This window comes from Gluconobacter thailandicus F149-1 = NBRC 100600 (assembly GCF_000964465.1).
Classification (GTDB): Bacteria; Pseudomonadota; Alphaproteobacteria; order Acetobacterales; family Acetobacteraceae; genus Gluconobacter; species Gluconobacter thailandicus.
Window position 1 is genome coordinate 57672 of record NZ_BANH01000017.1, and the last position, 56483, is coordinate 114154.

57 protein-coding genes and 2 tRNA genes (1 of these 59 only partly in view) are annotated in these 56483 nt (G+C 55.3%); 32 read left to right on the forward strand and 27 right to left on the reverse strand.

From position 1 onward, the window contains the following. From B7444_RS05570 to hemE, 4 genes are all read right to left on the reverse strand, one after another. Positions 1-716, reverse strand: partial view of a glycosyltransferase family 2 protein gene (locus tag B7444_RS05570; RefSeq protein ID WP_007282931.1) — the 5' portion only. It extends 805 nt beyond the left edge of the window; only the first 716 of its 1521 coding nucleotides appear in the window; it begins with the start codon at positions 714-716; the stop codon falls past the left edge of the window. A gap of 155 nt (positions 717-871) precedes the next feature. Then, entirely contained in the window at positions 872-1318 is a 447-nt protein-coding gene (gene hemJ, locus B7444_RS05575) for a protoporphyrinogen oxidase HemJ (RefSeq protein WP_007282932.1), read from the reverse strand. Further along, positions 1315-2019 (reverse strand): HAD family hydrolase, encoded by a 705-nt coding sequence (locus B7444_RS05580; RefSeq protein ID WP_007282933.1) that lies wholly within the window; start codon positions 2017-2019, stop codon positions 1315-1317. The genes hemJ and B7444_RS05580 overlap by 4 nt, the downstream gene beginning before the upstream one ends. Then, on the reverse strand, positions 2016-3065 hold the full coding sequence (hemE, locus tag B7444_RS05585) for a uroporphyrinogen decarboxylase (protein WP_035729512.1): 1050 nt from the start codon (positions 3063-3065) through the stop codon (positions 2016-2018). The genes B7444_RS05580 and hemE overlap by 4 nt, the downstream gene beginning before the upstream one ends. 354 nt (positions 3066-3419) lie before the next feature. Between hemE and B7444_RS05590 the strand changes: the two genes are divergently transcribed. The 5 genes from B7444_RS05590 (at position 3420) to B7444_RS16745 (ending at position 5973) form a co-directional block, all read left to right on the forward strand. After that, positions 3420-4031 (forward strand): Maf family protein, encoded by a 612-nt coding sequence (locus B7444_RS05590; protein ID WP_035729515.1) that lies wholly within the window; start codon positions 3420-3422, stop codon positions 4029-4031. Positions 4032-4120: 89 nt separating this feature from the next. Next, positions 4121-4196: transfer RNA gene (locus B7444_RS05595), tRNA-Ala, on the forward strand. A gap of 275 nt (positions 4197-4471) precedes the next feature. Next, on the forward strand, positions 4472-4780 hold the full coding sequence (locus B7444_RS05600) for an RNA polymerase sigma factor (protein WP_081603772.1): 309 nt from the start codon (positions 4472-4474) through the stop codon (positions 4778-4780). A 25-nt stretch (positions 4781-4805) separates the two neighbouring features. After that, positions 4806-5525, forward strand: a complete 720-nt coding sequence (locus B7444_RS05605; protein WP_231502844.1) for a TonB-dependent receptor domain-containing protein — start codon at positions 4806-4808, stop codon at positions 5523-5525. Beyond that, positions 5464-5973 carry a metallophosphoesterase family protein gene (locus tag B7444_RS16745; RefSeq protein WP_222593016.1) on the forward strand — a complete coding sequence of 170 codons (510 nt, stop codon included), beginning with the start codon at positions 5464-5466 and terminating at the stop codon, positions 5971-5973. The genes B7444_RS05605 and B7444_RS16745 overlap by 62 nt, the downstream gene beginning before the upstream one ends. A gap of 48 nt (positions 5974-6021) precedes the next feature. Here B7444_RS16745 and B7444_RS05610 read toward each other — a convergent pair whose 3' ends face one another. Continuing rightward, on the reverse strand, positions 6022-6507 hold the full coding sequence (locus tag B7444_RS05610; protein ID WP_007282939.1) for a YbaK/EbsC family protein: 486 nt from the start codon (positions 6505-6507) through the stop codon (positions 6022-6024). An 89-nt stretch (positions 6508-6596) separates the two neighbouring features. On the opposite strand from B7444_RS05610, the gene B7444_RS05615 reads away from it, so the two are divergent. From B7444_RS05615 to B7444_RS05630, 4 genes are read left to right on the forward strand one after another with little or no spacing between them, the layout of a single operon-like run. After that, positions 6597-7022 carry a lytic transglycosylase domain-containing protein gene (locus B7444_RS05615; RefSeq protein WP_007282940.1) on the forward strand — a complete coding sequence of 142 codons (426 nt, stop codon included), beginning with the start codon at positions 6597-6599 and terminating at the stop codon, positions 7020-7022. A 57-nt stretch (positions 7023-7079) separates the two neighbouring features. Continuing rightward, positions 7080-7934, forward strand: coding sequence for a metal ABC transporter solute-binding protein, Zn/Mn family (locus tag B7444_RS05620; RefSeq protein WP_007282941.1), 855 nt, complete (start codon positions 7080-7082; stop codon positions 7932-7934). Then, complete coding sequence (locus B7444_RS05625) at positions 7918-8577, forward strand: metal ABC transporter ATP-binding protein (protein WP_007282942.1); 660 nt, start codon at positions 7918-7920, stop codon at positions 8575-8577. Before B7444_RS05620 ends, B7444_RS05625 begins: the two co-directional genes overlap by 17 nt. After that, a complete protein-coding gene (locus B7444_RS05630; protein ID WP_007282943.1) occupies positions 8570-9364 on the forward strand; it encodes a metal ABC transporter permease in 795 nt (264 codons plus the stop codon). Before B7444_RS05625 ends, B7444_RS05630 begins: the two co-directional genes overlap by 8 nt. Here the strand turns inward: B7444_RS05630 and B7444_RS17345 are convergent. Continuing rightward, entirely contained in the window at positions 9361-9495 is a 135-nt protein-coding gene (locus B7444_RS17345) for a hypothetical protein (protein WP_007282944.1), read from the reverse strand. The genes B7444_RS05630 and B7444_RS17345 overlap by 4 nt on opposite strands. Before the next feature lie 133 nt (positions 9496-9628). On the opposite strand from B7444_RS17345, the gene B7444_RS05640 reads away from it, so the two are divergent. Beyond that, on the forward strand, positions 9629-11116 hold the full coding sequence (locus B7444_RS05640) for a sugar porter family MFS transporter (RefSeq protein ID WP_035729519.1): 1488 nt from the start codon (positions 9629-9631) through the stop codon (positions 11114-11116). Between the two features lie 32 nt (positions 11117-11148). Beyond that, the gene (locus B7444_RS05645; protein ID WP_007282947.1) at positions 11149-11589 is read left to right on the forward strand and encodes an HIT family protein; all 441 of its coding nucleotides are present in this window, start codon (positions 11149-11151) and stop codon (positions 11587-11589) included. On the opposite strand, the gene B7444_RS05650 is transcribed toward B7444_RS05645, so the two are convergent. The 5 genes from B7444_RS05650 to rfbB all read right to left on the reverse strand — a co-directional run bounded on the left by B7444_RS05650 (position 11586) and on the right by rfbB (position 16165). After that, positions 11586-12587, reverse strand: a complete 1002-nt coding sequence (locus B7444_RS05650) for a glycosyltransferase (RefSeq protein ID WP_007282948.1) — start codon at positions 12585-12587, stop codon at positions 11586-11588. The two genes, B7444_RS05645 and B7444_RS05650, sit on opposite strands and share 4 nt — an antisense overlap. Positions 12588-12658: 71 nt before the next feature. Further along, on the reverse strand, positions 12659-13549 hold the full coding sequence (gene rfbD, locus B7444_RS05655) for a dTDP-4-dehydrorhamnose reductase (protein WP_035729521.1): 891 nt from the start codon (positions 13547-13549) through the stop codon (positions 12659-12661). An 8-nt stretch (positions 13550-13557) separates the two neighbouring features. Beyond that, positions 13558-14121 carry a dTDP-4-dehydrorhamnose 3,5-epimerase gene (gene rfbC, locus B7444_RS05660; RefSeq protein ID WP_007282950.1) on the reverse strand — a complete coding sequence of 188 codons (564 nt, stop codon included), beginning with the start codon at positions 14119-14121 and terminating at the stop codon, positions 13558-13560. Between the two features lie 95 nt (positions 14122-14216). Continuing rightward, positions 14217-15089, reverse strand: coding sequence for a glucose-1-phosphate thymidylyltransferase RfbA (gene rfbA, locus B7444_RS05665; protein ID WP_029495871.1), 873 nt, complete (start codon positions 15087-15089; stop codon positions 14217-14219). Positions 15090-15109: 20 nt separating this feature from the next. Continuing rightward, positions 15110-16165: a dTDP-glucose 4,6-dehydratase gene (gene rfbB / locus B7444_RS05670; RefSeq protein WP_035729524.1), complete on the reverse strand. Its 1056-nt coding sequence runs from the start codon at positions 16163-16165 to the stop codon at positions 15110-15112. Between the two features lie 191 nt (positions 16166-16356). Here rfbB and B7444_RS05675 point away from each other — a divergent pair, with 191 nt between their 5' ends. The 5 genes from B7444_RS05675 (at position 16357) to B7444_RS05695 (ending at position 22220) form a co-directional block, all read left to right on the forward strand. Then, positions 16357-18405: a hypothetical protein gene (locus B7444_RS05675; protein WP_035729527.1), complete on the forward strand. Its 2049-nt coding sequence runs from the start codon at positions 16357-16359 to the stop codon at positions 18403-18405. Further along, the gene (locus B7444_RS05680) at positions 18402-19091 is read left to right on the forward strand and encodes a histidine phosphatase family protein (RefSeq protein WP_007282955.1); all 690 of its coding nucleotides are present in this window, start codon (positions 18402-18404) and stop codon (positions 19089-19091) included. The genes B7444_RS05675 and B7444_RS05680 overlap by 4 nt, the downstream gene beginning before the upstream one ends. A gap of 575 nt (positions 19092-19666) precedes the next feature. Further along, positions 19667-20983, forward strand: coding sequence for a tyrosine-type recombinase/integrase (locus B7444_RS05685; protein ID WP_007282956.1), 1317 nt, complete (start codon positions 19667-19669; stop codon positions 20981-20983). 137 nt (positions 20984-21120) lie between these two features. Beyond that, positions 21121-21804, forward strand: coding sequence for a MerR family transcriptional regulator (locus B7444_RS05690; RefSeq protein ID WP_007282957.1), 684 nt, complete (start codon positions 21121-21123; stop codon positions 21802-21804). Then, positions 21801-22220 carry a PIN-like domain-containing protein gene (locus B7444_RS05695; protein WP_035729529.1) on the forward strand — a complete coding sequence of 140 codons (420 nt, stop codon included), beginning with the start codon at positions 21801-21803 and terminating at the stop codon, positions 22218-22220. The genes B7444_RS05690 and B7444_RS05695 overlap by 4 nt, the downstream gene beginning before the upstream one ends. A gap of 734 nt (positions 22221-22954) precedes the next feature. Here the strand turns inward: B7444_RS05695 and dinD are convergent. Further along, positions 22955-24196, reverse strand: coding sequence for a DNA damage-inducible protein D (gene dinD / locus B7444_RS05700; protein WP_007282959.1), 1242 nt, complete (start codon positions 24194-24196; stop codon positions 22955-22957). A 178-nt stretch (positions 24197-24374) separates the two neighbouring features. After that, the gene (locus B7444_RS05705; protein ID WP_035729532.1) at positions 24375-24587 is read right to left on the reverse strand and encodes a helix-turn-helix domain-containing protein; all 213 of its coding nucleotides are present in this window, start codon (positions 24585-24587) and stop codon (positions 24375-24377) included. 157 nt (positions 24588-24744) lie between these two features. On the opposite strand from B7444_RS05705, the gene B7444_RS05710 reads away from it, so the two are divergent. The 11 genes from B7444_RS05710 to B7444_RS05760 all read left to right on the forward strand — a co-directional run bounded on the left by B7444_RS05710 (position 24745) and on the right by B7444_RS05760 (position 33248). After that, a complete protein-coding gene (locus B7444_RS05710) occupies positions 24745-24972 on the forward strand; it encodes a hypothetical protein (RefSeq protein WP_007282961.1) in 228 nt (75 codons plus the stop codon). After that, positions 24969-25385, forward strand: coding sequence for a hypothetical protein (locus B7444_RS05715; protein WP_007282962.1), 417 nt, complete (start codon positions 24969-24971; stop codon positions 25383-25385). Before B7444_RS05710 ends, B7444_RS05715 begins: the two co-directional genes overlap by 4 nt. After that, complete coding sequence (locus tag B7444_RS05720; RefSeq protein WP_007282963.1) at positions 25385-26236, forward strand: hypothetical protein; 852 nt, start codon at positions 25385-25387, stop codon at positions 26234-26236. Before B7444_RS05715 ends, B7444_RS05720 begins: the two co-directional genes overlap by 1 nt. Next, positions 26233-27285, forward strand: coding sequence for a hypothetical protein (locus tag B7444_RS17115; RefSeq protein ID WP_007282964.1), 1053 nt, complete (start codon positions 26233-26235; stop codon positions 27283-27285). The genes B7444_RS05720 and B7444_RS17115 overlap by 4 nt, the downstream gene beginning before the upstream one ends. 150 nt (positions 27286-27435) lie before the next feature. Beyond that, the gene (locus B7444_RS05730; RefSeq protein WP_007282966.1) at positions 27436-27717 is read left to right on the forward strand and encodes a helix-turn-helix transcriptional regulator; all 282 of its coding nucleotides are present in this window, start codon (positions 27436-27438) and stop codon (positions 27715-27717) included. Further along, positions 27711-28277: a hypothetical protein gene (locus B7444_RS05735; protein ID WP_007282967.1), complete on the forward strand. Its 567-nt coding sequence runs from the start codon at positions 27711-27713 to the stop codon at positions 28275-28277. The genes B7444_RS05730 and B7444_RS05735 overlap by 7 nt, the downstream gene beginning before the upstream one ends. Then, complete coding sequence (locus B7444_RS05740) at positions 28274-29038, forward strand: phage antirepressor (protein WP_007282968.1); 765 nt, start codon at positions 28274-28276, stop codon at positions 29036-29038. Before B7444_RS05735 ends, B7444_RS05740 begins: the two co-directional genes overlap by 4 nt. Next, positions 29035-29580 carry a hypothetical protein gene (locus tag B7444_RS05745; RefSeq protein ID WP_035729536.1) on the forward strand — a complete coding sequence of 182 codons (546 nt, stop codon included), beginning with the start codon at positions 29035-29037 and terminating at the stop codon, positions 29578-29580. The genes B7444_RS05740 and B7444_RS05745 overlap by 4 nt, the downstream gene beginning before the upstream one ends. Continuing rightward, positions 29577-30650, forward strand: a complete 1074-nt coding sequence (locus B7444_RS05750; RefSeq protein ID WP_186810572.1) for a DUF7146 domain-containing protein — start codon at positions 29577-29579, stop codon at positions 30648-30650. Before B7444_RS05745 ends, B7444_RS05750 begins: the two co-directional genes overlap by 4 nt. Then, positions 30601-32514, forward strand: a complete 1914-nt coding sequence (locus B7444_RS05755) for a DUF927 domain-containing protein (RefSeq protein ID WP_007282971.1) — start codon at positions 30601-30603, stop codon at positions 32512-32514. The genes B7444_RS05750 and B7444_RS05755 overlap by 50 nt, the downstream gene beginning before the upstream one ends. A gap of 185 nt (positions 32515-32699) precedes the next feature. Then, positions 32700-33248: a recombinase family protein gene (locus tag B7444_RS05760; RefSeq protein ID WP_007282972.1), complete on the forward strand. Its 549-nt coding sequence runs from the start codon at positions 32700-32702 to the stop codon at positions 33246-33248. Positions 33249-33923: 675 nt separating this feature from the next. Here B7444_RS05760 and B7444_RS05770 read toward each other — a convergent pair. The 8 genes from B7444_RS05770 to B7444_RS05805 all read right to left on the reverse strand — a co-directional run bounded on the left by B7444_RS05770 (position 33924) and on the right by B7444_RS05805 (position 43367). Beyond that, positions 33924-33999 (reverse strand) — tRNA-Lys (locus tag B7444_RS05770). Positions 34000-34107: 108 nt separating this feature from the next. Then, positions 34108-34986, reverse strand: coding sequence for a ParB/RepB/Spo0J family partition protein (locus B7444_RS05775; RefSeq protein ID WP_007282973.1), 879 nt, complete (start codon positions 34984-34986; stop codon positions 34108-34110). A 6-nt stretch (positions 34987-34992) separates the two neighbouring features. After that, complete coding sequence (locus B7444_RS05780) at positions 34993-35793, reverse strand: ParA family protein (RefSeq protein WP_007282974.1); 801 nt, start codon at positions 35791-35793, stop codon at positions 34993-34995. Beyond that, complete coding sequence (gene rsmG, locus B7444_RS05785) at positions 35783-36364, reverse strand: 16S rRNA (guanine(527)-N(7))-methyltransferase RsmG (RefSeq protein WP_007282975.1); 582 nt, start codon at positions 36362-36364, stop codon at positions 35783-35785. The genes B7444_RS05780 and rsmG overlap by 11 nt, the downstream gene beginning before the upstream one ends. Further along, positions 36361-38217 (reverse strand): tRNA uridine-5-carboxymethylaminomethyl(34) synthesis enzyme MnmG, encoded by a 1857-nt coding sequence (mnmG, locus tag B7444_RS05790; RefSeq protein WP_007282976.1) that lies wholly within the window; start codon positions 38215-38217, stop codon positions 36361-36363. Before mnmG ends, rsmG begins: the two co-directional genes overlap by 4 nt. Positions 38218-38220: 3 nt before the next feature. After that, a complete protein-coding gene (gene mnmE, locus B7444_RS05795; protein WP_016738471.1) occupies positions 38221-39516 on the reverse strand; it encodes a tRNA uridine-5-carboxymethylaminomethyl(34) synthesis GTPase MnmE in 1296 nt (431 codons plus the stop codon). Between the two features lie 115 nt (positions 39517-39631). Beyond that, the gene (locus B7444_RS05800) at positions 39632-41068 is read right to left on the reverse strand and encodes a cytochrome c (RefSeq protein WP_016738470.1); all 1437 of its coding nucleotides are present in this window, start codon (positions 41066-41068) and stop codon (positions 39632-39634) included. 34 nt (positions 41069-41102) lie between these two features. Further along, entirely contained in the window at positions 41103-43367 is a 2265-nt protein-coding gene (locus B7444_RS05805; RefSeq protein ID WP_016738469.1) for a PQQ-dependent dehydrogenase, methanol/ethanol family, read from the reverse strand. Positions 43368-43792: 425 nt separating this feature from the next. On the opposite strand from B7444_RS05805, the gene B7444_RS05810 reads away from it, so the two are divergent. Then, a complete protein-coding gene (locus B7444_RS05810) occupies positions 43793-44278 on the forward strand; it encodes a methylated-DNA--[protein]-cysteine S-methyltransferase (RefSeq protein WP_035729544.1) in 486 nt (161 codons plus the stop codon). A 59-nt stretch (positions 44279-44337) separates the two neighbouring features. On the opposite strand, the gene rho is transcribed toward B7444_RS05810, so the two are convergent. From rho to B7444_RS05825, 3 genes are all read right to left on the reverse strand, one after another. Continuing rightward, positions 44338-45639 carry a transcription termination factor Rho gene (gene rho, locus B7444_RS05815; RefSeq protein WP_007282982.1) on the reverse strand — a complete coding sequence of 434 codons (1302 nt, stop codon included), beginning with the start codon at positions 45637-45639 and terminating at the stop codon, positions 44338-44340. A gap of 250 nt (positions 45640-45889) precedes the next feature. Further along, positions 45890-47419, reverse strand: a complete 1530-nt coding sequence (locus tag B7444_RS05820; protein ID WP_007282983.1) for a GMC family oxidoreductase — start codon at positions 47417-47419, stop codon at positions 45890-45892. Between the two features lie 14 nt (positions 47420-47433). Next, positions 47434-48063, reverse strand: a complete 630-nt coding sequence (locus B7444_RS05825; RefSeq protein ID WP_231502834.1) for a gluconate 2-dehydrogenase subunit 3 family protein — start codon at positions 48061-48063, stop codon at positions 47434-47436. 173 nt (positions 48064-48236) lie between these two features. Here B7444_RS05825 and sucB point away from each other — a divergent pair, with 173 nt between their 5' ends. From sucB to B7444_RS05845, 4 genes are all read left to right on the forward strand, one after another. Then, positions 48237-49334 (forward strand): dihydrolipoyllysine-residue succinyltransferase, encoded by a 1098-nt coding sequence (gene sucB, locus B7444_RS05830; protein ID WP_007282985.1) that lies wholly within the window; start codon positions 48237-48239, stop codon positions 49332-49334. A 110-nt stretch (positions 49335-49444) separates the two neighbouring features. Beyond that, a complete protein-coding gene (locus B7444_RS05835) occupies positions 49445-50443 on the forward strand; it encodes a L,D-transpeptidase (protein WP_007282986.1) in 999 nt (332 codons plus the stop codon). Between the two features lie 147 nt (positions 50444-50590). Then, a complete protein-coding gene (locus tag B7444_RS05840; protein WP_007282987.1) occupies positions 50591-52837 on the forward strand; it encodes a TonB-dependent receptor in 2247 nt (748 codons plus the stop codon). Next, positions 52834-54015 carry a histidine phosphatase family protein gene (locus tag B7444_RS05845; RefSeq protein WP_007282988.1) on the forward strand — a complete coding sequence of 394 codons (1182 nt, stop codon included), beginning with the start codon at positions 52834-52836 and terminating at the stop codon, positions 54013-54015. The genes B7444_RS05840 and B7444_RS05845 overlap by 4 nt, the downstream gene beginning before the upstream one ends. Before the next feature lie 83 nt (positions 54016-54098). On the opposite strand, the gene B7444_RS05850 is transcribed toward B7444_RS05845, so the two are convergent. The 3 genes from B7444_RS05850 to B7444_RS05860 form a co-directional block, all read right to left on the reverse strand. Next, a complete protein-coding gene (locus B7444_RS05850; protein ID WP_007282989.1) occupies positions 54099-54488 on the reverse strand; it encodes a DUF3597 domain-containing protein in 390 nt (129 codons plus the stop codon). Between the two features lie 71 nt (positions 54489-54559). Further along, a complete protein-coding gene (ahcY, locus tag B7444_RS05855) occupies positions 54560-55855 on the reverse strand; it encodes an adenosylhomocysteinase (protein ID WP_007282990.1) in 1296 nt (431 codons plus the stop codon). 90 nt (positions 55856-55945) lie between these two features. Continuing rightward, positions 55946-56299: a hypothetical protein gene (locus B7444_RS05860; protein WP_007282991.1), complete on the reverse strand. Its 354-nt coding sequence runs from the start codon at positions 56297-56299 to the stop codon at positions 55946-55948. Positions 56300-56483 lie beyond the last annotated feature (184 nt).

Sequence of the window (56483 nt, forward strand, 5' to 3'; positions counted from 1 at the left end):
GCTGAGTCACTAAGATCAGCATTCAGACGTCTTTTGATCCTCTGAATGTAATGTTCCATGCTTCGACAGATATAATGCATGACAAATGCATCATTCCAGTCAATTTCCTGATTTGCATCTTGCCCATTGACCGGCCGTCCATCAGGCCGGACATAACGGTCTACCGGGATATCATACCAATGAGGATTGTGATATGTGCTTCCCATCTTTTCTGGACGCACGAAGCTTTTGATCAGACGGTTATCACCCAGATCAGGCGTTGAATGCTGTGTAAACGCTTCAACTGTCGTTATTTTGGGACGAACGACCCGTCCAGAACTTCCGTAGATACGCCATGACAAGGCGACGGCATCAGCATCTTGGAACTTCGAGAAAAATTCCGGAAGGTTGTCCTGATGCTTCAGATAGACATATTCATCACCATCCAGAAAACCAATCCAGTCATAATGCCCCTTTGCCATCTCGGCAGCAGCCATGAAGCTGTTTCGTTGCCTCAGGTAGAAGTCAGGCTCAGCTAAGGGATCTGTCCGCATGGCTCTGATATCGCAGACAGCCGCAGCAGACTGGATAATTTCCCATGTCCCATCTGAGGAATGATCATCAAAAATGAAAAAGGTTTTGACACCAAGTGCTCTATGCCAGGCAATCCATCCAGCAATGTCAGAAAACTCATTTTTCACAAAGAGCGCTATTGCTACGGTTGGAAAAGCCGTCATTTGCCTAGATCCACTTCAAAAGGTCCAACACAGTAAGTTAGCTTATGCTAACACCTAAAAGAGAAAAACCATATCGCTTAGCCCAAATTAATCAAATTCAAGCAATATGAAAATAAAATTATAATATTGAATAACAAACTTTTATATTAATCAAATTAAGGCCTCACGACAATCATAACGACAATGATTACCATAAGAACGGTTGGGATTTCATTAGCTACCCTATAGTATTTTTCAGAATGTATATTTTTATCATCGAAAAATAAGCGCCTCCATTTACTGCAGGCACCATGAAATCCCATCAAACCCAATACACAGATCAGTTTTGTCCACCACCAGCCACTATTCCAGTCCACCAGACCAGGAACCGACGCCATCATGCCTCCGGCGAGTACCGTAACAATCATGGCCGGCGTCATGATCTGACGAAGAAGTTTCCGCTCCATGATCTTGAAGCGTTCACTTTCGGCAGTACCTGGAATTGTTTGGGTATGATAAACATAGAGCCGGGGCAAATAGAATGTCCCCGCCATCCATGCTGTGAACGCCATAATATGCAGGGAGAGAAACCAGCTCAAATGGGTAGCAACAAAATCCATCATGCCTGCTTCTGTCTCTCTAGCGTATTACGAAGCAACGGTACCAGCTGAGACAGGTGGTTGATTCGCACAAACCCTGGAACAGGCCAGAATGAAGGATTGGGCAGGCCATCCGCACGAAGTAACACACAGCTCATTCCCGCTCGGCGAGCAGCCTCGGCGCCGGTATCACTGTCCTCAATAACAACACAGTTTTCTGGCAGAACTCCCTCTGCCTTTGCTGCGTACAGATAAACTTCCGGAGAAGGCTTTGGCTCATTCATATCATTTGCTGAATGAACCCGGTCTTCCGGGAAAAAATGCGTCATTCCAGTCCGTTCAAACTTGGCATCCATCTCGGTGACAGATGAGTTTGAACCAACACGAAACGGCACTCCCAAATCCCGTATTCCATGCATCATTTCAGACGCACCCTCTACAGGTTCTGCCGTTTTTTGCATGAGTCGTACGAGATTATCCCGCATTTTGAGTGCCGTATTTTCTGGAAGTGAACGACCAAGTTCATGCTCCAGTTCTTCAACCACCTGTGGCAATGCCTTGCCAGAAAAACGGTCGTGGGCAGCTTCGTCAGAAATATTCAGCCCCAGAGAACGAGCAAACTCTGCTGTTGCCTGGCAGGAGGCATGCTCGCTGTCTACGAGCACCCCATCACAGTCAAAAATGACCAGTTTCAGCCGGCCCTTTGGATCGAGAGCAGTTGTCATACGGCCCTCACTGCCTCAACGAGAGCCCCAACATTTTCGGGTGGCGTATGTTGCATGACTCCATGCCCCAGATTGAAAACATGGGGCCGCCCTTTCAGGGCATCTCGAATGGCCTGTGCTTCGCGTACCATAGTTTCCCCACCAGAAAATAGCACCATGGGATCCAGATTCCCCTGAAGCGTCACATCCGGTACCAGTACCCCGATTTGGGCTGGATCAGCCACCGTATCCAGGGCCAGGGTATTCACGCCCGTTTTCTCTGCATACTCGCGTACCATGACCCCTCCGAGGCGAGGGAAGCCGATAATCGGCGTCCCAGGATGCTTCTCCTGGATATGACGCACGATCTGTCGGGTTGGTTCGATAACGTAGCACCTGAATGCTGAGGGAGGCAGAATTCCAGCCCAGGAATCGAACAGCATCACAGCTTCTGCGCCTGCTTCGATCTGACCGCAGAGCATCTCTGCTGTACTGGTTGTGAGGGTATCAATCAGTTTGTCGAAAAGAGCTGGCTCGGTCTGCATCATTCGCCGGGTGGCTGCAAAATCACGGGATCCGCCTCCCTCGACCATGTAGCACGACACAGTGAACGGACTTCCGGCAAACCCCAGCAAAGTCGTGACGTCAGGAAGGGATTTACTCAGACGGGACAACGTTTCGCGGACCGGTGCCGTTGCTTCCAGTAAGCGTCTCGGGTCCAGCTTTTCCAGATCAGATGCAGATCGGATTGCGCCAAGAACTGGCCCTCGACCATCAATGAATTCAAGTGACTGGCCCATCGCCCACGGGAGAATCAGAATGTCCGAGAACAGGATTGCTCCATCCATTCCGTATCGACGGATGGGCTGAAGCGTCAGTTCTTCGGCCATGTCCGGTGTCATGCAGCGGGTCAGAAAGTCAGCTTTGTCTCGCATGGCACGAAACTCAGGAAGATATCGACCAGCCTGTCGCATGAGCCAGACTGGCGGCGGCCAGACAGCTTCACCCTTGAGCGCTCTGAGAAGCGGTTTGGAGGATGGGGAGAGGGGTGCGTTTTCCGAATTCATGCCGCTCACTAACCATGAAAGAAAAAAGAAAGAAATCCTGGAGGATAGGATGATCCCTGTGGAAACTGGGGTACCCGGCTTTCTAAAAATGTACCCCGTCTTACTCACAGTGTGTACAACTCCGAAAACCGCAGCAGTGCAAGGGGCTCAGGATTCTATCCCGTTTTACTCACAGACCCCCTGTGTACAACCCCCAGTTTTGGGAGGTGTACCCAACAATCCACGGTACTCGGTACCTCATTCGGGGACTCCGAGTACTGTCCCCATGTACCCCAGTACTGACACAATCTTTTCACCGGGTCATACGCAGTACTCGCACAGACACGTGCCGTCGATAGTTTGGAGTCGCATCTCATGACCACACTGAGTACTTCATTGATTCTCGCGAGCGGATCTTTAGCCCGGCGAGTACTTCTTGAGGAAAGCGGTCTGACGATCCAGCTGCGCCCTGTTGATGTGGATGAGGAAAGCCTGAGGCGTGCCTGTGAAGCAGCAGGCAAGTCGTTGGGTGAGACGGCGATGGCTCTGGCAGAAGCCAAAGCCGTGAAGTCTGCGGAAAGGGGAGAGGAAACAGATCTGATCATCGCTGCAGATCAGATACTGGATCTGGAGGGGGAGGCCTTTGCGAAGCCAAAGACTCTGGAAGAGGCCCGAAATCATCTCAGAACGCTGAGAGGCCGGACGCACCGCCTGCAGACGGCTGTGGTGCTTTATCGTGGAAGGCGCAAGATCTGGAGCAATCTGGCTGTCCCGGAACTGACCATGCGAGTGTTTTCGGATATGTTTCTGGAGGCCTATCTCGAGCGCGAAGGAAAGACGCTTCTTGGCTGTGTCGGGGCTTACCGGCTGGAAGGGCCTGGAGTTCAGCTGTTTTCGAGCATTTGCGGAGACCATGACGCTGTTCTCGGGTTGCAACGCCTTCCTCTCCTGGAGGCCTTGAGAGCACAGAATGCACTTCTGACTTAAAAATTGCTTTTTTGGCTTGTCAGCAGAAAAACATCCTTATATACCGCCCACATCCGGCTTCGCCCCAACGAGGCCGCAGATGAAACAGTGGGGCCATAGCTCAGTTGGGAGAGCGCTTGAATGGCATTCAAGAGGTCGTCGGTTCGATCCCGATTGGCTCCACCAGTTTCCCTCAGAATTCCGTAAAAATCTGATAGCCCGTTTTTGATTACGAACAGTCATTTTGCTGTTGCGTTGAGAACAAGATCTGGCCTCCGTCAAACTGTTGGCAGCATTTGCTCACAGGGCGAGCTGTGAAGGTTTTAAGAAACAGAACGAATTCCGTTCAAAAATGCACTCTGTTGCATTAGCAGGCAGGCTGTTGCTCCACAAACGGAAGAGATACCTGTGTTTTCCATATTCAGGGACTGCTCCTTCGATTTTTCTCTTCGTGAAACACAATGACCGAATGGGTCAAATCCCAGTCATGCTGGTCGCTCCTTTCAATAAGGATTCAGCGACGGACAGGGCGCAGGGATTCGGAGGATTTGCTTCAGTCTGCATTTCTCAAGCTGCTGGAGCTCAAACCGTCCAATATCCGGAATGTGGAGGCCTATCTTGTCAGAACGGCTCAGAATACGGCCTATGATACAGGCCGCCGAGAGCGGAATGGCCCGCTGTCTTTCATTGAAGACGAGGATATAAAAGAATTTCCCTGTAGCGACAGCGCAAAGCTCCAATCCGATCAATGCCTCAATTTTAGCGTCTAACGGGTTTCTTCCGCAGGTTGGTTTTCTGTATCGTTTCAACAAGCATCATGACGTTTTCGCTGATTTTTCGAGGAATATGTCGGCCTTTACGGCATCTGCTTCAACCGGTCCGTTTTCGACAACGCAGGCAGGCTTTGCCTATATTCATAACAAGCTGAAACCGGAAACAACCAATACCGAAGAGATTGGCTATCGGTTTCATAATGATAGCGTACAGGCTTCTCTGACGGGGTATTACGTTGATTTTGAAAACAGGCTTCTTGCGTCATCCCTGAGTTCGGTAATTGTTGGAAATCAGAACGTTCTGGAAAATGTCGGAAGTGTAACGTCTCGTGGTGTCGAAGCTGCAGCGACCTGGCGCTTTTTCCGGAACTGGTCTCTTTACGGTGCGTGGTCCTATAACGATGCGCATTACAACGATAATATCGACAATTCAGAGGGATCCATTTTGCACATTTCCGGAAAACAGGTTGTCGCGGCACTGCGTAATATCGGAAATTTCAAACTGGCTTATGATGACGGGACGATCTGGGGCCAGTTTGGTGGTCAGTATATGAGCCGCCGTTTTTACACTGACCTGAATGACTCTCCGCTTCCGGGACGTGTTCTGTTCAATCAGTCCGCTGGAGATCGCTTTCATCGCCCGGGGGGTTCTCAAAGGACTGGAAGCTCAGGTCAACGTCGTGAACCTGTTCGACAAGGGATATATTTCAAGCATCGGAACCACTGGTTTCGAGAACAGTGACCCGAGTGGAACCTATCAAACCCTCCAGACGGGTGCGCCGCGCCAGGTCAACTGGCTGAAGTCTTATCTTCAGACGGTTCCGGCCGGAGCTCCCATCATTATCTCCACGCATATTCCCATGGTGACAGCGTTTTATACCTACGCTGATGAAAGCCCGTCACTTTTCAAACATCAGGCTCTGAGCACTGTTAATACGCGCGAAATTCTGGCTCTGCTGACAGGGCATAATGTAATTGCCGTTTTCCAGGGCCACACTCATGTTCTTGAGCAGGTTGAACATAACGGTATTCAGTTCATTACAGGTGGCGCTGTCAGCGGAAACTGGTGGCATGGATTACATCTCGGCACGCCAGAGGGCTACATGATCGTCCATGTAGAAAATAATACCGTTCGGACTGAATACAAAACCTACGGGTTTCACACAGTCAGTCCGGAAAATACCTACTGAGACACATGCGAGTTTGGACAGACCTTCAACAAGGTCTGTCCAGAATTATCAGTCTAATGGCCGTACCAGATCAGCGACCATGCCATTTGTGGCCAGCAAAGCATCCTGGGGGGCAAGCTCAAGAAGCAGCCCTCGGTCTCCACCATTAATGACAACCGGTGGTCCATCCATGCCGCTTTGCTCAAATGCCGTTGGCACCGTGCTGCGCTGACCGAACGGGCTGACCCCGCCGATTTTGTAACCTGTCCTCTGTTCTGCATCTGGACGAGACAGCATCTTGGCTTTTCGTCCCCCGAAAGCTGCTGCCACCCGTACAAAGTCCAGTTCCCGGTCTGCAGGGAGGACAACGCAGGCAGGGCGTCCGTCTATCTGCACCATCAGGGTTTTCAGAACATGATCGGGGGCGAGCCCCAGAGCGGCGGCTGCGGCAACGCCGAGTTTTCCGGCTGACGGATCGTACTCGTACATGCGACGTTGGTAGGAGATCCCCAGAGCATCCAGTGTCAGTGTTGCCGAAGTGTCCTGTTCACTCATTCCAGAAGGTCTCATTCTTTGACATCTCCCTTCAGGATGGCACCTCGGATGAGGGGATGCTAGGGTCATGGCTCCTGCAAGAGAGAGAAATGGATTTCATGGCTGCTGCTTTTCTGGCCTGCATGCTGGCATCCGCCATGCATTATCGCCTTCCACCCCGTGTCCTGCCGGCTATTCAGCGGGTTGAAGGGGGCGTGATGGGAAAGGTCAGCCAGAATACGGATGGATCTGTTGATATTGGTCTCATGCAGATCAATTCGCGATGGATCATGCCGATTGCATCCATGACCCATCAGACACCGGCCCAGGTTGCGACCAGACTTGCGCTGGAACCCTGCTTTAACGTGGCCGCCGCCGCCATGATCCTGCGTACGGCGCTCGATAACGAGCATGGTAATCTGCTGCGTGCAATCGGGGATTACCATTCCCGAACGCTTCCTCTGAACATGGCTTATCAGCGCAAGGTTATCGCGGCAGCCACCGAACTTTACATCCGACAACCTTCCCGAGGATAGCCAGAAGGAAGATGTTATCTTATAACGTCCATCCTTCTTACGCCGCCGGGGAAACTCATGCATCGTTTCCGAACCCTGTGTCTGGTCGGTTCGCTGCTGACTGCACCTGTCGCTTCTGCCGCACCAATGCCTGTTGTCTGTGTTGAGTCTGTCTGGTGTAATATTGCTGCCCAGATTGGTGGGCCTGAAGTTACCACTCAGGCTCTGATTTCAACGCCCGGCATTGACCCTCACGAACTGACGCCGACCCCTTCGATGGCACGCCAGACAGCGCGTGCAGCGTTGGTCATTCTCAATGGCGCGACATACGACAACTGGGCGTTACCCTTCGTATCGGCTTCTGCTCCCCGTATCATTGCAGCGCAGGAAGCCGGGTGGAAAGTGGGTGATAATCCTCATCTGTTTCTCAATCCTGCTGCCGTTCGCAAGGTTGCGACGGCAATGGCGCGTGTTTTCGTCAGGCAAGGACTGGATCACGAAGCCGTTCAGCAGCGTCTGGATGCTTTCCTGGCTCAGATTGAAAGTCTGGAATCTTGGAGTGAGAAGCTTCGCAAAACCTACGATGGAACGATCATCGCAGCGATGGAGCCGGTTGGGGGTGATCTGATCCAGCATATGGGTCTGCATATTGTGGATGCAGGTTTTGCCCTGGCCGTGATGCATCATGCGGAGCCTTCTCCCCGGGATGTTGCGGTGCTTGAAACTGCGCTGGACGAGAAGACCGTCAAACTGCTGATTGTAAATCCCGCCGTGAGATCACCCCAGATTGACCGGATGGTGGACAAGGCCCGGAGCAGTGCTCTGCCGCTCGTCATGCTCGGGGAAACGCTGCCACCAGGGCTGTCGTGGCAGGAGTGGGTATCTTCAATTATCGAGTCCGTTCAGAAGGCCCTTGATGGCGCATCCAGATAACCTTTCCCTTGACCAGGTCACACTCTGCGCAGGCACCAAGACCATTCTGGATAACGTCACTCTGACAGTTCCCATGGCGGGGGTGACACTTTTGGCTGGTCGGAATGGTTCCGGAAAATCGACTTTTCTTAAAGCCTGTCTTGGCCTTGTTCGTCTCCAGAGTGGTGTTCTTCGTCTCAAGGGACAGCCACCGGAAATCGCCTGCAGGCAGATCGGCTATATGCCGCAGGGCCTGAGTGATACGGCTTTAATGATTCCGGCAATCAGTCACGTCATGGCCGCGATGAAAGGTGCGCGCTGGGGAATACCTCTCCCGTCTCGTGCCCGGCGAGAGAATGCCGAACGTCTGCTGGCTCTCACGGGCGCGTCGTCTTTTGCCCGACGGCCTCTTGGACTTCTGTCTGGGGGAGAACGTCAGCGGGTCTGTCTTGCGCAGGCCCTGACAGACAGCCCGCAGACATTACTTCTGGATGAACCGCTGGCGGCCTTGGACCATGAAGCACAGCATCAGATTGTCTCTTTGCTGGATACTCTGACACGGGACCTTGGAATTTCCATCCTTATGACCTCTCACGAGACAGAGGCCCTGGATGGGAAGGTGTCGCGTATTCTGAAGCTGAAGAATGGCGGTCTGCATGTTTGAATTCGAATTCATGCGACATGCATTTCTGGGATGCACAATCGTTTCTGTTCTGGCCGGCACGGTGGGATGGTTCCTGATCCTGCGGCGTCAGGCTTTCGCAGCCCATGCTCTGTCTCATATCGGCTTCAGTGGGGCCGCAGGAGCGGTCTGGCTGGGAGTTTCTCCTCTTTATGGCATGATCGCCTTTAGTCTTCTGGGGGGGCTGGCGATGGGCAATGAAACAAAGGGGGCAGGGACTCTTTCATCGCAACGAGACAGCATGATTGGTCTTGTTCTTGCTGCCAGCCTTGGCCTGGGAACATGGTTCCTGCACGAAGCGAATGGAGCCTCCAGCATGGCGACAACGCTTCTGTTTGGAGACGTTCTGGGAATTGATACGCCAACACTCCTCGCACTGGGGGCTGTGACAGTGCTCTGTATGGCAGGGCTGGCTTTTCTGGGGCGACCGCTTTTGTTTGCAAGTCTGATGCCGGATGTGGCGCAGGCGCGTGGAGTCCCTGTTCGTCTCACGTCGCTTGGATTTATGGCGATAGCAGCTTTGGCGTGCTCTGCCTGTGCAGAAGTTTCTGGCGCGCTTCTGGCTTTCAGCCTCATGATCGGCCCGGCGGCAACTGCTCTCCGGTTAGGTCTGAGACCCATTGCGGGGCTGAGCGTGGCTGTGTCTCTGGCCCTGTTTCTGTCCTGGGGAGGACTCGCCCTGTCCTGGGTGACAGACGTGCCCGTACCATTCTGGATCGGGCTTGGAGCCGCCGCCTGCTACGGAATTGCCTGTATGGTCAGGCGTTAATTGCCTGTCATCGTCACCAGACGAAGGTGAACCAGCCCGATAAAGGCAATCAGGCAGATATGAAGGATAATCAGAGCCTTGCCCGTAATGACGGGCACATCGCGGGTCGTATCCGGAACTTCAGTCGACATTGTGAGCCTCCATAGGTTCTCTGTTTATATCCAGTTTCAAACCACCTCGCCAGACTGAGCGAAAAATGGAGTTTTTATAAAAAAACAGAAGTGGCGCGAAAAACCTGACAAATTGCGATATGTTAATACCGCTATGCCAAATGATACGAAAACAGCTCGACCTGTTCGTGAACAGATAGACCTCTCCGAAATCGAAGTTTCGCCGCATGCGAAACTGATTCTGATGCTGGCCGCCATGGTCGCCGCAATTTGTGGCGGTCTGTACGGTTATGACACAGGAATCATTTCGGGAACACTTCCTCTTATTGGTGATGATTTCCATCTGAACTCCACCATGAAGGAAAGCGTTGCCTCCGCTATCCTTCTGGGCGCAGTGTTCGGTGCTTTCGGGGCAGGCTCTCTTTCTGAGAAATTCGGTCGCCGGACAACAACCTGCATTGTCAGTGGTGTGTTTGTTCTTGGTGCAACGGCCTGTGCATTTTCTCCAGGCGTCTGGAGCCTGATTGCTGCCCGTTTCGTGCTTGGGCTTGCCGTAGGTGGATCTACGCAGGTGGTTCCGATGTATATTTCGGAACTGGCGCCCCAGGAGCGGCGTGGCAGCCTTGTGACAATGTTCAATGTGGCTATCGGTCTGGGAATTCTGATCGCCAACATCATTGGCCTGACAGAACGGACGAACTGGGGATGGCGCCCGATGGTCGGTATTGCCGCCATTCCTGCTGCCATCGTGTTCGTATCCATGTTTTTCATGCCAAAGAGCCCGCGTTGGTCTGCTGAGAACGAGGGCATGAAGAACGCCATTCTCCATCTCAGTCGTATTCGAACAACCAAGCGCGCAGTCCGCAAGGAAGTGGAAGCGATCCGCGAGAACGCAACGGACATCGATCCGAAGAACCGCGGCTGGCGCGGTCTCTTTCAGCCTTGGGTGCGTCCGGCGCTTGTGGCTGCTCTTGGCGTCGCATTCTTCACCCAGTGCGGCGGCCTGGAGATGATGATCTACTATGCGCCGACATTCCTGAGTGATGCCGGGTTTGGTGCATCTTCCGCCCTGTGGGCTTCGCTGGGCGTGGCGATCGTTTATTGCATCATGACCTTTCTGGGCTGCCTGTTCGTGGACCGGATCGGCCGTCGTCGTCTTATGCTGATCATGGGGCCGGGCGCTGTGCTGTCTCTGATTGGTCTGGGCGTCATGTTCATGAGCCATCCGGTGCCAGGAAGCATGGGCTCATATCTGATCGTGGCCTTTCTGCTGCTGTTCATGATGTTCAACTCTGGTGGCATTCAGGTCTGCGGCTGGCTTCTGGGTGCGGAAATGTTCCCGCTCTCCATGCGTGGACAGGCAACATCCCTGCATGCAGCGACGCTATGGGGAGCAGACCTGCTCGTCACCAGTACGGCGCTGACAATGGCTGAGGGAATTGGCCTGACATGGACGATGTGGTTCTACGCCTTCGTTAATTTGGTCTCTGTCATTTTCATATTCTTCTTTGTGCCGGAAACGTCCGGGGCCTCTCTTGAAGACATTGAAGAGGCACTGCTGGAGAACCGTTTCCGTCCGACGCGGGACAGCAAGCGCATTGTCCCGGAAGAGGATGAAGAGGACGTTCGTTCGGCAGCATGATACGTTTCCTCCTTTCTTGAGGAGGAAACGATATGGACGTTATCGCAAAACGGGTTATTGCTGCACGAAGCGGCAATAACCCGTTTGTCATTGGCCGCATGAAATCTGGCTGGCTTGTGCTTGGGGAGACCCAGCCGCTTCCAGGCTATTGCCAGCTTCTTGCAGATCCGATTGTTTCTTCCCTAAATGATCTGCAGGGAGAGGCGAGGGCCCAGTACCTTCTGGATATGGCCTCTATCGGGGACGCCCTTCTGGCCGTGACCGGGGCATCTCGCATCAATTACGAGACCTGGTGCAATCTTGCGCCGTCGCTCCACACTCATATCGTGCCTCGTTATGCGAGCGAGGTTGAAGACAAACGCACCAAGGCTGCCAGCATCGCATACGATTATGCTGCTGCCAGACCTTTCGACCCGGAGCAGGACAAGACCTTCATGGAGGCAATGAAGCGGGAGTTGCGCCTAGGCTCTTAGTGGCACCGTGTTGCCAACAGATACCAGAGACGAAAAACGGCAGTTTCAGAGAAGGTCTGTCTCTGAAGTTCCGGTCGTTTCCAGATAAGTTTGAAACGCGCCTTGATCGTGCGAGCCTGCGACAAATCTTCAAGGAGTGCTCTGGAATCCGGCGTCAGCATATTGGGATAGCTCAGAAGGCGCTGCACATTGGATTCGAAGACAGCCATGAAAGCGCAGGGTCCACGTTTGATGGCGTAGAAACCGCGTTTAAGTTTGGAGTGTTTCGCGCCGACCGTATTGCAGGAATGCTGCCGATAATAACTCACGCAGCGGTCATCAAAGAAAATTCTGCCGCCGGCTGCCATGGTCAGCAGATAGGCCCACCAGTCATGCAAGGTGTTGGATGGTGGAACGGTTCCCTGCATCAGATGACATGTGGCCGCATTGATAACGGCTGTGTGGCCCGTTGCGATATTCTGCGTCAAAGCAGCACCGAAACAGGGCTGTCGATGCAGCCGCTCGGATTTTTTGAAAACGTTCAGGGCGCTATCCGTCAGATACTGGCGCGCGCAGTAGAGCGCCGGCACCTGTGGAGGTTGAGCTCGAAGCCAGCCCACGGCCCATTCCAGCTTTTTAGGGTGCCAGACGTCATCCTGGTCAGCAAAGGCAACAAACGGCGTTTCTGGAATGGACTCCAGCAGATGCAGGTACGATGCCCCAACGCCGTTCGCCCCGGGAAGGGACGTGATTTCAACGCATCGTCCGTGGCCCCGGTGGGCGGCAAAGGATAGCATGATGACGCGTGACGCATCGGAGGACCCGTCATCGCGCCAGTAAAGAACCCAGTCTGCGTGAGACTGGGCCAGAATGCTGTCGAGCTGTGCGTTTAAGTAAGCTTCGCCATTGTAAAGCGATAGCAGAATGGCAACACGCATTGTTCTGTCGGCACCCTGACTTGCTCCTCCCCGGATCATCTGCGGGTTCCAGCGGCGGTTGCCGGATTGAGGAGAAGACATGACATCCTTGAAAACGGACAGAAACAGAAGACGGGAAACAGGCCATTTCTTACCAGAATGGCCTGCAGAGATTACGAAGCCTTAAAGAGGCGCTGAACCGTATGCGCTACGCTCTCACGCCATTCAGGCAATTTAACGCCAAAAATGCGGTGAAGTTTTGAACAGTCCAGTCGGGAATCCTGAGGCCGCTTGGCCGGGGTGGGCCAGTCTTCCGTCCGGATTGCCGTAACCGTTGGCATGGCCTGTCCATACTTCTCGGCTTCCTCAAGGGCAGCGACTGCCAGACCATGCCAGGTCGTTTCACCGGTACCGCTGGCGTGATAGATGCCAGCATATTCGGGCTTCCAGCCGTCTTTTTCCACCAGAGCCAGGATGGCGAGGATGGCTTCAGCCAGATCGTCAGAACTGGTAGGGTTACCACTCTGATCACCAACAACCTTGAGAGCCGGATTTTTCGCCCCAGCGTTGATCATGGTCTTGATGAAGTTCTTGCCGTGCGCCGAATAGACCCAGGACGTTCTAAGAACGATGCTCTTCGGGTTGGCTGCCAGAACCGCCTGCTCACCGTCAGCCTTGGTGCTGCCATAGACCGTCTCAGGGCTGGTCGGGTCTTCTTCGGTGTAGGGCGCGCCCTTGTCACCGGAAAAAACATAGTCCGTCGAAACATGCACAAACGGAATACCAGCCTTGGCACAGGCTTCAGCAAGCGCCTTCGGGCCTGAGTTATTGGCGCGTTCTGCACCTTCTTTCTCGGTTTCAGCCAGATCGACAGCCGTCCAGGCCGCGGCATTTACCACAGCAGCCGGATGATACTTTTCAATTGCGGCTGCGATCGTTTCAGGTTTGTCGAAATCGAACTCCGGTCGGCCCACACGAATGATGCGGTCACCACCGAGAATGGCGAGGGACGTCGCAAGCTGCCCATTGCCGCCTGTGACGAGGATGGAACCTGTGCTGGACATGGCGTTACTCACTTTTCGTACTGGAACCAGCCCTTGGCTTCGGAGAAGTGCGGCGCGATCTTGTCCTTGTCGGACAGAACGGCTTCTTCTTCGGAAACAGGCCAGTCAATATTCAGTTCCGGAGAGTTCCAGATGACCGCGCGCTCTGAAACCTTGCTGTAAAGAGACGTGCATTTGTATTGCACTTCGGTGTTCTCTTCGAGCGTCACGAAACCGTGCAGGAAGCCTGGGGGAACCCATAGCTGGGACCAGTTTTCAGCAGACAGTTCAGCCGCAACCCACTTGCCATAGGTCGGGGATCCCGTGCGGGCATCTACGGCCACATCCCAGATGGCACCACGCGTCACGCGAACGAGTTTGCCCTGCTCATAGGGAGCCAGCTGGCAATGCAACCCGCGGACAACGCCTTTTTCAACGGAGAGGCTCTGATTGTCCTGAACGAAGGGCAGGTTGATGCCGGCCTCTGTCATGCGATCAAGATTATAGGTTTCGGAAAAGAAGCCGCGATTATCGCTGAAACGAGGAGGCGTAACGAGAATGACTTCTGGAATGGCGAGCCGTTCAACCTTCATGACGGTTTCCTTCAGGACATGAGATCTGGAAATAAGGCAGACTGTGCCTCGACAGAAAAAACGCTGCCTGAGCGGGTCAGGCAGCGCAGGGAAGATCAGGCGCCGTGATCTGCCAGTTCAAGCAGAAGACGACCCAGTTCCGTCTTGCCCATGTGCTTTGCGTGATCGCGAAGCTGGTCGGCAGTAATGAATTTGTTGCGGAAAGCAACTTCAGCAGGTGAACCTACCAGCATGCCCTGACGGGACTGAATGGTCTGAACGAAGCTGCCAGCCTGCATCAGGCTGTCAGGCATACCGGCGTCAAGCCAGGCACAGCCACGGCTCAGGCGGTCGACCTGCAACGTGCCTTCCTCAAGGTACATACGGTTGAGATCCGTAATTTCCAGTTCACCACGTGGGCTGGGCTTCACCTGCTTGGCAAAATTCACAACGCGGTGATCGTAGAAATACAGACCTGTGATGGCCCAGTTGGAGTCCGGCTCTGTCGGCTTTTCGACGACTTCGAGTGCCTTGCCGCTCTCATCGAACGAAACTACGCCATAACGTTCCGGATCACGGACCTGATAAGCGAAAACGGTTGCACCTTCCGGGCGGTTCGCAGCAGCACGCAGCAGAACGCCCAGATGATCAGCGAAGATCAGGTTGTCGCCCAGAGCAAGTGCACAGGGGGATTCGTCAAGCCAGTCTTCTGCAATCAGGAACGCCTGCGCCAGACCGTCGGGAGAAGGCTGGATGCGGTACTCGAATGTCACGCCAAACTGGGAGCCATCGCCCAGAAGGCGCTGGAACTGAGGCATGTCATGCGGTGTTGTGATGATCATGATGTCCCGGATTCCCGCCAGCATCAGCGTGGAAAGGGGGTAGTAGATCATCGGCTTGTCGTAGACCGGCAGGAGCTGCTTGGAAGAAGCAAGCGTCATGGGATACAGGCGCGTGCCCGAACCACCAGCCAGGATAATACCCTTCATGGGCTTCGTGTCGATCGTGCTCATGCGCGTGTTCCCAGTCGTTGTCCCGTGTATCGCTTGGAGCGGATGCCTTCCCACCAGTCACGGTTGTCGAGATACCACTGAACCGTCTTGCGGATACCGGTTTCGAAATTGTTCTTGGCTTTCCAGTCCAGCTCTTTTTCAGCATGGGACGGGTCGATCTCATAACGGAAGTCATGGCCGGGGCGGTCCGTCACATAACGGATCAGACGCTCACGCGGGCCTTCCGGATCTGGCAGAAGCTCATCCAGAACGGCACAGATCTTCTTGACGACCTCAAGATTGGTACGTGGCTGACGGGCACCGATGGCGTAGGTCTCGCCCGGCTTTCCGATTTCAACAGCGCGGACCAGAGCTTCGGCATGGTCTTCGACGAAGAGCCAGTCGCGGATGTTTTCACCCTTGCCGTAGACCGGCAGCTCACGCCCTTCGATGGCGTTGATTGTCACGAGCGGGATCAGTTTCTCGGGGAAGTGCCAGACACCGTAATTGTTGGTGGTGTTGGTTACAAAGGTTGGCAAACCGTATGTGTGATACCAGGCGCGAACCAGATGATCGGATGATGCCTTGGACGCTGAATACGGGCTGCGCGGATCGTAAGGCGTTGTTTCGGTGAACGGCGGATCATTCGGCTCAAGATGGCCAAAGACTTCGTCCGTGGAAATGTGGTGGAACCGGAATGCGGCTTTCTCTTCGTTTCCGAGACCATTCCAGTATTTGCGGGCAGCTTCCAGAAGGGAATAGGTGCCCACGACATTGGTCTGGATAAAGACGCCGGGCCCGTCAATCGAGCGGTCCACATGGCTTTCAGCAGCCAGATGCATGACGGCATCCGGGCGGTATTCCTCGAACAGGCGCTGCATTTCGACGCCGTTCACAATGTTTGCCCGGGCGTGAGAATAACGCGGATCGGAAGCGACCTCGGCTACGGTATCTTCTGAGGCTGCATAGGTCATGCAGTCTACGTTCAGCACACTGTGTTCGGTGTTTCTGATAATATGACGCACCACGGCCGAACCAATGAAGCCGCAACCGCCTGTCAACAATATCCGCATTTCAACTCCTTAACATCACGGTAGGAGCTTCAGCCCCGCCACAGGAAAGTATCTTACAGTGTTGTACAAGGGGCGCAAATATGACTTTCGGTAATACTAATGAAACTATTTCTACACTCATTAAGGTCTCGCCCCGCATCGCTGAATCAGCTACCCAGACACTCCTGTGGGGCACGCAGGAGAACAAAGGTATGCTGGCTGATACGTTAACCCGTTCGCTCGTTGATGTTCTGGAGCGCCCAGACCTGCGGGTTGTTGCCGCGGGACTCATGCCAGAGCTGGACATTTCCCTGACCCAGCCTTTCCAGCTGGGTGAAAATCTGCCCGAACATCGGGCGTCTCCTGCTGGCCAGGCCTGTCTGAAGCTGGGTGAACCCTGCCTTCGCAATCCGGCGCTTGCACCAACATTCCTGCGGCAGGCAGTTGAACTTTTCAGGTTGCTCCATGGTGGTGCAGATGCCCGCCTCGCCAGTTTTGCCGCCGCGCGTGTTGCCGCCCTGTTTCATGGCCTCGACAAGAATGCGTCCTGCCCGCTTCCGACCGAACTTGCCCTCTGTGCAGACGGTGTACCGGATAGCGAGACATTGCTGGATATCTGGGAGAGCCTGAAGCTATTGCTCCCAGAAGCACCAGTATTTACGACGGAAGATGCACAGAGGTTGCAGCCTATTCTTGTGCGTTTGTGGCCTGTCATGGCCCCTGCAGAAACATTGATGAGCAGTGGCGGGGACTCCAGACTGGCGGTCGATCCAGAAACAGGGCTGAACCGTTATTCCTGTTCGCACCGTCCGCGGCCCTGGGCTGTCAGTTTCGGTTCGTCAACTGCCTCCTCTCTGTCAGAGCGTGGGTTTGGAGGTGCAGAAGCGGCCCGATGTGCGATGATGAACGCGCTGCTTTCAAAGCAGGACCCTGACCTTGTTCAGGAAACAATGGTCAAAAATGCGCGAGCCGGTATTGGCCGACACTACGGTTTGCCAGAGAACGCGGTGTTGCTGTCTGCGTCCGGGACTGATTGTGAACTGGCAGTTCTGGCTCTTGTGGCCGCAGAAACTGAGCGCCCTGTCAGTTCCATTCTGCTTGCTCCCGACGAGACCGGAAGTGGTGTGCCACTGGCTGCCTGTGGGCGTCATTTTGCCACTGACAGCGCGTGTGCGACTTTAGTGGGAAAAGGGGAATTGATTGAGGGGTTTTCCGCCGATACCCGTCTCATCGGTGTGACGATCAGGCATCCGGATGGATTGTCCCGGGCAATAGAAGACATCAATGCCGAATGTCTTGAAATTGCGCGGCGCGAAGTAAAAGCTGGGCGTCATGTTCTGATGCACCGTCTGGATCAATCCAAGACGGGTCTGGCTGCCCCGGATATGGAAACCATTGCAATCCTGAGAAACGAGCTGGGGGAGCATTTCAGTGTTGTGGTGGATGCCTGTCAGGCACGCCTCAGCCCTTCGCGCGTTTCGGAATGGGTTGAAAGTGGCGCGATGGTCATGGTGACAGGCTCGAAATTTTTTACAGGACCACCGTTCTGTGGCGCTATTCTTTTGCCGGAAACGCTGCGACGTCGCCTTCCGTCATTGTCTCTTCCAATCGGCCTTAGGGATTATGCACATCGCGATGAGTGGCCAGAAGGGGCTGATGAAAACGCCTTGAATACAGGACATAATATAGGCCTTGCTCTGCGCTGGCATGCTGCTCTCTCTGAGATGGACGCCCTGTTTGTTTTACCTGACGAGACGATCCGTCACCGGCTGGATTATTTCATGACCCAGGCCATCGACATGGTGGAACGATGTCCGTCACTGACCATGCTTCCCATGGGGAAGCCTGTTGATGATGGTCGCTGGGACGCGGTTCCGACAATCCTGCCCTTTCTGGTAAAGGACCCCCTTATGCCCGAGCGCCCGCTTGCACTAGACAATGCCCGGAAGTTGCATCGCTGGCTGAATGCGGATCTTTCACCGTGGGTGAGGGAAGGGGAGCCTGCTCTGCTTTGTGTTCTGGGACAGCCCGTTCCGGTTCCACACCCGCTTTTGGACGGCCCGGCGGGTGCTTTGCGCTTATGTGGTGGTGCGCGATTGGTCTCAGGGGAGCCTTCTCACGCGGGGCTGGACGAACCGCAAAGGTTACAGCGGGAATGTGCGGATGCCCGCAGGGTGCTGGCTAAACTGGAACTGATCCTGAAACATTGGAACGTTCTGCTGGACGCCAATCCTGTTCCTCGTTACGCGCCTTTCTCATGACACAGACAGATCACGCAGTTCCACACGGACACTTCCTCGACAGTCCTGAACTTCCTCGGGGCATTACGCGCTTCTGGCTCGTGCGACACGCTGTTGTGGAGGCCAGTGCACGCAAGACAATGTATGGCGCCATGGATGTTCCTCTCTGCAAGGACACAATGGCTACCCAGCAGGGTGGTTACGCTGCCCTGGCACGTCGTCTGCCCTCAGACGCTGTCTGGTATAGTTCTCCCCTCCAGAGAGCACGAGACACAGCTGCGCAAATTCGTTGTGCGGGAGAATTTCAGTGTCCTGATGTGACGCTGGATGAGCGGTTTATCGAACAGTCGATCGGGGAGTGGCATGGAACACCGCACGACCAGTTCCTGTCGCTTTTGAGTCTGCCGCCAAATCCATTCTGGTCACTGTCCGCCAGCGAGCTTCCGCCAGGCGGGGAGAGTATGCTGGATGTCTGCGCGCGTGTATCTCACGGTCTGGAAGAGCTAGCCAACACGCATCCTGGTCAGGACATGGTGTTGGTCAGTCACGGAGGCGCCATTCGGGCTGCCCTGTCACATGCACTGGCTATTCATCCGGATATTGCACTTCGGTTTACGATCCAGAACCTGTCCATTTCCATCATTGAACGTATCAATGGGCTCTGGCGCGTAGTGGCTGTGAACGAACTTCCGGATTTTCGGGGCTGAAATTTCCAGCAGGAAATAGAAAGTCTCGACTGAGAAATATGGGCTTCTCTCGTTTCGGGAGAACCCATGGTGGACTCTGGATCGAGACCACAAATTACGATTGGTGTCAGGCGAAGAAGAAGAGAAATCTACTTTGCGCGATAACAACAAAACGTCTGGTTTTTCAAGGATAAGACCGGAAACGGAGCTTGGTGGGCACACAAGGGCTCGAACCTTGGACCCGCTGATTAAGAGTTACGCCCGGCGAAATACAGTTAAGACGCAGTAAATCGCAAAACCGCGCAATAACAACGCCTTATAAAAGGGCGTCTGAGACGGTTTGTGCAAAGAGACGCACCGAAACGCCCCTATTGCTATTTCAAATGAGTCCGGATTGAGTCCGGAAAAACTCGTCAGCGGGTTCAGAGAGGGGAATTGGGTAAAATGAAATTCAGGGAGCTACACAATTACGGTGTTATAGGTGTTATAGGTGTTACTCACATATATAATATATTGATTTTACTGTGTTTTTATCCGGTTTTCTCACTAACACCTTTCGATTTCGTAGGTGTTAAAGGTGTTATTGAGGGCTGGGCATGAGGTTTTCGAAGCGGGAAATAGACGCTCTCACCTGCCCGCCGGGCAAACGGGACGCTTTGTTTTCGGATACAGAGACCAAAGGTTTCCTTGTTCGTGTCACTGACACTGGAGCCAAGCTGTTCCTCTTTCAGTATCGCTACGCAGGGAAAGTCCGCCGTCTCAAGTTGGGAGAGTATGGGGCGCTGACCATCGCTCAGGCCCGGAAGATGGCTGAGGAAGCCCGTGGGCGCGTTCTCGCTGGCGGAGATCCCATGGGTGAGCGCCGGGCGGAAGTGGTGTCCTATCAAGCCTCCCTACAGGAGCAGGCCGCACAAGCAGCGATAGATGCCCTGACGTTGGACGTGCTGATTGATCGCTGGGCCGCCATGGCGCTCAGGGAGCATAGCGAGACCTATAGGCGGGAGGGCCCGCAACGCATCCGGTATAACTTCCAGCCGTTCCTGAGCCGCCCGGCGCAATCCCTGACAGTCTCTGAGTTACAGGCCCGGCTTGATGAGATTGCAGAACGGCACCCTACCACGGCCCGGCGACTGCAAGCTTACGCCCGCGCTATGTATGCCTGGGCTGTAAAGCGTCAGCTGGTTGAGGATAATCCTTTTGCCCGACTGATTGTTGAAGGGCGTGAAGTCTCAAGGGACCGCGTTCTGACAGACGAAGAAATTGGCGAGATATGGCGGGCGGCTGGACAGATGGCCTATCCCTTCGGGCCTTTCTTTCGGTTGCTGTTGCTCACCCTGCAGCGGCGAGCAGAGGTTGCAGAAATGCGCTGGGAGGAAATCTCACCTGATCTGACAACCTGGACCATTCCTGCTGAGCGGACAAAGAACAGCAGAGCGCATATCGTCCATTTGTCGGAGCCTGCACGGCATGTCCTGGCTGCGCTGCATAGGCAGACAGATCCGAAGACAGGGGCCATCTCCCCTTATGTCTTCACGAATACAGGCAGGACGCCCATCTCCGATTTTTCAGGAGCCAAAGAACGGCTGGAGAGACTGATTGAGGTTGAGAGAGCTGAAAAATCGCCGGGAAAAGAAGTCTGCGCCATGCCCGCGCCGGGCTGGCGATTGCATGATTTGCGGCGAACGGGCGTGACGGTTATGGCCCGCCTAGGGGTAGGGCCGCATGTGGCTGATCGTGTGCTGAACCATGTTCAGGGGACGATCAAGGGAGTGGCGGCCGTCTATCAGCGGCATGAGTTCCTAAAAGAACGGGAGATTGCCTTGGATAACTGGGCCGCTCATGTCTTTCAGGTGGCTGAGGGTTCAGAACTCAATACGGCTGGAAGCCGGGTGATTGCGTTGCGGCGGTCTTGAGGCATATGACGCCCGGCGATACGGGTCACTTGCAAAACTAATAGGCAGCATGATCTATAGGCGAGAGATAGCCGAGTTCTGCCGTATCGCAGGCGTGGCTTTGCGGGGTTTTATGGCCTCCATCGTGGAGGGTGCACATGCCGGATAAACAGAACATCATCGGGAAAGGCGTCTATACCGTCTCGGAAGCGGCATTGCTTGCGCGTGTTCCTGCGCCGCGTATTCGTGCCTGGCTGTTTGGGCATGGTGCTGATGCTGTCCTAAGCCCTGAACTGCAACCAGAAGATGGGCATGAGGGACTGACCTTTCTTAATCTCGTGGAGATACGTTTCGTCCAGGAACTGCGGGCATCTGGCGTGTCACTTCAAGCTATTCGGCGCATGGTGGAGAACGCCCGGCGCATGTTTGGAACGGATCACCCCTTTGCTTCCGGGCAATTCCATACGGACGGCAAGGCTGTGTTCTTCCAGGCGGCTGAAGAGGCTCCGGAAAGAAGTCTTATCAACCTCATTGATGGCAATGGGGCCATGCTGGATATTCTGGAGCAGAGTTTCCGGCGTTCCCTGAGTTTCAGCAAGGCGGACGGGCTTGCGGAGACATGGCAGCCCTATGCGGAACTAAGCCGAGTTGTGGTGGACGCTCATCGCCAGTTCGGGCGGCCTATTGATCGTTCGGGTGTTCCGACACAGGTTCTGGCGCAGGCATTGCGGGCAGAGAACGGGGATGTACGAAAAGTGGCGTCCTGGTGGGAGGTTCCGGAAGAGGCTGTGACGCAGGCTGCTGAATTTGAGTTCAAGATCAATCAGCGGCTTGCGGCTTGAGGTTCGTTTTCGACGAGAACCATCCGCCACCTTTGGCACGGATGCTCGCAGAAATAGCCAAAGCTGAGCCCTATGACATTGCCTCTGTCGTCTCGCTGGGCCTTCGCGGGACAAAAGATACCGATCTATTCCGGCTACTCACGAATGGTGCAGAAGGTCGGAATATTCTGATTACAGCCGATGCAGCAATGAAACGCCGTAGGCATGAGGCAGCCGCTATTCAGGATACAGGCTTGATCGTGGTGGTCTGTGCCAGAGGCTGGAATCAGGAGCGTGATATCTTTCGCCGTGGTGCCATGCTGCTGCAATGGTGGCGTCAAATCGTGACATGTTCGGAAGATGCGTTGCCAGGCACATTTCTGGAGTTGCCCTGGAAGAGCCGGGGAATTGGAAAGCTGGCACGCTGGAAGCCATGAGAGGCAACCTGTAAGAAATCCTTACAAGTTGGGGCGGTAAGTTTAGGCTTGGCCGTTAACGGCCCGAAGGTGTGGGGCCTTGCTTACCCGCTCTGTTGGCCCAGCGCTGGGCGTTTGCAGGAAACTGAGCCTGAAAAGTCGAAAGATTTGACTCTCATTTCTAGGATCATTCTAACATCAAAGGGTTTTGACGTTAGGCTAGTCACGTCTAGGAAGTTTGATAACAGGATTGAGGGCAATTCTAACGTCAAAGGAGCTTGGCGTTATTGCGTTCTTACCTAGACCATAGGCGTTGCGAAACGGAATCAAAATAATACCCAAGCTCTAAGTTTGGCGAACTGTTGGCTAGGGATTATGTAAGAGGAGGCCATGTGCGGCCCGGCGATGTGTCCGGAGTACAAAATATCCGATCAGGCCTGCTGCCATCAGTGTGAATATCAGTAGGCCACCCGATCCTGAGTTTGATTTTTTATAGAACTGGGAACAGCACGAGATGCGACAGAAGATAAGGGCTCACTTGGGGTAGTGTATCCTGCAGTCTCGTCGGTTGTGGCCTTTGTGTCGTGCCGGGGTTTCTGCCAACTTTTAGGCAGAATATCGGTGGTCTCATTGGAAAATTGGCGCGCTGGAATCCATAGGCTCAACCTGTAAGAGGCCCTTACAGGTTGAGCGGGGAGTAGCATTTAAGCTGCTAATTTCTTGTAGAATGCAGCCTGCTCTTGATCACGCAGCGGCTATTCTTTGAAGTAACTCCACACAAATTCTATGCCTTTGTCCGTGATCTTAAAGCCGCCTTTCACGTCCTCGGCATAGCCTTGGTATATGAAATTGGACTTGCTCGTCTTGTGCGACTTCAGGTTGCGAACACTTTGAGAGAACTTTGAATCCTTTCGGCTTTCATTTGTCGCTGTATGGTCGTCTGACAACTTCACAAATTTTGGAATTGCATCAATCAGTTCACTGGTCGTGATCACGCCATCCGGGCGTACAGACATAATAAGCAGGGCGTATTTCCAAAGGTCTTTGGTCAGGTCGATTTCGACTGGACCGGCTTCTTTAGGAGAGACCGATGATTGCTCGATGCGGGCCGGTGCCGGGATTGCCCGCATGCGTTGCTGTTTGCGCTCCGCTGCTGCGATCTTCTTCACGCTCTCGGCAACGGGAAGGTCCTCTGGCATAATGCCGCTGAGCTCCTTCATTGTCTCCCGAACTTTTCGCCCTACTTCGTAGTGAGCATTACATGCATGTTCTTTTCCAATGATGTTCTTGCTACGTAATTTTTCTTCGGTTTGAGTAATGCGGAAGAGATTAGCTGCCAGTTCAGTGCTTCCCATGTGGTCGAGAATATTAGCTTTCCCTGGTAAGCTTTTGTACTGCCTGATCTCTCCAACCCCACGGCCCCCATATAGCCCTTGGTAACCTTTATTTTGGAATTTCCCAAAATCTTGGCCCGTTTGTACACCGGCAGCTTTAGCTGCGCTGGCTAGTCGCTTATTTTCAGCCACGACTTGGTTTCGTAGATATAAACGCTTTTGATTTTCGGAGAGAGTATCAAAGTCGACGCCATCTTGGTCGGCTAATTCTTGGCGCCGGGTCTGAATAGCAAAGTATGTTTGAGCAAAGGCAACCTGTCGCAGGGAAGAAGATGCGTTTTGCGCGATTAAATATGAAGCGTACCTATCTAGCTCAAAATCTTTAGATGGTCGGCCCCCCTTGGGGTTTTTCCCCGCTTGGGGAAAAACCTCCTGAAAATGATTCTCGATGGGGTGCCCAGCGGTAGCGCAGGCGGTTTTCGCCCGTTCAATAACCTGCTCGAACTTGTCCCATTTCTGGTATCCCAATAGTGTCTGTAAGTCACGAGCAAACCATATTTTATCGCCATTTGGCGCTTCATGACCGGCTTGTTCGAACTGATCAAGTAAAGACTCGATACTGCTCATTTCATTTTTTTCGGAATCGAACTTATCAATATCCACGATTCTCTCCGTGCCGAGAAAGTTATTGTAAATTACTATGTGGTTTGAATTCTAGAAAGATTAATAACCGCACCTTTCCGGTACAGTTTTTTGCCAGCATGTTTCATGTCGCCAGCATCTTAACCGAGTGATCACTCTCCGTTCGAACTATTGAGTAATTCTCAATAGTTGCTCCTGCTCATCGGGGCGTCTCCTCTTTCAGCCGCACGCCGGGGCCGCCTCCGTTTTGGGGGATGAACTCTACGCCTGCGGCTTCCAGGGCTTTTCGGATGGCTGTGATCGTATTCTCTTTAAGGGGTTCGCCCCGCTCGAGCCGGGCAATCGTATCCGGCGATACATTGGCTTCACGAGCCAAATCACGGACGCCCCAAGCTATAGCGGCGCGCGCCATCTTACATTGAACAGGTAGCAAAATCAGAACCCTGATACGATTTCTATTGCAGAGAGATCGTAACTGTGTTCCGATATATGGGCAAGAAATTTGCAGCCGGTAGGGAAGGTGCAAGCTCCCAAACCGGCCTAACCACATACCGAGAGGAACCTCGGCAATGGCTATTCATGCCTTTACCACGTCCGGCTTGCGCCGGGCAGTGATTGCTTCTGCGCACCTTGTTTCTGAGGCTGCACCTGCTGTTCTGGGGGCAGGTCTGTTCCTGCTGTCTGTCGTGACACTCGCTCAGCCGGAGCACCTGCATGGCCCGGCGCAGGCTGGTCATCACCATACCCATTCCTCCCTCCTGCTGGTGTCTGCGAAAGCGGAAAGGGGGCGTTCATGATGAACGATCAGTCCAAGGCGAGAATGGCAACTGTAGCGGGTCTGGGCCGTCTCGCCGGGCTGGCAGCCATGACAGGAACAGACGCCATTACGGCGGACTCTCTTTCGTTCTGTCCGCCTCCTGTGGATTCACACTTGGTTGGTCTCTGCGCGGATCTGGCTGCCACGGAAAGAGAGCGGCAACGTCAGCTTGACCAGGCACACAGTCTTCCGGCGTCTCGCCTGGGGGGACTGCTGGCCCGGCGTCAGACGTTGATTGCTGCGGTCTGTGAGACGAAGGCAGGCAGTCTGGACGGTCTTAAGGCCAAGAGCAGAGCCACGCGGCTTGTGCTTGGGGATGCGGTGGTCCCGCGTAACATGCGGGAGGCCCTGATGCGCTCCCTGCTGGAAGACATGCAGGGAGGGCTCCTGTGATGCAGACGTTCAAGGTTAATGCGGGCGGAGAGAATGCGGCTGATGTGTCGCCAGATGCCGTGCTGATCCGTCTGTGCGGTGAGTTCGTGCAGACTGTGCGGGCCAAGGATGCGCTTATGGAGACGGCTCCAGCCAGTCCTGAGGCTCAGGCTGTTTCTGATCGGGCACGTGAGCTGCTGGATGATCTTCTGGTGCAGCGTGCGACAACGCCGGAAGGCCAGAAAGCCCAGATGGACGCTCTAAAGGCATTAGGACGGCCGGTGCTTGATTATGAGCAGATGATCCGTGAGGCTCCAGACTGGTTTGGGCAGGTCGCTGCGGCCATCATCCGTGATCAGGCGCAGGTTATGCAGGTTCGCCCGGCGGAGCCAGTTGTTTCCGCTCCTGTGGGGCCGGTGTCACCCTATGAGGCTGCTGTTCGTATGCGCCGGGCTCAGAAGCTCAAGGATCAGAGGACTGATTACCTTGAAACTTTGGAAGACGGGCAGGAGATAAGGAAACGGCGCTGGTCTGCCCTTGATGCGCAGGCGGCCGAAAGTGTCGAACTGCTGTTGCATGATCTGATGCCGCTTCTGCCGTCTGCCTCCCTGGTGGACGCTACGGTTCAGGTGTTCGCGGCCCTGGAAACGCTTCAGGCAGTGGATCTGGAGCCGGTGGGCGGAAGTGCGCCTCTGTATCGGTCCGAGAATGTCACACGGATCATGCGGTGTCTGTCCTCAGCATTGCCCGTCCTTATGGCAGCCTGTGGGCAGGACCTGACGGACGTTCTGGACCCTGCGGCGCTGAGCCTGCCAGAAGCTGAGCACGGGCTTTTCAAGACACTCTGGCAAGGCTCTGAGGTGATGGCATGACCGGGCTGTCTTTAGCCTCGTCTGGGCTGGCTCGCGCTGGGTATGTTCACGGCTTGTTTCCTTTTGGCGCCGGGCGCATGGTGACGGATGGCGCGGCTAGGTCTGGCCGCCGAACGCCGGAACCCCACGTCTGGCCCGCCGCGCCGCTCCAGTTCATGCGTGGGGACGGCTGGCGTGGGGCGGCTATGGGTCATCAGTTAGATGCAGCAGAGCGCTTTGCTCGTGGTGAGCGGGTGTTTCTGCATGAATTAATTCCGCTCTGGGCGCCTGAAGAGTTGGAAGCGTTCGTCATTATCGCCCGCATGGTGCAGCGGTTTGGTGGTTTTGAGGCTAACCGAAACGATGCCTGCCGTCGGATACTTAAAAACCGGGGTATCGTCGAGGGCCAGCCTCTGCCTCCAGAGGCGGTATGGCCAAACGAGCAATTATCTAGAGCGTTGAATTATGATTGGGGTCTCGGGGCAAAGTGGGATCAAGTCGATAAAAAAGTCCGAGAAGTATTGGTTCAACCTAATATTCAGACGGGCTTTGTCGACACGAAGAGTGATTATGGTGACATCAGGGAGTGCCACCATCGCATGTGGGCCCGGCGTCGTATCGGTATGCCGCGGCCTGATGTTGTTGATGAAAATGGTCTGTTTCTTAAACGCTTAAAGGTCTTTGGGAGTGAAAGTAGACAGACATGGTGTGCTGTCGACATAGAAGTCTGTGCAAGAGATATAAACTCTGGAAACGAGCCTTCTCCGTCCTTGTCTACCGCTGTGAACAGACAGAAAATCAGCCGTCTTGTTTCAGAAAATCCAGAAGCGGTTCCTAGGGATCAGCCGCAAACAGATACAAGTTCTGCCTTGGCCGGCTCTCAGAAAACCAAGCGCGGATATGATGACGACAGGTGGCTGAAAAAGATGAAGGCTGGCCTTGAAAGCGGGGAATACCCGAACCTCTGGCAGGCAGCCAGCGCATGCGCTCTTGGGGCCGGTGGTAGCGAAGAGGAACAAGTGAGAGAAAAACGCTTGGTGCGAAAATTTAAAGCAAAATATCGAGAATGAGCCCAGCGTTTTTGGGGCAGTAAAAGGTCCTCATAACTTCTCATTTTTCATTTCTGAGAAGTTCTCCGAAGAAATGAGAAGGCGTGTCGTTCCACTGAATAGCCGCACCAGTTCGCAATAAGGCGGATTGGCAGGAGCGGAGTATCGCAAATGGAAATGTCGGTTGTCCGTGAAGAGCGGAGCCGTAGAGGAGCCCGTGTGAGTGCTCGTCGGCTGGTGCTGTCTGAGACTGAGACGGCAGAGGAGCTTTCGCTCTCTGTCCGGACTTTGCAGTCCATGCGTTTTGAGGGCACGGGACCTGCTTTTATCAAATTGACGGAGCGCCGGATTGGCTATGCGCTCTCTGAGTTGGAGCGTTGGATTTCTGAACGCTCTGTCCGCTCAACGTCAGAGGCAACGGTGCGAGCCCAGCGGGAGGCCGCACCATGCTGACAGCCTCTCATACGGTTTCACGGAGTGCGCCTGCATCGCGCCGGGCCGGTGATCTGCTTTGGCCGTCTCTGGAAGACAGCAAGCCGGATCTGCTTACGCGCCTTATGACGTTCTTCCGTGGCTGTGACGATTACGTGCAGAACAGCCCTTGGCGTCGTGACATGAGTGAGACCCTGCGTCTGCATGGCCGTGATGAGTTCCGTCCTGTGCCGTCTCAGGATGCTGTGATTGGCCTTCTGGCAGCGTGGTCAGAACTGCGGAAGGTTCTGCTGGCTGACGACGCCTTTCTTGCCCTGGTCCATCCAGACATGCCGGAAGACGCGCCTGATCAGTTCCAGTCTTTGAAGGCTGCCTTGATGTGGTTCCGCATTGGATTGGACCGGGATGTTCGCACGGTCGAGGCGAGGAACTGGCTGGATGCTCTCGGCTGGCAGGACATTCTCACTCTGGCAGAAAAGCGGGATCAGGCAGCCGAACGGTTGATTGCTGGAACTGCCATCGTCGGTCCGGAAGGTGACATCGTGGCTCTACCTGCGGCCCGGCGGGAGGGCGCGGTATGACCGAGATGATGCCTCTTCAGTTCGAAGGCCAGAATGTCCGGGTGCTGAACCGTGAAGGTGTTGCCTGGTGGGTGCTGACGGATGTGTGCGGTCTTCTCGGTCATAGCAATCCGTCTGTAGCGGGTCGGCGTCTGGATGATGACGAAAAGGATACCCTAAACATTGGCGAGGGCATCCGGGACGGCGGGGTCTTTGCTGACGGACGGGCTCAGTCCGTTGTCCTCATCAATGAATCCGGTCTCTGGTCGTTGGTCCTGACAAGCCGGAAGCCTGCTGCAAAGCGGTTCAAGAAGTGGGTGACAGGCGAGGTCATTCCGTCAATCCGCCGCACGGGTGCCTATGTCGCATCTTCTGCTGGAGACACGTCTGAGACGCTGATGGCGCGTGCTGTTCTGGCAGCTCAGGAAGCTCTCCAGCGGAAGGATGCCGAACTGGTGGCGCTGGCTCCGAAAGCCTTAGCCTATGATCGCATCGCCGGGATGGACGGACTGCTAACCCTCACGGAAGCGGCCAAGGAATGTGGGTGGCCGCCGCGTCGGTTCATGGCTCGTCTTCACGAGATGCGCTGGATCTATCGGGCCGGAAACAAGAGCCGCTGGATTGGTTATGCGGACAAGGAACGGGCTGGCTATCTCTCTTACAAGCATTTTGAGCAGACGCACCCGGAAGGGCATTTGGTGAGCCGCCCTCAGGTGGTGCTGACCCTCAAAGGGCTGGCCCGTATTGCCCAGATCCTCCCTGCTCTAGGGGAAGTGGTATGAGCTCTACTCTTGGGCATTTAATCACATTGGGTCTCCAGCAGCCTGCGCGGGTGAGTGGCAGCGATTGGAGCGAGAAAGACCGGGAGTGCTTGAGAAAGGCTGAAAAGCTTGTCCGGGGCTCCCAAGATAGGGTCATTGCAGGTTGTGTCCTTATCCCGGTTGGTGAGAGCGAAGACGCTCTTGCAAGGTTGGTGCGACGCATCAATGAACAGCGCAACGATTACTGGCCTAGCCCTATTTGCAAGGAAGATTTGGCGGGAGGCTTTCTTCTTCTGCACGATCTGACTGTGCCACTCCTCTGGGGCGCAGAGTGGTTACGCGAACAGATTTTTCTCCGGACGGACGAAGCAACCTCAGCGGCTGTACGGGCTCTTAATGTCTTTCAGGCGCAAATGGATCTGCGGCGTCAAATGCTGGTCTGGGGTGGAGAGGGAGAGTTACCACCTTGCCCTGAAGAGGAATGGCGGATTGCGTCGTTGGCTCTCGCCCGTCTCGGTGAGGTGGATACAGAGACCTGGAGCCAAAAGGCGCAACCCGCATGAGGCAGCATGACGCGGGCACACTCTCACGGATGCTGGCGGAACGCATTGGCGTTCTGGCGCGGGAACTGCTGCCGAACGGCCGGAAGGACGGAGCGGAATGGCGTTGTGGGTCTCTGGCTGGTGAGAAAGGCCAAAGCCTTGCCGTTCATCTGAATGGTTCTCGTGCAGGTGTCTGGGCTGACTTCAGCTCAGGCGAACGCGGGGATGCGCTGGATCTGGTGGCGGCTGTCCTTTTCGGTGGTGAGCGGAAAGAAGCCATGAAATGGGCTGTCAGCTGGCTCGGGCTGGGTGATGGTTCTGCACCGACTTTCCGTGCTCCTGAACGGAGGCAGCCTGTTCCAGATAGGCGGAACGATGAACTGGATCAGGAGGCCCAGCGCAAGCGAGCTTCTGCGCGTCGGCTATGGCATGACACGGCACCTGGTATCGCAGGAACGCCAGTAGAGGCTTATCTCGCCGGGCGCGGGATTGTTCTGCGTGAGCTTGGGCGTGCTCCTGGCGCGCTGCGTTTCAATCCGTCTGTCTGGTGCGGAGAAGTGCAGAGGCCGCTTCCAGCCATGCTTGCGGCCATCTGTGGCCCATCCGGAAAGCTGGTGGCCGTTCATCGGACGTGGCTGGGTCAGACGCCCGGCGGCCAATGGGTCAAGGCTGATCTTCAGAACGCCAAGAAGGTGCTGGGATCGTTTGCCAGTGGGTGCATTCGCCTATGGCGCGGAGCCTCTGGCAAGGCGTTGGGTGTAGCTCCAGACGATGACGTGACGGTTATCGCGGAAGGCATTGAAACAGCGCTGTCCGTGGCTGTGGCCTGTCCTGAGTTCCGTGTGCTGTCTGCGGTCTCACTGAGCAACATGGCTGCCGTCGCTCTGCCGGACACGCTCAAAAATATCATCTTCGCGGCTGACAATGACAGCGGGAATGAAAAAGCCCGTCGCGCTCTGGAAGCCGCTCTCAAGAAATTCGCATCGCAGGGCCGCACGGTTCGGCTCGCCATGCCTGAAATCGTACATGGAGACTGGAACGATGTCCTCCGGGGAAAAGACACAGACGGGAAGCCAGAGCGGCCGGTCTGATATTCGCAAGGGAATTGAGAACGCCAAGGTGTTCCAACTTCCGGCAACGGGACGAAACGACGCAAAACAGCAGGAAGTCAGTGAAGACCGGCGGTTTATTTATCGAGATGATGGGATCTGGCGTCGTAACGGTGATGGCGCTCCGTATTTCATCTGCGGACCTGTCGAGGTGCTGGGAGAATCACGCGATGAAGCCGGGCAGAACTGGGGGCTTCTCTTGGCTTGGCATGACCGTGATGGACATCGGCATGAAGAAGCTTTTGCCCGTGCCTTGTTCGCGGGAGATGGCAATGAGATCCGGAGCCGTTTGGCTGATGGTGGTCTGACACTTGGCGCCGGGCCGAAAGCCAAGGCCGCGTTCCTGGAGTGGCTGGCGAGTTTGCAGAGTTCGCAACGTGCGAGAAGTGTGACGAAGATCGGCTGGCATCGCTTCGGGGGTGGGGATGTGTTTGTTCTGCCTGATGAAACGCTGGGTGAAACTTCTGAGCGTGTGGTTTTGCAGACGCTGGATCGTGAAGCGTCTCTGTTTGGGGTTTCAGGCAGCGTAGAAGATTGGAAACTCCAGATTGGTGCGCTGTGCATGAAGAACAGCCGTCTAATCTTCGCAGCCTCGTGTGCCTTTGCTGCGCCTCTTCTGGGGCTGCTGGGTGAAGAGGGCGGCGGCATCTCCTTCAAGGGTTCTAGTCGTCTGGGTAAGTCTACGGCCTTGCGCGTGGCGGCCTCTGTGTGTGGTGGCACACCTCAGAACGGGGCAGGGGGTTACATTCGCTCCTGGCGTTCTACGTCCAACGGTATCGAGAGCACGGCCTTGGCAAGTTGTGACGTGCTGCTGCCACTGGATGAGATCGGGCAGCTGGACCCGCGTGAGGCTGGTGAGATTGCCTATTTGCTCTCGAACGGGCAGGGCAAGGCGCGTGCTTCTCGGACGGGTGGAGCGCGGACGGTGGCGCGGTTTCGCATTCTGTTCCTGTCCACCGGCGAGTTGGGGCTTGCGGATCTCAACCGGGAAGCTGGAAAGGCGACAAAGGCCGGGCAGGAAGTGCGGTTTGCTGATCTGCCAGCAGACGCCGGGCATGGTCGTGGATTGTTTGAAGATGTGCATGACCATGACACGCCAGACGCTTTCGCCCGTCACCTGCGCGTTGTCACAGGGCAGTATTATGGCGCACCGCTACGAGCGTTCCTGTTGCGGCTTACGGATGAACTGCGGATGAAAGGGAATGACGTCATACAGGATCGGTTGCGCGGTCGTATGGCGGCTCTGACGGCTCAGTGGTTGCAGTCCTATCCTGAGGCATCCGGACAGGTGCGCAGTGTGGCTGCACGATTTGCGATGGTGGCAGCAGGTGGAGAACTTGCGACGGAATACGGTCTGACAGGCTGGGACAATGACACGCCCGGCGTGATGGCGGAGATCTGTTTCGCTGCATGGCTGGCAGAGCGCGGAACGGTTGGACGGCGTGAGGATGAGCAGGCTGTTGCCCAGGTGCGAGACTTCATTGCCAAGAATGGGGAGGCCCGGTTTGAACGTTGGGTTGATCCTGTCCAGGGGGACGCAGCGCAGTCCGAAGAAAGCCAACCACCGGGGGAGAGGTTCCGGACGCAGAACCGGGCAGGCTGGAAACGTTGGATGAAAGGTGAGGAAGGAAAGCATGAGTGGCGTTACTTCCTGACAGCAGAGGGAATGTCCGAAGCTCTATCAGGGTTGAACCGGCGCAATGCTACACAGACGCTGATTGAGACGGGCTATCTCATGCCTGGCAAGAACAAGAACTCGACTGTCATTTCTCCGCCGGGCCATCGCAATATCCGGGCGTATGAGGTGAAGGCTTCTATTTTGGGAACGGAAGAGGGGGATCGCTGAGGCGATCTCTTTTCGCCATGCGCTGGACGCATGAGTTCAAGGTGTCTCTTTTGAGTATACCAATACGAGACGGTCTTGTGAGACACGGGATTGGCGGATTTCCTTGTCTCATTTGGGTTGATTTTTCCATATGAGACATTCTATGAGAAAGGTCTAGACCCAAACGAGACACTTGGAGCCGCCATATGACCATCTACGGTTACGCCCGCGTCAGCACCACCGACCAGGATCTGACAATTCAGGAGCAGGCTCTCAAAGCGGCTGGGTGTCAGGTCATTCGTTCCGAGAAGGTGTCAGGGACTTCAACCGCCGGGCGTCGAGAGCTGCAAACCCTGCTCGCCTTCCTACAGGCAGGTGACATGCTGGTGGTGACGCGGATTGATCGCCTGGCTCGATCCATCGCGGATCTGCAAACCATCATGCTCACACTCAAAGACAAGGGCGCGGCTTTGCGTTGCACGGAGCAGCCAGTGGATACGACCACGGCAGCGGGCAAGGCGTTCCTGGACATGCTGGGTGTGTTTGCGGAGTTCGAGACGAACCTGCGGCGTGAGCGTCAGCTGGAAGGGATCAAGGCCGCTAAAGAACGTGGCGTCTATACCGGCCGCAAGTCCTCGATTGATGCTGACGTGGTGAGGAAGCTGAGAGATGAGGGAATCGGGCCTGTTGAGATAGCCAAGCGTCTCGGCATTGGTAGGGCCAGTGTCTATCGCATCCTATCTGCTGATCTCTGAGCCTGTTGCGATCCAGGTGCTTGGTCTGCGCGGGCAGCGCAGGAAGTTTCCTTCCCGCATTTTTTGCCTCCCTATGCATTAAGCGCATATCGCTACCTTTTGAGGCTGGCATATGCGGATGGGCGTGTTTGGGAGGTGTTAAAGAAAAACCCTAGTTTTCTGCGGAATAGCCCTAAGAGCCAATAACACCTTTTAGAAGGTGTTACGCCTGAACTATGAAAGGTGTTATTGGAAAACTGTTATAAAACAGATGCTTATCAGTCGAATAACACCCTAACACCTTTAACACCGTTTTCATGGCAAGGGTAAGAAAGGCAGGAGCAGAGACCTCAAAGGTATGCGTTTTGTGCATGGGTCTGAAAAAAGGAAGGGCAGGGCCAGCAGGATCAGGCGGCAATCCGGAAAATGTTTGGGTCCCTCCTGGAGGGTTTGCCGTCCGGGGGTAATTCGCACCCTGGTAAGAGGCACTTTCTGCATAAATCAGGAATCGGGTTTGTGTTGTTGTTGCTGCTCGCAGCATGACAGCGACAGCGGCCAATATTTTTCAGATGAGTCCGGATTGAGTCCGGAAGATCTATTAAGGTGAATATAGACCCTGATCTGGAAGACGGTTTAGGCACCGCAGAGATCATCTAAAAAGCGCAGATTTTCAAGGGTAAGACCGGAAACGGAGCTTGGTGGGCACACAAGGGCTCGAACCTTGGACCCGCTGATTAAGAGTCAGCTGCTCTACCAACTGAGCTATGTGCCCGTCGCTCCGTTTCCGGTGAGGCGCCTTATAAAGGGAAGCGCTGGTATCGTGCAAGAGGGATTCGCAGAAAAAATGAACAAATCTGCAAAACCTTCTAAAAATAGTTTCTTATGACTGGTTCAGAAGCCGCATGAGACTCTCGAACTGTTCAAGAGAGCGATAGTCGATCTTGAGAGAGCCGCCTTTTTTTCCGTCGTAAGAAATTCGGACTTTCAGGCCCAGACGAAGAGCAAGATCTTCCTCGATCTGAACGATCTCTGCATCGCGTCGACTTTTGGACGCTGGTTTCTTTTCTGATTTTTCTGCGACAAGAGCCTCTGTCTGGCGGACGTTCAGACCTTTTTCCAGAACGATCCTGGCAGCTGCTGCCGGGTCTGGGTGGCCCAGAAGGGCACGGGCATGGCCAGCGGTCAATTCACCCTGGCGGACATGAGCGCGTACCTCAGCTGGAAGGTTGAGCAGACGCATGGTGTTGGTGATGTGAGGGCGGGATTTGCCGACGGCACCTGCAAGCTCTTCCTGTGTCAGCGTATAATCATTGATGAGGCGCTGGAGACCTTCGGCTTCTTCGATCGGATTCAGGTCTGCGCGCTGAAGATTTTCCACCAGCGCAGCCGCCATGGCATCGGTGTCATCCAGCTGACGCACATGCACCGGCACGCTGTGTAGTCCTGCAAGCTGCGACGCGCGCCAGCGGCGTTCACCGGCGATGATCTGGTAACGCTCAGGATTCGCGGGGTCAGGGCGTACCAGAAGGGGCTGAAGGACACCTCTGGAGCGGATGGAGTTGGCCAGTTCCTCCAGACGCTCCGGATTCATATCCCGGCGCGGCTGGAAGGGGCTTGGCTCCAGAACGTCTATAGGAAGAGACGTATGCTGTTGTACCGGAGCATTGGCGCGCGTTGTCCGGGCAAGCTGAGGGGCCTGATCGCCCAGAAGGGCGGCAAGTCCACGACCGAGGCGCGGGGAAGTGTCCTTTTTGGCCATCGCAGCTTATGCCTTTGTCCTGTTCTCGTTTCGCTTCAGAAGCTCGTCAGCCAGCGCCAGATAAGCGACTGCGCCCGTGGAACGAGCATCATAGTTCAGCACGGGGCTGCCGTGGCTCTGGGCTTCTGAGATACGGATATTTCTGGGAATCAGTGTTTCGAGAACCTGCTCTCCAAAGAAGCCACGAGCATCCTGCGCGACGAGTTCCGAAAGATTGTTCCGACGATCATACATCGTCAGCACGATGCCTTCGAGATGCAGGTCTGCATTGAAGGCGCGCCGGACACGATCAATGGTGCGCACAAGCTGGCTGATTCCTTCAAGCGCAAAGAACTCGCACTGAAGTGGGACCAGAACGCTGTCGGATGCGACCAGAGCATTCAGAGTCAGGAGACCGAGACTGGGAGGACAGTCGATCAGGATAGTATCATAATCGCCTTCAAGAGCGCGGAGTGCATCACGAAGACGATATTCCCGGCGCTCATCCCCGATCATTTCCAGTTCGGCACCCGCCAGTTCGTTATTGGCGGTGATGATCGAAAGATTCTCGAATTCGGTTGGCTGGGCGAGGGCGTGTGGCTCTGCTTCCTGCATCAGGGCAGCATAGGTGCCGACATTCCGCTGATCATACTCGATGCCCAACCCGGTCGAGGCATTGCCCTGAGGGTCCAGATCAACGAGCAGAACGCGCTGTTTCCGTGCCAGCGCGGCAGCCAGGTTGATTGTGGTTGTGGTCTTGCCAACACCGCCCTTCTGGTTGGTGACGGCAATGATGCGGGTGGTGGGGGATACGGAATTAGACGACACGCTTGAAATCACTGACCTTGATGATGGCTCCGCTGGGGTCGGTGCGGCTGGGAAGAATGGTGGATGTCATGTGCCAGTCACGGCTTGCCTCGGTCAACTCATCCTGCGCCTTTATACCCTTGAGAAACAGACAAAATCCGTTTTCTTTCACGAAAGGACGTGCCCATCCGAGAAGTTTGACGAGAGGGGCCAGTGCACGGGCGGTAATAATATCGGCTTCTGGTGGGGTTGCCGCTTCAATCCGCTTGGGAAGGACGGTGACATTGGCCTCGCAGATGCGGCCGGCTTCCCGCAGGAAGGCACACTTTCGTTGGTCTGACTCAATGAGTGTGACCGGGTTACCTGTTGCGATTGCCAGAATAAGCCCAGGAAAGCCACCGCCTGACCCGAGATCGGTAATAGTGGCGCCTGACGGGATCAGATCTGCGAGTTGCAGGCTGTCCTGAATATGGCGGGGCCAGAGTTGGCCCAGATCTTTCGGGCTGACCAGATTGATCTTCGCATTCCACTGCACGAGGAGGTCGGCGAAGCGCTCCAGTCTGGCCTGCGTTTCACGTGAAACGGTGGTCATGACAGGGTCCTTACATGGGCCAGCAGGGCAACCAGAGCGGCAGGTGTCACACCTCTAACGCGTTGTGCGGCTGCAAAGCTGGTCGGACGGGCCTGAGTAAAACGCTCGCGCATTTCGCTGCTCAGGCCGCCAATAGCGTTGTAGTTCAGATTGTCTGGCAGTGCGATGGCACTCTCAGACGCAAGCTGTTTGATCTCCCGATCCTGCCTGTGCAGATAGCCGCCATAGCGCGCTTCCGTTTCCACATGGCGACGAATACGGAGAGGCAGTTCTGCGAACCATGGAGCAAGATTCAGCACTTTTGAATGGTCGCCATTGCTCGCCAGAACATCCAGAACACTTCGCCGCCGTCCATCAAGCGAGACTTCAAACCCGATGTCTTTGAGTGTCTGGGGTAAAAAGGTCGTAGAGGCGGACTGAGCCATGGCGGCGTCAATCTGGGTCTTCATGCCAGTAAAAGCATTGGCACGCTCGGCCAACACGCATCCGGCCGCCATGCCCTTGGGTGTCAGGCGCAGGTCTGCGTTATCGGCGCGTAGTATCAGACGGTACTCGGCGCGCGAGGTGAACATGCGATAAGGTTCGCTAATGCCGTGCAGCGTCAGATCATCAATCATAACGCCCAGATAAGCATCGCTCCGATCCAGAATGAGCGGATCATTTCCGGCGGTAGCCCGAGCAGCATTCAGCCCGGCGAGCAGACCTTGGGCGCCAGCTTCTTCATAGCCTGTCGTGCCGTTGATCTGTCCTGCCAGATAAAGCCCCGGCAGACTGCGTAACTGAAGGGACGGCAGGAGCTCTCGTGGATCGACATAGTCGTATTCCACGGCATATCCAGCGGTTACAATCCGGGCGTTTTCCAGACCTGGCATGGAGGCGATCATAAGCGCCTGAACATCGGCAGGGAGGCTGGTGCTGATACCGTTTGGGTAAACAAGGTCGCCACCTGGATTTCCGGGGAGTGCTTCTGGCTCCAGAAAGACCTGATGGGAAGACCGCTCTGCGAAGCGGACCACCTTGTCTTCGATCGATGGGCAATAGCGTGGGCCACGCCCTGCGATTGCGCCGCCATACATGGCGGAACGATGCAGGTTTTCGTTGATGATGCGGTGTGTTTCCGGCGTCGTCTGGCTGATGCGGCACGAAACCTGTTCGTTCGTGATGCGGTCGGTCAGAGGGCTGAAAGGCTCCGGGATATCATCACCGCGATCTTCTGGCAGGTTGTCCCAGTCGATGCTGTCTTTGGCAATGCGGGGTGGTGTGCCAGTCTTGAGGCGGCCCATCCGCAAGTTGAGGGCTTCCAGACGTTCGCCCAGTTTCGTCGCTGGAGCTTCACCGATGCGTCCGGCAAGTTGCTGCTCATGGCCAACATGGATCACGCCGCGCAGGAAGGTCCCTGTTGTGAGGACTACAGCACCACAACGGAAAGAACGACCATCTTCGCAGATGACACCGCAGATCTGTCCGTTTTCTTCAATCAGATCCCCAACGGCTCCCGCCATGATCGTCAGGTTAGGCGTTTCTGCCAGAAGGGTTTGAATGGCCGTTTTGTAAAGAGAGCGGTCAGCCTGCGCGCGCGGGCCATGTACTGCCGGCCCCTTGGAGCGATTGAGCAGCTTGAAGTGGATGCCAGCTCGATCGGCAGCCTTGCCCATCAGGCCATCCAGCGCGTCGATCTCGCGCACGAGATGGCCTTTGCCAATTCCGCCAATAGCAGGATTGCAGGACATGGCTCCAATGGTTTCGAGCTTATGTGTCAGCAGGAGCGTTCTGGCCCCAAAGCGTGCAGACGCTGCGGCTGCTTCGCACCCGGCATGACCGCCGCCGATCACGATGACATCGAAATCGCTCAAAACCTACTTCCCGATACAGAACTGCCCGAAAATTGCATCGAGCAGGGATTCAACATCAACACGTCCCGTCAGACGCCCCAGAGCCTGCATGGAGAGGCGAAGTTCTTCACCACGCAGTTCAGGCCAGGTGGCAGTCTGGGCGCGGTCCAGATGAGTGACGGCTTCCTGAATACCTGCACGATGGCGTGCCCGGGTAAGAGGCGGTGCACCGGCGCTAGCGGTCAGTGCCGAGACACGTTCCGTCAGTACGGACCGAAGTGCCGACAATCCATCACCTGTCTGGGTGCTGATGCCTAGCATGTTCGGCGGGGCAGATGCGATGTCGATTTTCGTACGAACCGCAATTTCATCGTCAGACAGGGCGTCCGTAGTTTCGTCTGGCCCGATCAGATGCAGAATAACGTCTGCCTGTTTCACGTGAAACAAAGCCCGGCGAATGCCCTCGGCTTCGATCTCATCCTCCGTTTCACGAAGACCCGCAGTGTCGATTAGACGGAGGCGAACACCATTCAAAACCCAGTCGACCGCAATGGCGTCCCGTGTTGTGCCTGCGCGATGCGTGACGATTGCTGCATCATATCCGGATAACGTATTGAGAAGACTGGATTTTCCGACATTTGGAGAGCCCGCGATCACGACTGTCAGCCCCTGTCGCATCAGTTCACCGCGATTGTCCTGCAAGTGAGCGGACATTTCGCGATGCAAGGCAGACATTTCAGCCAGAAGCGTCTCTTCAACTTCTGGCGGAAGATCTTCATCGGGGAAATCGATCAGGGCTTCCTGATGGGCAAGAACAAGCCTGAGTCGTTGTGCCCAGCCATCATACAGCCGGCTAAGAGCCCCGTCGGCCTGTTGAAGCGCCTGTTTGCGCTGACTTTCCGTCTCGGAATCGACCAGGTCAGCAATGGCTTCAGCTTGCAGGAGGTCCAGACGACCTTTCTGCACAGCGCGTTTTGTGAACTCTCCCGGTTCTGCAGGACGTGCACCCCGATCGGTCAGAGCATCCGCAACGCGAGTGATAACAGCGGGTCCAGCATGAAGGTGGAGTTCGAACCCGTCTTCGCCGGTGTAGGATTTCGGTCCAGGAAGCCAGAGAACCACGGCATGATCCAGCACTTCGCCTTGATGACGCAGGCTGCGCAGGCTGGCGCGTCGAGGATCAGGAAGGGAACCGCAGAGGCTCTTGAGAAGTTCGGCGCTTCCGGGTCCGCTGGCGCGCATGATGGCAATGGCTGCGCGGCCTGCGCCTGTTGCCAAAGCAAAAATGACCTGCGGAGCAGAAGACGAGAAGGGAATCATGCCTTCATATGTAGTGCAGGATGCCATCCTGTGAAAACGGCCTGAATACAAAAGAAAAAGGGCGGCCCGTATCCGGACCGCCCTTTTCTGTCAGACTGACAGGGTCTGGAGAGGCTTACTGAGCCTGATCCACGCCCGTGTGTGTCTGCGGGGAGAAGGTCCAGCCTTCGCCATAAGGCTGCGGCATGTAGGCCATCCAGCCCTTGGAAGAGACGTTCCAGCCGGCCGTGGAAACCGCAGTACCCGATGTGCGGAGCTTGCGAATATCCGAGGCAGACAGGGTTCCTGGAGCCTGGTTGCCCCAGCTCTTGCGCATGAAGTTCACAACATCGGCGATCTGCTGGTCAGACAGATGATCGCGGAAGCCCGGCATGGCAACAGCAGATGGCGCCGTATTCGTCGGAGGCAGAATACCGCCGAATGTCACGATGTTGGCCATTGAGGTTGCATTGTCCGTGATGACGACCGGGTTGCCAGCCAGCGGCGGGAACATGCGGTTGACACCAGTGCCATCGTTCATATGGCAGATGGCACAGTTGTGGAGGTAAACCTCTGCGCCTGCATCACCCTTGCCACCGGCTTCGAGCAGGGCCGTGGCCTTGCCGTCATCCTGACCCAGGTTTTTGCCTTCCGGAACGACCGGCATGCTCTTCAGGTACTTGGCCGTTGCGTGCAGATCGTCGTCGGTCCAGTGCTGGGTGCTGTAGGCCACCACGTCAGCCATGCCACCGAAGACGGCAGAATGGTCGATACGGCCGCTCTTCAGGAACTCGGCAATGTCGTCTTCAGACCAGCGACCCAGACCCGTGTCGCTATTGCTACGCAGGCTGGGAGCAATCCAGTTGTCGATCGGTGCGCCACCGGAGAGGTAAGCGTTGCCGTCCTTGGCCGTATAGCCCTTGACCTGCATGGCCATGCCACGGGGCGTATGACACTCGCCACAATGGCCTGGGCCATTCACGAGGTATTCGCCACGCGCCACTTCCGGATCGGAGATGCTCTTGTCGAGGCCTGGTGTGACAGTCGGAACAAACATCGCGCGCCAGATGGCCAACGGCCAGCGCATGTTCATCGGCCAGGAGATGTCCGGCTGCTTGTTCTGAAGGGCGACCGGCTTCACGCCATGCATGAAGAAGGCATACATGGCCTTGATGTCGTCATCAGACAGGCGAGCGAACTCAGGATACGGCATGGCCGGATAAACCGTCGCGCCGTCCTTGCGGATACCCTTACGGATCGCCTTCGTGAAATCTTCGAGTGTATAGTTGCCGATACCGTATTTCGGGTCAGGCGTGATGTTGGTGGAGTAGATCGTGCCGATCGGGCTCTTGATCTCCAGACCACCAGCAAAAGGCTGGCCGTGTAGTGCGGTATGGCAGGCAACGCAGTCAGACAGGCGGGCCACGTAGGCACCGCGCTGAATCAGGGCGTCATCAGCGTCCTGGGCTTGGGCAGCACCGAAAGACACTGCCATGAGGCCGACTGCGGCCGCGTATTTCCATCCCTGTTTCATCTCAGATACCAGTCTGTCCCGAGTTAATGCCTTGAGCATGTCACGTCATTCCTTTCAGCGTGACGGTTTCCCGTCACGGATGGTCCGGCGTTGCAGGCGCAACCGAACCCTGAGGGACGTTGAGGAATTCGCCGTTAGGGACGCCTGCCTCATTCTCTCGGGCCTTGACTTCGTCTGCGTAGGACTCGTTGGCGCGCTTCACAAGGAAGTTGCGGATGTCTTCGATTTCAGCTGGCGACATGGACGTGTCGAAACGGTCCATACCGTAGGCCGTTAGAGCACCCTTGCCGACGAGCTTGTAGAACTTCTCCTCTCCACGGATCGCACCGGACCAGCGCAGGTCTGGCAGAACACCGCCGGAGATACCGTTGTCACCATGGCAGGCTGCGCAATAGGTCTGGAACTGGAAGTAGCCGTCCTTGATCTTGGCTTCATCCCATTTCTCAGGCGGCTTCACTGGAACGAAGCCGAGTTCGTTCTTGGCCGGCAGCTTGTCGTTGCCGTCGAGAGCGAAAGCGATGATCCGGGAGTGATTGACTGTCCAGCCGGACGTACGGGCTACGCCGCCCAGGAAGAACGGATAGATACCGCCCCAGCCCACTTCAACAGCCACATACTGCTTGCCGTTGGCCGTATAAGTGACCGGTGGAGCAATGATGGCGCTTTGTGCCGGGAACGTGAAGAGGTCCTTGCCCGTCGTCGCGTCGTAGGCATGGAATTCACCGTTGGCGAGACCCTGGAACAGAACGCCACCAGCCGTTGCCAGAAGACCGCCATTCCACGGACCCTTGTGGTCAACCGTGAAGGCTGCCTGCTGCTTCTGCGGATCCCATGCAACGATCCAGCCCTTCAGATCCTTCAGGAACTGGGCCTTGTCAGCCTTGTGCTGTGGATCGTTGTCATCAAGCAGGCCGATCTTGTTCATGTCGAGGCCAAGGTTCCAGCTGTCGTGGTGAGCCTTGAAGCCACCCTTCTGCGGATCGTAAACGAAGGGAACCTGCTGGGCGGGAATGTAAACCAGCTTCGTCTGTGGGCTGTAAGCCATGGCAGCGAAGTTATGGCCACCCAGATCGCCGGGGATGCCGTACCAGGGCTTGCCGTTCAGCGTCCAGAGAGCATCTGGATTGTAGTTCGGACGGCCCGTGACCGGGTCCAGGCCATTGGCCCAGTTCTCGTAGGTGTAAGGCTTGCCGGAGATAAACTTACCGGTCTTGGCGTCGATGATGTAGAAGAAGCCGTTTTTGGGTGCATGAACGAGCACATGGCGCATTTCGCCATTGACCGGCATGTCGAGCGCCATGATCTGCTGGACCGAGGTGTAATCCCACTGGTCCATCGGCGTTTCCTGGAAATGCCAGACGTATTTGCCGGTGTCAGGATTGATCGCCACGATGCTGCCGAGGAAGAGGTTGTTGCCTTTTCCTTCCGAGCGGAACTTGTAGTTCCAGGGTGAGCCGTTGCCGACGCCAAGGTAAACAAGATCCGTTACGGGGTCATAGATCAGCGAATCCCAGACGGTTCCGCCACCGCCCTGCTGCTTCCATGCGCCGCCCTTGCCCCATGTCGGATAAGCCTTGGACATCAGCACGTCGTCAGACGCTGCGCCGTCCGGCTTGTTGTCAGGGTTCGGAACGGTGAAGAAGCGCCAGTCCATCTTGCCCGTTTCAGCGTCATACGCCGTCACAAAGCCACGGGCGCCGAACTCTGCACCGCCGTTGCCGATGATGACCTTGCCCTTGGCGATACGGGGAGCACCGTCAACCGTGTAGGAGCGCTGGTGACCCAGCTGCGCTTCCTTGGGAACCGTATAGACGCTCCAGACCAGCTTGCCGGTCTTGGCATCCAGGGCAATCAGGCGACCGTCGAAGGTGCCGAAATAGACTTTGCCGTTCCAGTAGGCTGCACCACGGTTGACCGTATCGCAGCAGCCGCGGTCGGCGATGTTGCCTGGAACCTTTGGATCGTAAGACCACAGCAGCTTGCCCGTAGCTGCATCCAGAGCCTTCATCTTGCTCCAGTTTGTGGTGGCGTACATGACGCCATCAACGATCAGCGGCGTACCTTCCTGACCACGGTTGGTATCCAGATCGTAGTGCCATGCCAGCTTCAGATTGCTCGCATTGTCCTTGGTGATCTGATCCAGCGGGCTGTAGCGCTGCTCGGAATAGGTCCGGCCATAGCTCATCCAGTCACCCGGATGCTGGTCGGCGTTTGTAATGGCTGTTCCTGTGTCCTCAGCCAGGGCGACAGGAGAGGTGGCGCAGAATGCCAGAGCAGCAGCGCAACCCAGAAGGCGCTTCTTCGTAACGTTGATCGGCGTCAGTAGACCAGAAACCATGATCCGACTGTCCTTTTTGCAAAGACTGTTCCTGTTACTGGTATTCAGACCAATCAAGTCCTGATAGGCGCCTCTCGGGTCCAAGGTGCCCTCAGTTTCTCAAGTCGTCTGGAAAACCAGCATCACGAGAACTTACTACTCCTTATTTTATTGTTTGTCGGAAACTGGGCTTCTGACGTTTCCGTGAGCACTATCCGCGTAAAATCGCTCGCTTAATTACATGAGAATTATTCTTAATAACCAACAACCAAACAGCTTTAGTGTCTGTCGCAGTTTTGACACAAAAAATGGCAGTTTCTCAACAAAGTGCGTAATATTTCATGAAATCATACAAAAATGATCCCATATGTTATTTGAGAATACCGGCCTCCCTGCATATGCGTGACACGCATGTATTTTTTTCTCAGGGACTCTTTTAGGGAAGCATGATTGACGCTTTCCGGGGGATGGGGCAGCGTATCTGTATGCCACAGCTTTCCTGCCATTCCCCTCTCGGAGCCCTGACCATCAGTGAAGATGACGGGCGTATTGTTGCTCTCGATTGGGGGTGGGGGCGCGATCAGGAAGAGACGCCGCTCCTGGTGAAGGTTCGTGATCTTCTCGAAAAGTATTTTGATGGGGAACGGGTCGATTTCAGGGGGCTTCCGTTCTCGCCCTATGGAACGCCTTACCGCCAGAAAATCTGGAAAGCCATTCTGGACATCCCATACGGAGAAACCCGGACCTATGCGGAAATTGCAGCACAGGCTGGAGGGTCCGCCCGGTCTATTGGGGGGGCTATGGGGGCTAACCCAATTCCAGTTCTCATTCCCTGTCATCGTGTCGTAGGGGCGACCGGGCTAGGGGGGTATTCCGGGTTAAATGGGGTCGAAGACAAGAAAATCCTTCTTGATCTCGAAAAAGGCGACTGAAAACGTCAATAAAAAAGGGGAGCAGAAGCTCCCCTTTTTTTGCATGAACCAGACGACTATCAGTTGTTCATGGCTTCGAAGAAGTCGTTGTTGGATTTGCTGTACTTCAGCTTGTCCAGCAGGAAGTCCATGGCATCCATCGTGCCCATCGGCGCGAGGATACGACGCAGGACCCACATCTTGGACAGTTCAGCGCGGTCAACGAGCAGCTCTTCCTTACGCGTGCCCGACTTGGTGATGTCGATGGCGGGGAAGGTGCGCTTGTCAGCCAGCTTGCGATCCAGGATGAGTTCGGCGTTACCGGTGCCCTTGAACTCTTCGAAAATCACTTCGTCCATGCGCGAACCGGTATCGATCAGCGCCGTAGCGATGATGGTGAGCGAACCACCTTCTTCGATGTTACGGGCCGCACCGAAGAAGCGCTTCGGGCGCTGCAGCGCGTTGGCATCCACACCGCCGGTCAGCACTTTGCCGGATGATGGCACAACGGTGTTGTAGGCACGGGCCAGACGGGTGATGGAATCCAGAAGGATCACGACGTCACGCTTGTGCTCAACCAGGCGCTTGGCCTTTTCGAGAACCATTTCCGTCACCTGAACATGGCGTGTTGCCGGTTCATCGAAGGTGGAGGAAACAACTTCACCGCGCACGGAGCGGGCCATGTCCGTCACTTCTTCCGGGCGTTCGTCGATCAAAAGAACGATCAGGAAGACTTCCGGATGGTTTGCGGAAATGGAGGCTGCGATGCTCTGGAGCATCACCGTCTTACCTGTACGCGGCGGAGCGACGATCAGGGCGCGCTGGCCCATGCCGATCGGCGTGACAAGGTCGATGACGCGCGGCGTATAGTCGCGCTGGTCTTTCTTGCCCTTGCTGCGGGGGGAGGTCTCGGAAACAGCAGGTTCGGACTGTTCAACTTCCATCTTCAGGCGACGCTCAGGGTAGAGCGGCGTCAGGTTATCGAAGTTGATACGCGTCCGAACGACGTCCGGATCTTCGAAGTTGATGGTGTTGACCTTGAGGAGCGCGAAATAACGCTCGCCATCGCGCGGGGCGCGGATCTGGCCTTCAACCGTATCACCGGGACGCAGACCGAAACGTCGCACCTGCGTCGGGGAAATGTAGATGTCGTCCGGGCCGGGAAGATAATTTGCTTCCGGGCTGCGCAGGAAACCGAAACCGTCCGGCAGGATTTCCAGCGTACCCTCGCCATAGATCGCCTGATCGCGTTCGGCGAGGGTCTTGAGGATAGCAAACATGATGTCCTGCTTACGCATGGACGAGACGTTCTCGATCTCCAGTTCCTCTGCATAAGCCAGCAGATCGGCCGGAGATTTTTTCTTGAGTTCGGCGAGATGCATGAAAAACGCGCCTTATGTGCCCTTGGGGCAAACCTTATGGGGGGAGGATGTGCCTGCCTGATGCAGAACTGATCAAAGCAGAGGCTCCGGACGTCAGGCGCCTTTCAGGGCGTGGCATCGGGAGCAAACGTCATCCGGTTAGGAAAGGAGACCGGGCGGCTGATAACCACCAGGAAGTCACAGTTGGATTACCGGAGCGCGCGAAGGGGTGTCAAGTCTCACGCGCCCGGTGACGTCACTTTGATGTGGGTCAATGTGCCAGCATGGCGTCTGCCGTGCGGAGGGACAGGGCCATGATCGTGAGGGCCGGGTTGGCGGCGGTGGCGCTGGGGAATGTGGAATGATCGCTGATCCACAGATTGTCGATATCGAAGCTCTGCCCATAAGGCGTGACAACAGCGGAGCCGGAATCTTTCCCCATGCGCGCTGTACCCATCATATGGGCAGCCCGATCCAGAATGCGAAGATCCCTGACACCGATGGCGTCCCACATGCTGGTCAGCAGACGGGAAGCATGGGCATGCATGGCCAGTTCGTTAGGGCCGTAACTGTGCGTGATGAGAGGCTTCGGGATGCCAAAGCTGTCTTTTTCGTCCGACAATACAACACGGTTCTCCGGGCTGGGCATACAGTCCCCATGGATGCCCATGCCGATGCTCCGATTGTATCCCGCAAGGGTACGGACAAGATCTGCCCCGCGACGCGTAGATCCGCGCGCAATGTTGGAGGCCCAGGTAATGGGCATCATGCCAAGGGACTGGATCAGGTACCCTCCAGCAAAATCCGCATCTTTCGGGCGCATCATGTCTTCGGTGATCGTCAGGGAGGGATAGCCACGATTGGGACGGACTTCCTGGTCAATCTCACCCCAGATCTGGGTTGAGATATGGGTCATGTAATTTTCCCCAACCTGCCCTGAGCTGTTGGCGAGCCCATTATGCAGAAGCAGACGGGCAGTCTCGACAGCACCAGCGGACAAAACCAGTTTCTCACACCGCTGGCGAATATCCTGACCGTTCTGTTTATAGACCACGCCTGTGACGCGACCTGCCTGATCCGTTTCGATGGTATGAACGAAACACCCCGGTCGGATTTCGGCTCCATGGGCAACGGCGAAAGGAAGCCACGTGTTATCGGCGCCTGACTTCGCCCCGTTCCGGCACCCCTGATGGCAGGCTCCACAGCTGACGCAGCCCTGTCGCGTGCCAAAATGAGGCTGATTGAAGGAGCGTGTAATCAGCGCGGTCGGACCGTCAGCATGGCGAAGGCCGATTGCGTCACAGGCTTCCCGCATTTTTACGGCTGCGGGATTGGCCGGCGGCGGCGCGTAGGCGTAATGCCGCGAGGAATCCCATGGATACTGGGGCGGCCCAGAGACACCGATGAAAGCTTCCACTTCCTCAATATAGGGAAGCAGTTCTTCATACCGGAACGGCCAGTCCACGCTGAGACCCGTCTCCGTCTGCAGCTGAAAATCGCGCGCATCAGGACGGGGGAGGAAGGCACCGTAGTGGAGAAGCGATCCGCCGACCCCGGTTCCGCTATTGTTGCCGCCAAAGGGCTGGGGGTTGCGGCCGCCAGAAAGACGTTCGTTGAGCCAGTAGATTTCGCGGGCTTCGATTTCGTCAGATGTATAGTGCGAGGGCGTAAATTTCGGGCCGGCCTCCAGCACAAGAACGCTTTTGCCTGCCTGGGCCAGGCGCGCGGCCAGAGGGGCGCCTCCTGCACCACTTCCAATAATAATGACGTCCAGAATATCCGTCTCGGCATAAGTCTTCATTCTTCAGGTTCGCCTTATGCTGCGGAGCAGATCTTTGTAATGGGCTCAAAGTCTTCACGTTCATTGGCCTGAACGGTTTCAAAACCCTGGAATCTTTCATCTCCCCCGTTCAGGTTGGCAGACATTCCAAGTCTGTCCTGAACGCGGGGATCAGCCAAAAAACACTCGATAACGTCTGCCCGCAGATCGAGTGACCATTTCTGCATCTGCGGTGGTTGCAGGCGGTCTGGTGTATGCAGCCCAACCTTTCCCTCTCCCATGCCATCCAGAAATGCCTCGACGGCACTGTCTTCAAGCTGAGGAAAAGGGCGCTCAAATTGCGAAATCGACAGATCATTCAGAGTGAGCAGGGCCTGCTCCCAAGCCTGAATGTCAGAAGGAAGCTCCGCAAAACGCCAGCCGTCCCGCGGTCCGCTCAGCGCCATATCAACTCGCAGAGCAAGATTGAGAGTTTGTTGGCCCAGAATCTCTTCCTGCGGCAGGAGAACGGTCACAAGACGCTCCAAAACCGCAAAAGCGGTCGGAGAAAGTGTTCGTGGAAGGGCTGAGGAATCCTCTTCGAGACGTTCCTTCAGGATGTCATGGGTGCGACGGGAAAGGTGATTTGAGGCAAGAAAGAGAGGTGTATCAGACGGGTGTGTCATGTCGGCGTCCTTTGCTTCATTTTTCAAAGTCCCGGCATAGGGATAGTTCCTGTCTCCCGTTCAGGATCAAGATGCACTATCCTGCTTCAGTTACCCTGTCGGGCATCCGGCGGAATGAGAGTTAGAAGAGATCCATCCCTTGATCGGGGTGTTTGTGCAAGTGAGGAGAGACGATGGCGGTCGAAATCCGGGTGCCGGCGCTGGGAGAAAGCCTGACGACCGCGACTGTCGCGCGCTGGCTGAAGCAGGCGGGCGATTACGTTCAGCATGATGAAACAGTTGTCGAACTTGAGACGGACAAGGTCAGCGTTGAAGTTACGGCACCTTCAGCCGGGCGTCTCGAAAACTGCATTCCGCTCGGGACAGAAGTGGAAATCGGCGGTCTCCTGGGCCAAATCGACGAAACGGCTGAAGCTCCGGTTGCGGCCGCAGCCCCTGTTGTTCCGCCTGTAGAGGTTGCACGTCCTGATCCTGTTGCGCCTGTTGTTGAGCCACCGCCCGCACCAAAACCTGCTCCTAGCCCGACATTCGCCGAACCCCAGGTCTCCACGGTTTCGGGCATTGATGATCCCAGGGAACGTCGCGTTCCGATGTCGCGACTGCGGCAAACGATCGCACGGAATTTGAAAGCGGCACAGAACACTGCGGCGATCCTGACGACGTTCAATGAAATTGATATGTCGGCGGCCAAGGCTCTGCGCGCCGAATATCGGGATGAGTTTGAAAAGAAGCATGATGGGGCCCGGCTGGGCTTCATGTCCTTTTTTGCCAGAGCTGTTGTCGGTGCGCTTCGCGATTATCCTGCCCTGAATGCCCAGATCGAAGGGGATGAAATCGTTTATCGGGATTTCGTTAATCTCGGAATTGCGGTTGGTACCGAGCGGGGGCTGGTTGTTCCTGTCCTTCATGATGCCGATCAGATGAGTTTTGCCGAGTTGGAGCGTCGCATTGCGGACTATGGCAAACGCGCCCGGATGGGGTCTCTCAAACTGGACGAACTGTCACACGGCAGTTTCTCGATCACGAATGGTGGCATTTTCGGGTCGCTTCTTTCGACGCCCATCCTGAACACGCCGCAGTCGGGTATTCTGGGCATGCATGCCATTCAGGATCGTCCTGTTGTGCGTGATGGGCAGGTGGTTGTTCGCCCCATGATGTATGTTGCATTGTCTTACGACCATCGCATTGTAGACGGGCGGGAAGCCGTCAGCTTCCTTGTTCGGGTCAAGCAGCTTGTTGAGGATCCGCGAAGACTTCTTCTTGATCTCTGATCTTTTTCGGAAGACGTAACGTTAAGGCGTTGCGTCTTCTGCTGAACGCTGGACGATCTGTCGTTCCCTCGCGTTCATTTTGTCACGTTGAACCGAGGGTTACTTCAGTTATGTCACCAGCTTTCAGACTGTCTTCTTCTTTACAGCTTTTTGCGATGGCGACCGTTCTGGGAGGCGGTGTTCTTCCGCTGACGGCATGTGCACAGGCAGATAAAGCTTCTACCGGAAATCCACAGGCAGTTTCAGCAGCAGGTGCTATTGGAGACGCTTCGGTTCCCCCTCCTGCCATCAATCCGCCGACCGATGCTGTGCCGGAAATTCCTCCAGTAGAAATTCCACCGCTTCCTGTTGTCAGCAATGTGGAGGCTCACCAGGAAGCGGCACGGCTGGAAAAGATGATGGTGAAAACCGTCAAGGGTTTTTCAACCTACAAGCCAGAGCGCCGTGAGGCATTTATTTCTCTCGCCAAGGACGAACTATCAAAGGCAGGTTTGCCGATCTCGCGTCCACAACTCATCATGGTTGTGGATCGTAATGAAAAAGTACAGCACCTGGATTTCGTTCTGGCGCTTCCAGATGAGCCGTGGGTTTCCATCGGAGGGACACCGGTTTCTACAGGAACAACGGGCCGTAAATATTATTACATTACCCCTGTCGGTGTTTTCCAGAACACGGCGGACCGCCTGGGCTACCGTGCAGAAGGCACCAAGAATAAATATGGTATCCGCGGTATCGGTGCCAAAGGATCTCGCGTGTGGGATATGGGGTGGCAGACAGCAATGAAAGGCTGGCTGCCTAAACATGAGACCGGGCAGATCAGGCTCGAAATTCATGCCACGGACCCACAATTCCTGGAATGGCGCCTTGGACATTCTGCGTCCGAGGGCTGCATTCGCATTCCAGCGACGATGAACCACTTTATGGATCATTATGGATTAATCGACGCACTCTATGAGCAGGCTGCGAGCTATGATCCACGATTTGCGGCGCTGCTGCCAAAAGATCGTGAGCAGACGCCTATTGCTGGAGACCTTGTTATTGTTGTCGATTCCGGCCCTTTGACGGAGCCGAAAATTGACCCGATTGCGGATAAAAGACCGCTTCCCTGATGTTGGCCTTAACAATTATTACATAATAAGTATGACATTTTTGAGTAACCTGTATGAAGCTTCCATGACGAAGCGGTAATACAGGTTTTCACTACCAGAAAGCATGAGTAATGAGCGTCTTCTCTTCCACGGGAGCACGCGATTTCCATGAAAAATGTTCGAAAAAGTCTCGCTTTGTCCACAGGACTTGTAACAGGAGCGATTCTTTTTGGTTCTGCGACATACGCTGCGGATGCCATGCATGCGGACGATAAAAAGAAGGTATCCAAAGAGGCGTCTAAAGTTGAAAAGCTGACAGTTCTGGGTCACGCATCACGTATCGCTCCCGCAACAGTTCCACTGGACATTACGCAACCGACATCAAAAATTCAGTCAGGATTTCTGGCGAATAATATTATTCCGCTTGCAAGTGTTGACGATATTATTCAATTCCAGCCTAGCGTGTTTTCCCAGAACCCAAATGGCCCAGGGATGGGCAAAGCTGAGACCATGAGCCTGCGTGGCTTTCAGGATGGTCAATACAACATGACGTTTGATGGCATTCCTTTTGGCAATGCTTCCGACATGGGACATACAACGTCTGCGTTGTTCATTTCTCATTTTCTTGGCGAGGCGCAGATTGATCGCGGGCCCGGTACAGCGTCAACGATTGGCAATGCGACGTTTGGCGGTACCATGGGATTTATGTCAAAGAACCCTGCGGCCCGAATGGGAACAACGCTATACGGAACTTATGGCAGTTTTAATACGCGTGCTGGTGGCATTGAGTTTGATACCGGAAAAACCAGAATGGGCCGTGCATTTGTCGACATGCAGCACGAAGAAACCAATGGGTATCTGACCAATTCATCTGAACGTCGCAGCAATCTGATGTTTAAGGACGTGATTGACCTGGCTCCAGAAACAACACTGACGATTGAAACAACATATAATAAGGAATGGCAGTACACGACTCAAGGCGCAACGTTAGAAGATTACAAGAAATACGGGAAAAATTACGGACTATGCAATGATCCAGGAAGGCAATGTTATTATGGATACCAGCCAAGTGTTTATACGTCTGACTTCGATTATGTTTCTCTCAAAACGAAGCTCTTATCCTGGCTGACGCTGGAGAACCAGATTTACACTAGCGGTTTTGAGCATGATTATACTGAAAGCACGGATGCCAGTCAGAGCGATACCGCAGCAAATGGTGTGACATTCTATAATGTGGTCGGAAAAAAAATAGCGACCTATAAAAAAGATATTCCCGGAAAATATGCTGATGCTGCTTATCGCACATATGGCGATACCCTTCGATTGAAGGGGCACACAACTTATGGCGACGTATTGCTGGGTGTCTGGGCAGATGTTCAGAAAGATCGTCGATATACTTATGCCGTTGATCTTAGCCAGAATTCTGTTCCCGTTCCCGGGAAAACAGGTTCAGCATTCAGCTATAATATCTCGGACCTGAACACGACAATTCAGCCTTATCTGGAGTTGGATATTCATCCGTGGCCAGGAGTGACGATTAAACCGGGTATAAAATATTCCATTTTCAAAAGAGATTATGATGCGGGTGTCAATAAGGGGACAAAACTTCCTTTGAAAGATACGCAGAGCTATGGATCATGGCAGCCATCCATTGCGATTAACCAACGTATTATGAAAAACTGGAGCGCATATGCACAGGTTGCGCGGGGATTTCTTGCTCCACCACTATCTGTTTTTCAGGTCAGTTCTGTTGGAAATGTGAAGCCTGAAACGACCATGAATTATCAGGTTGGCTCAGTGTATCATGGGCGCAACTGGATGCTGTCGTTAGATGGATATTACATTAATTTCTCAAATTATATTGCCTCGGCACAGATTCAGGTTCCCAACATCGGTACGACATCGACATATGTTAACAGCGGTGGTGCGGTGTATCGCGGGATTGAGTTCGAAGGTCAGTATGTTATCGGCTACGGTTTTTCCCTGTATGGAAATTACAGTGTGAATGATGCGAAATACAAGCACAGCCATGTGCGCGTCGCTCAGACACCGAATGCATTAGCGTCTTTTGGTTTGCTCTATGAAAGCGACCATGGCCCATATTTTTCTCTTATGGGTAAATATGCGGGCCATCACTGGGGGTTGGACAGTACGATGGACGACGCGGGTAACGCAGTTTTCAAAAACCAGTATAAAATTGGCAGCACGGTCACTGCTGACCTTGCCGTGGGCTGGCGTATTCATCACATCGGTTCATTCTTCAGGGACGTGACGCCGAGCATCAAGGTTGCAAATCTCTTCAATAATCGCTCAATCAGTGATTATGCCGGGACGCAGTCTTACGGAGATGCGCCGCTATTCTGGCGTATCGCAGGCCGGAGCGTCTTCTTCAACATGACTGCAACGATGCCATGATTTGCCGAATTTCTTCGCTTCTTGTCCTCTTTGTTCTGGGGGGATGTGCTTCTCAGACGCAGGGAGACACTCTGGAAAAGGTCGTTTTTCTGGGGAGGCACGGTATCCGTAGTCCTACCGTTTCACCGCAGGAAATGCAGCGCCGGACAGGGCATTCCTGGCAGACATGGTCTGTCGCTCCGGGAGAAATGACGGATCATGGTATTGATGCTCTGAGAGCAATGGTGCGGGCTGTGCGGGAGAATTACAGTCAGACAGCTCTTTTCCAGTCGCCGCAGTCCTGTCAGACGGTGGAATGGGAAACTGTTGTCTGGGCTGATACGGCCGATCACAGGACGCGACAGACGGGTGAGGTCTGGGCAAAGGACATTGCTCCCGGATGTTCGTTACAGGCAGGTTGGGCATCTACGCCGGTTGATCCGTTATTCAATGCATTCGGAAATAGGGCAGGGAAAATTGATTCCGCTCTTCTCGAACGAGAGTTTGAGGTAGCCAAAGCCACGCTTCCCGAGCCTGCGTCCGATGCCGCACTAAAGACACTTCAGGCGCTCCTGGCTCCGAATGGATGCGCAGCAAAATCCGCATCGTCTCAGTGTCTGACCACTCCCACGACCATTGAGTGGAAAAAGGGGGCACCTCGTCTTCAGGGTGGCTTTGTAACGGCAGGAATGGCGGCAGAAAGTTTGCTGCTGGCATATGCTGAGGGGCTACCGCTGACGGATTTTGGTATTGCCGAGCAGGATGTTCCTCATCTTCTTGAGACCGTCATGCCGGCACATGAAGCAGAAAATCATCTTCTGCGCCGTCTTCCGGAATATGCGCGAGCGCGGAATGGCATGATGGCAGAGAGTATTCGCGCATTTCTTTCTGATCAGCCGGTGCACGCGATTCCGGCCATCCTGCCGTCAACGAAGGTACTGGTTCTGGCAGGGCACGACACCAACTTGGCTGCGATGATGACGTTGTTTGGCGTCGAGTGGTCTTTTTCGGATCAACCGGATTCTACGGCGCCAAATACCGTTCTGGTATTTGAGCGCTGGCGTCATTCTGATGGTACGCGAGATGTCAGGCTCAGGGTCTTCCATCAGTCTCTGGAAGAGCTCCGTGAGGCGAGGGCGCCAGATATCGGGAAATCAGTCGTTACGTTGTCTCCCGCGCGGTCGGTTTTTGCTCCGTAGCGTCCAGAAGATCTTGGAGAAGACATAAAAAAAGCCCGGATGAAGACCATCCGGGCTTTTTCATAGCTGTTCTGAAGAAGGGCTTAGTGTGCCCAGCCTTCAGGAACCTTGCCGCCGTTCTTGGCCAGCTCGGCATAGACCTGCTTGATGAGCCAGACGTTCATCGTTGCTGAGTCGTCCGTGCTGCCCGTGTAGTGCAGTTCGCCTGCAAGCTGCTTGCGCGCTTCCAGGGAGCTGTCGAGACCGAGTAGCTTCAGAAGATCCACAATCGAGGTCTTATAGTTCAGCGGCTGGCCAGCCTTGGATGCCAGGTCCGAAAGAACAGCGTCCACGTCAACTGGTGCGGCCGGAGTGGCAGGTGCCGCAGCAGCCGGAGCGCCAGCGGAAGCCTGTGCATCAGCCGTGCCGGACGTTGGCGTGGCTGCTTCTGCATGTCCGAAAATCTTGGACATGATCGTGCTGAAAAGACCCATAGGAAACACTCCTGACGGTTTGAAAAAAGGTGTCGGGGTAGACAACGCCTACCCCATGTCACCTGTTCCGCTCAGTAACGATATTCTTCGTGCTTGAACGGACCGGCGACTGGAACGCCAATGTAGTCAGCCTGCTTCGTGGACATCTTGGAGAGTTCGGCGCCGACCTTTGCGAGGTGGAGGGCGGCGACCTTTTCGTCCAGAGCCTTCGGCAGGGTGTAAACCTTCACTTCGTACTGGCCCGGCTTGGCGGTCCAGAGTTCGATCTGGGCCAGCGTCTGGTTGGTGAAGGAAGCGGACATCACGAAGGACGGGTGACCCGTGGCGTTGCCAAGGTTCACGAGACGGCCTTCGGAGAGCAGGATGATGCGGCGGCCTTCGGCCAGCTCGACTTCGTCAACCTGCGGCTTGATGTTGTTCCAGCGATAGTTGCGCAGGGCTTCAACCTGGATTTCGCTGTCGAAGTGACCGATGTTGCAGACGATCGCACGGTCCTTCATTTCGCGCATGTGGTCGATCGTGATGATGTCCACATTGCCCGTGCAGGTGACGAAAATGTCGCCGCGCGGTGCTGCGTTTTCCATGGTGACGACTTCATAGCCTTCCATGGCGGCCTGAAGGGCGCAGATCGGGTCGACTTCGGTCACGAGAACGCGGCAGCCTGCATTGCGCAGGGAGGCAGCGGAACCCTTGCCCACGTCGCCGTAACCGGCAACGACGGCAACCTTGCCGGCCATCATGACGTCTGTGCCACGGCGGATGGCGTCCACCAGGCTCTCGCGGCAGCCATACAGGTTGTCGAACTTGGACTTCGTGACGCTGTCGTTCACGTTGATGGCCGGAACCTTCAGCGTGCCAGCCTTGGCCATCTGCCAGAGGCGATGCACACCCGTTGTCGTCTCTTCCGAGAGACCGCGGACGTCCTTCAGGAGTTCCGGGAACTTGTCATGCATCATGACCGTGAGGTCACCGCCGTCATCGAGGATCATGTTCGGCGTCCAGCCGTCCGGACCCGTGATGGTCTGCTCGATGCACCAGTTGAATTCGTCTTCCGTCAGGCCCTTCCAGGCGAAAACCGGAATGCCAGCGGCAGCGATGGCTGCTGCGGCGTGATCCTGCGTGGAGAAGATGTTGCAGGACGACCAGCGGACCGTTGCACCGAGAGCCGTCAGCGTCTCGATCAGCACGGCGGTCTGGATGGTCATGTGGAGGCAGCCAGCGATACGGGCGCCCTTGAGCGGCTGCGTGTCCTTGTATTCTTCGCGGAGTGCCATCAGGCCGGGCATTTCGCCTTCAGCGATGGAGATTTCCTTGCGGCCCCAGTCTGCGAGGGAAATGTCGTGTACCTTGTAGTCCTGCGTGGTCATGATTGGCCCTTACTGCCCGTCTTGGATGGCAGCAGGTATAGAGGCTTGGCGGAGCCACGCAAAGTGTGGCTCCGTCGCATCTGGTCTGTGTCAGTTCGGCTGTGCGGTGTCGGTCTTGGTCTTGACCGTCAGATGGGGCTGCTGCGTCCGCTTCAGATGGTGCTTGTACTCTGTCTTGCCCCGCTTCGTGGTGTCGGACATGGCGTGTGGGGCCTGCGGAGCGGGCTGGTCAGGCTGTTCCGTAATGGTACGGGGGTTTGTGGGCAGGTGGTTCGCCGGCTGATCAATGGTGGAATTCTGTGCTTTCTGCGTCGCCGTATTGGACGTCTGAGGCTGATCGTTGCTCGGGCTGCTGATGGCCTGTGCGAAGGCTGCGGACGAGACGGCGGGGGAGGCCATCAGAACGGCTGCTGCAAGCAGGGAGGCTTTCAGGCGAATGGACATATCTTGATCTTTCCTCTCCATAGGGAAGAGCTGGCTCTTCCAGGAATAATCTGATAACTCCCAGCCGGCGCGACAGTTGCCTCAAGGCAGCATATTGCGTCTGTTGTCCGGCCATGCCAGAGAACGGCAGATCACCCTCAGTCGAGTTATTCCAAACCGACGCAGGTCCAGAACACCCCCTGAA

Excerpts from the sequence above, each read along its gene's own strand:
- B7444_RS05615 (WP_007282940.1), top strand. The coding sequence starts at position 6,597 with ATGGATTTCATGGCTGCTGCTTTTCTGGCCTGCATGCTGGCATCCGCC.
- B7444_RS05720 (WP_007282963.1), top strand. The coding sequence starts at position 25,385 with ATGCAGACGTTCAAGGTTAATGCGGGCGGAGAGAATGCGGCTGATGTG.
- B7444_RS05835 (WP_007282986.1), top strand. The coding sequence starts at position 49,445 with ATGTCACCAGCTTTCAGACTGTCTTCTTCTTTACAGCTTTTTGCGATG.
- rfbB (WP_035729524.1), bottom strand. The coding sequence starts at position 16,165 with ATGCGGATATTGTTGACAGGCGGTTGCGGCTTCATTGGTTCGGCCGTG.
- B7444_RS05820 (WP_007282983.1), bottom strand. The coding sequence starts at position 47,419 with ATGAAGACTTATGCCGAGACGGATATTCTGGACGTCATTATTATTGGA.
- B7444_RS05760 (WP_007282972.1), top strand. The coding sequence starts at position 32,700 with ATGACCATCTACGGTTACGCCCGCGTCAGCACCACCGACCAGGATCTG.
- B7444_RS05705 (WP_035729532.1), bottom strand. The coding sequence starts at position 24,587 with ATGGCGCGCGCCGCTATAGCTTGGGGCGTCCGTGATTTGGCTCGTGAA.
- B7444_RS05625 (WP_007282942.1), top strand. The coding sequence starts at position 7,918 with ATGGCGCATCCAGATAACCTTTCCCTTGACCAGGTCACACTCTGCGCA.
- B7444_RS05620 (WP_007282941.1), top strand. The coding sequence starts at position 7,080 with ATGCATCGTTTCCGAACCCTGTGTCTGGTCGGTTCGCTGCTGACTGCA.
- B7444_RS05640 (WP_035729519.1), top strand. The coding sequence starts at position 9,629 with ATGCCAAATGATACGAAAACAGCTCGACCTGTTCGTGAACAGATAGAC.
- B7444_RS05745 (WP_035729536.1), top strand. The coding sequence starts at position 29,035 with ATGAGCTCTACTCTTGGGCATTTAATCACATTGGGTCTCCAGCAGCCT.
- B7444_RS05850 (WP_007282989.1), bottom strand. The coding sequence starts at position 54,488 with ATGGGTCTTTTCAGCACGATCATGTCCAAGATTTTCGGACATGCAGAA.
- B7444_RS05630 (WP_007282943.1), top strand. The coding sequence starts at position 8,570 with ATGTTTGAATTCGAATTCATGCGACATGCATTTCTGGGATGCACAATC.
- B7444_RS05590 (WP_035729515.1), top strand. The coding sequence starts at position 3,420 with ATGACCACACTGAGTACTTCATTGATTCTCGCGAGCGGATCTTTAGCC.
- B7444_RS05840 (WP_007282987.1), top strand. The coding sequence starts at position 50,591 with ATGAAAAATGTTCGAAAAAGTCTCGCTTTGTCCACAGGACTTGTAACA.
- hemE (WP_035729512.1), bottom strand. The coding sequence starts at position 3,065 with ATGAATTCGGAAAACGCACCCCTCTCCCCATCCTCCAAACCGCTTCTC.
- rfbC (WP_007282950.1), bottom strand. The coding sequence starts at position 14,121 with ATGAAGGTTGAACGGCTCGCCATTCCAGAAGTCATTCTCGTTACGCCT.
- ahcY (WP_007282990.1), bottom strand. The coding sequence starts at position 55,855 with ATGACCACGCAGGACTACAAGGTACACGACATTTCCCTCGCAGACTGG.
- B7444_RS05860 (WP_007282991.1), bottom strand. The coding sequence starts at position 56,299 with ATGTCCATTCGCCTGAAAGCCTCCCTGCTTGCAGCAGCCGTTCTGATG.
- B7444_RS05730 (WP_007282966.1), top strand. The coding sequence starts at position 27,436 with ATGGAAATGTCGGTTGTCCGTGAAGAGCGGAGCCGTAGAGGAGCCCGT.
- B7444_RS05645 (WP_007282947.1), top strand. The coding sequence starts at position 11,149 with ATGGACGTTATCGCAAAACGGGTTATTGCTGCACGAAGCGGCAATAAC.
- B7444_RS05675 (WP_035729527.1), top strand. The coding sequence starts at position 16,357 with ATGCTGGCTGATACGTTAACCCGTTCGCTCGTTGATGTTCTGGAGCGC.
- rho (WP_007282982.1), bottom strand. The coding sequence starts at position 45,639 with ATGCATCTCGCCGAACTCAAGAAAAAATCTCCGGCCGATCTGCTGGCT.
- B7444_RS05710 (WP_007282961.1), top strand. The coding sequence starts at position 24,745 with ATGGCTATTCATGCCTTTACCACGTCCGGCTTGCGCCGGGCAGTGATT.
- B7444_RS05580 (WP_007282933.1), bottom strand. The coding sequence starts at position 2,019 with ATGACAACTGCTCTCGATCCAAAGGGCCGGCTGAAACTGGTCATTTTT.
- B7444_RS05825 (WP_231502834.1), bottom strand. The coding sequence starts at position 48,063 with ATGACACACCCGTCTGATACACCTCTCTTTCTTGCCTCAAATCACCTT.
- mnmE (WP_016738471.1), bottom strand. The coding sequence starts at position 39,516 with ATGATTCCCTTCTCGTCTTCTGCTCCGCAGGTCATTTTTGCTTTGGCA.
- sucB (WP_007282985.1), top strand. The coding sequence starts at position 48,237 with ATGGCGGTCGAAATCCGGGTGCCGGCGCTGGGAGAAAGCCTGACGACC.
- rfbA (WP_029495871.1), bottom strand. The coding sequence starts at position 15,089 with ATGAAGGGTATTATCCTGGCTGGTGGTTCGGGCACGCGCCTGTATCCC.
- B7444_RS05685 (WP_007282956.1), top strand. The coding sequence starts at position 19,667 with ATGAGGTTTTCGAAGCGGGAAATAGACGCTCTCACCTGCCCGCCGGGC.
- B7444_RS05845 (WP_007282988.1), top strand. The coding sequence starts at position 52,834 with ATGATTTGCCGAATTTCTTCGCTTCTTGTCCTCTTTGTTCTGGGGGGA.
- B7444_RS05600 (WP_081603772.1), top strand. The coding sequence starts at position 4,472 with ATGACCGAATGGGTCAAATCCCAGTCATGCTGGTCGCTCCTTTCAATA.
- B7444_RS05805 (WP_016738469.1), bottom strand. The coding sequence starts at position 43,367 with ATGGTTTCTGGTCTACTGACGCCGATCAACGTTACGAAGAAGCGCCTT.
- B7444_RS05690 (WP_007282957.1), top strand. The coding sequence starts at position 21,121 with ATGCCGGATAAACAGAACATCATCGGGAAAGGCGTCTATACCGTCTCG.
- rsmG (WP_007282975.1), bottom strand. The coding sequence starts at position 36,364 with ATGACCACCGTTTCACGTGAAACGCAGGCCAGACTGGAGCGCTTCGCC.
- B7444_RS05650 (WP_007282948.1), bottom strand. The coding sequence starts at position 12,587 with ATGTCTTCTCCTCAATCCGGCAACCGCCGCTGGAACCCGCAGATGATC.
- B7444_RS05800 (WP_016738470.1), bottom strand. The coding sequence starts at position 41,068 with ATGCTCAAGGCATTAACTCGGGACAGACTGGTATCTGAGATGAAACAG.
- B7444_RS05755 (WP_007282971.1), top strand. The coding sequence starts at position 30,601 with ATGTCCTCCGGGGAAAAGACACAGACGGGAAGCCAGAGCGGCCGGTCT.
- B7444_RS05810 (WP_035729544.1), top strand. The coding sequence starts at position 43,793 with ATGATTGACGCTTTCCGGGGGATGGGGCAGCGTATCTGTATGCCACAG.
- B7444_RS05715 (WP_007282962.1), top strand. The coding sequence starts at position 24,969 with ATGATGAACGATCAGTCCAAGGCGAGAATGGCAACTGTAGCGGGTCTG.
- B7444_RS05740 (WP_007282968.1), top strand. The coding sequence starts at position 28,274 with ATGACCGAGATGATGCCTCTTCAGTTCGAAGGCCAGAATGTCCGGGTG.
- B7444_RS05775 (WP_007282973.1), bottom strand. The coding sequence starts at position 34,986 with ATGGCCAAAAAGGACACTTCCCCGCGCCTCGGTCGTGGACTTGCCGCC.
- B7444_RS17345 (WP_007282944.1), bottom strand. The coding sequence starts at position 9,495 with ATGTCGACTGAAGTTCCGGATACGACCCGCGATGTGCCCGTCATTACG.
- B7444_RS05735 (WP_007282967.1), top strand. The coding sequence starts at position 27,711 with ATGCTGACAGCCTCTCATACGGTTTCACGGAGTGCGCCTGCATCGCGC.
- hemJ (WP_007282932.1), bottom strand. The coding sequence starts at position 1,318 with ATGATGGATTTTGTTGCTACCCATTTGAGCTGGTTTCTCTCCCTGCAT.
- B7444_RS05680 (WP_007282955.1), top strand. The coding sequence starts at position 18,402 with ATGACACAGACAGATCACGCAGTTCCACACGGACACTTCCTCGACAGT.
- B7444_RS05750 (WP_186810572.1), top strand. The coding sequence starts at position 29,577 with ATGAGGCAGCATGACGCGGGCACACTCTCACGGATGCTGGCGGAACGC.
- B7444_RS17115 (WP_007282964.1), top strand. The coding sequence starts at position 26,233 with ATGACCGGGCTGTCTTTAGCCTCGTCTGGGCTGGCTCGCGCTGGGTAT.
- B7444_RS05610 (WP_007282939.1), bottom strand. The coding sequence starts at position 6,507 with ATGAGTGAACAGGACACTTCGGCAACACTGACACTGGATGCTCTGGGG.
- rfbD (WP_035729521.1), bottom strand. The coding sequence starts at position 13,549 with ATGTCCAGCACAGGTTCCATCCTCGTCACAGGCGGCAATGGGCAGCTT.